The sequence below is a fragment of the Paenibacillus sp. J31TS4 genome (assembly GCF_018403265.1).
Lineage (GTDB): Bacteria > Bacillota > Bacilli > Paenibacillales > NBRC-103111 > J31TS4.
Genome location: NZ_BOSI01000001.1, coordinates 2,054,814 through 2,112,484 on the forward strand (window position 1 = coordinate 2,054,814; position 57,671 = coordinate 2,112,484).

The window sequence follows — 57,671 nt, forward strand, 5'->3', positions numbered from 1 at the left end:
CGTCCTGAGACACGCCGTTCCATTCGGTGAACGAATAGTAAATGCTCAGGAGGAACGGGACGACGACCACGACAGCGAAGAAGAGCAGCGCCGGTCCGGTGAACACCCACTGCAGCGCCCAATTGCCGAGTCTCGTTTTTCCGTTCATCGGATCCCTCCTTGTCCAATAGTTCTAGTGCGGGGCGCGGGGTGGTTACCCTGCTTCTTACCCCAAAAGGACAGGGAGCTAAACGCCCATTCGGCATTGATCGCAATGTTTGCAACTATGGATTTCTAATTGCGGCGTCTTGGGGTATAATAGAAGTTGGAGTACCAAACATCGACATTGTTCGGAGATGACTGTTACGGGGGGTGCCTCTCTTGTCTATGACTTTTTGGATCAGTATGCTTGTCTTCATCCTGTTCATCGTGGCGATCCTGACTGCGGCGTACAACGACGATAAGACGGGCGGCCTGTAAGCGCGCACGACAAAAAAGCATCCGTCCCGCGAGGGACGGATGCTTTTTTAATAAGCGCCGGACGCGGCGCGAGTATGTTGACGAGGGTGGCCGAATAAGCGCCGCCCGCGGAGATGGCAAGGGCGGTCGGCGTCGCTCGCCGCCTCCCGCGGGAAGCGGCCGGACGCATGTGCGGGCGGCCCGTGTTACCTGGTGACGGCCCTCATGCATGCCGCACAGATGTGTTTTTCCTTGAATTCCATGACGTCCTCGAGTGTGGAGCAAAAGACGCAGCGCGGGCGGTACCTCTCCAGGATGATTTGATCCCCCTGCACGAGAATCTCGACAGAGTCTCCCTCGTTCATTTTGAACCGGCTGCGGAGCGATTTGGGCAGGACGATCCGGCCCAGTTGGTCCACCTTCCGTACAATTCCTGCTGGCTTCACCTTGATAATTCCCCTTTCGATATCGAGATAGTAGTCCATATAGGGGCCCCAGGCTGCATTCCGAATGCGAATGGAAGCCTTATTCTCTGCTGTTGCTATAGCAGCTAACAAAAGATGTGGCTGCTATCCAATAGCCATTCGAAAACGACCCCTCTTTTTGGTCCGTATGCGCTCTCAATACGAATAAAATAAGCCCTCCGGGCGTGGACACCCGAAGAGCTGGGGAGGCTGGCCGTCCGGGGCCAAAAGCGGGCCGAGCCGCCTGTCAGGTCAAGCCGGAGAAGCCGGTTTGGCGCAGCGCCTCGTACAGGACGATCGCCGCGGAATTGCTGAGGTTCAGGGAACGGACGTCGCCGCTGATCGGAATCCGGATGCAGGTATCCGGGTGGGCGGCGAGGATATCCGGAGAGAGCCCTTTGGTCTCCTTGCCGAAGACGAGGAAGTCCCCGTCGCGGAACTCGATGTCGGCATAAGACCGCGAAGCCTTGGTCGTCGCGCAGAAGAAACGGCCGTCCGGATACTTGTCCTTGACCTCCTGGAACGAGTCATGGTACTCCAGCTTGACGGCATGCCAATAATCGAGACCCGCCCGCTTCAGCGTCTTGTCGTCCGTCCGGAAGCCGAGCGGCCGCACCAGATGCAGATGCGTGCCCGTGGCGGCGCAGGTACGCGAGATATTCCCGGTGTTGGCCGGAATTTCCGGCTCCACCAGCACAATGTGAAAAGCCATGTTGTCGGTTCACCTCACAATCCCTCCTATTATACCGCAAAACCGCTTGGCGCAAATGTTTACACTCGGTTAACGAAGCGTTAATCCGCGGATGATCTCCGCTTGGGATAATGGGGACAACTAAAGCGGTAAAGGAGTGGATCGCGCGATGAAACACAAAATTCTGGTGGTGGATGACGAGCCGTCCATCTCTCTCCTCCTCGACTTCAACCTGAAGCAGGCCGGCTATGAGGTCCGCTGCGTATCCGACGGCGAGGCGGTGTTCGGGGAGCTGCGTACCTTCCGCCCCGATCTGATCGTGCTCGATTTGATGCTCCCCAAGATGGACGGCCTGCAGGTGTGCCGCAAGCTCCGCGGTGAGGGCAACCAGGTGCCGATCATCATGCTGACCGCCATGCAGGACCTGTCGGACAAGATAGCGGGTCTCGATAATGGCGCCGACGATTACATGGTGAAGCCGTTCAGCCCGCAGGAGCTCGTGGCGCGCATCCAGGTGATCTTCCGCCGGCTGCGGAGCCTGCCGCCCGAAGGGGAGCAGCAGCCTCTGCAGTTCGGCGAGATCCGCCTCTGTCCGGTGCGCCGGGAAGTGACAGTCCGGGAGCGGCCGATCGAGCTGACGCCCAAGGAATACGAGCTGCTCTTGTTCCTGTGCCGGCACAGCGGCAAGGCGCTGAGCCGCCAGCAGCTGCTCCAGGGCGTCTGGGACTACCATTTTCTCGGGGATACGCGCATCGTCGACGTGCACATCAGTCACCTGCGGGACAAGATTGAGCGCAACGCCCGCTCCCCCGAATACATCAAGACGATCCGCAACGTCGGCTACAAGCTGAGCGAGCCCGCTGCCCATCCTGCCCAGGCGGCCCGGTAAGTGGGGGCGAGTCTCCTCCCCTCCCTTCTTCCTCTTGACCGGGCAGGAAAAATCTAGTAAGGTAGGGACCAATCGAATGAGCGGCATCAGCTGCGACCAAGGTCCCCCCGCCCCACCGGGCGCCCAGAGAGAGAATCCGAGGCTGCGAGATTCTTCGATCCGGCGGCGGGGGTCCCGCCTTGCGAGCTGCTGCGGGCATTCCGGTGCGCCCGCGCCGGAGCAACCGCAGCCGGGCCACCGGCCCGTTATCTCAAGCAAGGACCGGACCGGGCTGCGCCTGCGAGCCGGTCGAATTAGGGTGGTACCACGAACGCATTCGTCCCTGACGAATGCGTTTTTTTGCGTTCCATCCGGCATTCGGCAGCCGCCGCCATTCACAAGAAGATCATCAAGGAGGGTATCGACATGCGCCAGCAGCATATGCTCATCCCCACGCTGCGGGACGACCCGGCGGAGGCGGAAGCGATCAGCCACCGGCTGCTCCTGCGGGCAGGCTACATCCGGCAGCTCGCCGCCGGCATTTATACGTACCTGCCCCTCGGGCTGCGCGTTATGAAGAAGATTGAGGCCATCATCCGGGAGGAAATGGAGGCCATCGGAGCCCAGGAGCTGCTGATGCCGGCCATGCAGCCGGCCGAGCTCTGGGAGACGTCGGGGCGTTACGGCATCTATGGCCCCGAGCTGATCCGGCTCAAGGACCGGCACGGCCGCGCGTTCGCGCTCGGGCCGACCCACGAGGAGGTGGTGACGACGCTCGTCGCGGCCGAGATTCATTCGCACCGCAAGCTGCCGCTCACCGTCTACCAGATCCAGACCAAATTCCGCGACGAACGGCGGCCCCGGTTCGGGCTTATGCGCGGCCGTGAATTCGTCATGAAGGACGCGTATTCGTTCGATCCGGATTGGGAGGGGCTGGACCGCACCTACCGGGCTATGGAGGAAGCGTATCACAGGATCTTCTCCCGATGCGGACTCGACTACCGGGCGGTGGAAGCCGATTCGGGCGCGATCGGGGGCGAGGGCGGCAGTCATGAGTTCATGGCGCTTGCAGAGTCCGGCGAAGATACGATTGTCAGCTGCGCCGCCTGCTCGTACGCCGCCAATCTGGAGAAGGCCGAGGCTGCCTCGCCGGAGGCAGCAGACGCGAACGGCTTCCAGCAGACGGACGCCCCCTCGCATGCTGCGACACCTCCAGAGCGGCTGCATACGCCTGGCATGCGCACGATCGCGGAGCTGACGGAGCAGCTGGGCCTCTCGCCCCGCCAGCTGGTCAAGACGCTGATCTACGTGGCGGACGGCCGGCCCGTCGCTCTGCTCGTGCGCGGCGACCGGGAAGCGAACGAGGTCAAGCTCGCCCGGCAGCTCGGCTGCGAGTCGCTTGAGCTCGCGGACGCCGAAACGACCCGGCAGGTGACCGGGGCTCCCGTCGGCTTTGCCGGGCCCGTCGGGCTGACGATCCCGATTCTCGCCGACCTCGAAGCCGCCGCGATGGCCGAGGCGGTCACGGGCGCGAACGAGGCCGACTATCACCTGAGCGGCGTACGGCCCGGCGTTCACTTCGCGCTGGAAGCGGTCGGCGACTTCCGGAATGCGGGCGAGAGCGATCCGTGCCCCCGCTGCGGGGGCCGGCTGGTCTTCCGCCGGGGCATCGAGATGGGCCACGTCTTCAAGCTCGGGACCAAGTACAGCCGGGCGCTCGGGGCTCTCTACACCGACGAGGACGGCCGGCGCCGCGAGATGATCATGGGCTGCTACGGCATCGGCGTCTCCCGGCTGCTCGCTGCGATCGCCGAGCAGCATGCCGGCGAATCCGGCCTCCGCTGGCCGGCCGCGGTCGCGCCGTTCCGCGTCCACCTGCTCGTCGTCGCCCCGCGTGACGAGACGCAGCGCGCCGCGGCCGATCAGCTGTATGGCCGGCTGCTCGCGCTCGGCCTGGATGTGCTGCTGGACGACCGCGAGGAGCGGCCCGGCGTCAAGTTCAAGGACGCCGACCTGATCGGGCTGCCCGTGCGCATCGTCATAGGGCGCGGTGCGGCGGACGGCCTCGTCGAATGGCGGACGAGCGGCGAGCCGGAGGCGGAGACGATTCCGCTTCCGGAAGCGCTGGAGCGGGCGGCGAGGCTGTGAGCCTCCCGGCCGAGGCGGAGCGGGGGCTACCTTTTTGCGGCCGGTTTCGGTAGGATAATACGAGAACGCTTTGCCTCCGCCCCTTCCGGACCGTCTCAAGCCTGGAGACACCTCTTGAAGCGGCAGGCGGCAGGACGACGACTATGCAAGGAAGCAAGGGAGAATCGCCGCCTATGGCCAAGACTGACCGCAAAACTTTCCAAAGCCGATCCAACGAGCTGCTCACGACCGTACGCGGCCAAATCGCGCGGGGCGATTACAAGCCGGGCGAGTTTCTCCCCGCGGAGACGGCTCTCGCGGCGGAATTCCAGCTGAGCAAGAACTCCGTCCGGCTCGTTCTGGAGAAGCTCGTGAACGAAGGACTCCTGCTCAAAATTCCGCGCGTCGGCAACCAGGTGACGGCCCCCTCGGCGCAGACCGTCATCCGCATCGGCCTCTATCCCTCGATGCAGGACGAGCTGCCGCTGGACCGGCTGCTGGAGAAGTTCCGTGAGAAGCATCCCCTCATCCGCGTAGAGACGATGACCCTCCCGTATGCGCATGCCGATCACATCCGGCAGCTGCTTGAGATGGGCGTCGTCGATGCCGCGACGATGAACTATACCGATTACCTCCATTTCAAGGAGGAGGGGATGCTCGGACTGCTCGAGCCGTTCACGCCCGAGTCCGACACCTATCCTTTCCTGACCTCCCTCTTCTCCGACGAAGAAGCGAGACTGCGCGTCAGGCCGCTTATTTTTTCGCCTGTCATCCTCTGCTACAACAAGGAGCATTTTGCGAGCCGCCGCGTTCTCGAGCCGGACGGGGGCTGGACCTGGCAGGATCTGCGCGGGGCGCTGAGCCGGCTAACCGGGCTGAACCGGTTCGGTCTCTATTTCCATCTGTCCTCGACGAACCGGTGGCCGCTGTTTCTCTTGCAGTGCGGCGCCCGGTTCGTTCGGGACCGGACGGGGGCCGTCGTTCCCGCCGGCGAGGGAATGATGAGGGGCATCCGCTTCCTGAGGGAGCTGATGCACAAGGACGGATTGTTCCCACTCGCGATGTCGTTCACGTACCAGGACGCCGAGAAGCTGTTTCTCGAGCAAAAGGTTTCGGTCATCCTGACCACCTACTACCGGCTGAATCAGCTGGTCGGTGCCGGGTTTCCCTACGACATCGCGCAGGTCCCCCGGACGGACAACCAGCGGACGCTGCTGCTTTCGACCGGCATCGCCGTAAGCGCCGCTTCCCGGAGCAAGGAAGCAGCCGTCCTCTTCTCCGATTTTCTCGTCTCCGAGGAGGCGCAGGCGTCCATCCGGCACCAGTCATTCAGCCTCCCCGCGAGCAAGTGGGTGACCGAGACGGTGGCGTGCGAGCTGCCCGACAAGCCGGCCCGGCTCGAGCTGCACCGCGAATTGATCCCGAACTATGCGACGCATCGCGATCTCCAGCTGACGATGCGGGAGGTGGAAGTGCTGGGCACCTGCCTGGAGCAATACTTCTCCCGGTTTGTCGAGGACGACGGGCTCATCGCCCTATTCAATCACCAGCTGCTGCAGGAGGGTTAGCCCTCCTGCTTTTTTGTTCGGCACACTGGGATGGGTGCCACCCTTAGCGCTTGAGGACACCTGAGCACAAGGGCAGGAATAAGAGAGAACGCTTCCAAATTCCGGTTGACGGACTTTTGGAGGCTGTGTTAGGATGACCTTGAAATATGAACTACATTTAGACCAGAAAGCGAAGAGGCTCTCTTTTCTTCGTGGTCCTTTTTGCATTGCTGAACCAGATAAGGACCTTAGCGGAGAAGAAGACCCCCACTCCACAAGAAATGAGGTCGAAAGTCGTCATGTTTGAAAGCGTTATCAGAAAAAGCAGGAAGCCGCTGGCTATACTCGCGGCCGCCGCGATCGCGGTGACGGTCGCCCTGCCCCTCCTGCCCGCCCGCGCCGAGGCGGCAGCATCCGTCCCTCGCTCCTTCGACGCGCCGGAGGAGCTGGGCACGATGGTCACAACTCCTAACACGCTGCACAGCGAATACGGAGTAGAGGACGGCAGGGACGTTCTCTATACGACGGTCACCGGCACCTCCTCCGACCCCGCCATCTTCAGTGTGATTGACCTGAAGAGCTATAAGCTGCTGAGGGAGTTTTCCCTGGCAGGCGGCGGCCAGTCCTGGGGGCACATCCTCGATTCCAAGGGCAATGTCTATATTGCCTCCGGACCGCGGCTATTCGTCTATTCGCCTGCCGCCAAGCAGGTAACGTCGCTGGGCGCCGTTCCCGGTGCCGGCACTCTCTACAACCTGACGGTCGACGAGAACGACGTCGTCTACGGCGGAGCATACCCGACCGGCAAGGTTTTCAAGTACGACCCTTCCACCCGCTCCATCACGAACTATGAACCGTACACGCCGGGCGCGGGGTACGCCAAGACGATCGAGTACTATAAGGGCGAGCTCTACGTCGGCGAAGGCTCGATCGGGGCGCTTTACAAGATGAACCCGGCCACCGGCCAAAAAACCGGGATTCCTCTGCCGAAGAACGACGTCTTCGACAACGAGCATCCGCCTATGGTTTATACGATGAACATCGTCCGGGACTATCTGTTCATTCAGCTCAGCTCTGCTCCGCTGTCGCTCCTCATCTACGATTTGGAGAAGCAGCAGTTTCTGACGGATAAGATGGTGCTCGATTACCGCGGCATGTTCGTTTCTCCCGAGCATGACGGCAAGGTCTACTTCTCCGCCGCGGGCGAGTTCAAATCGTTCGATCTGGAGACCGAGGAGATCACCTCCACCGGCATTCCCTATACGACGTATCTCCGGAACAGCGCCTGGATCGATATGAACGATCCCGAGATGCCAGGGGAGTCGCTTGTGACCGTCATGTTCGGCGGCCAAGTCATCTACACCAACTTTGAGACGAAGAAGGTCAAGACGCTCCAGCCTATCGTCTCCGGCACCGCCGTTTCGATCCAGTCGCTCATCTTCGGTCCCGATCGGCTGCTCTACACGACGGGCTACCAGGGCGTCTACGGAGCCCGGTACAATATCGAGACAGCCGAGAAGGAATTGTTCAACATGGGGCAGGCCGAGGGGATGATCGCCTGGGGCGACAAGGTCATCTTCGGCGAGTATCCGGCGGCCGTTATTCATGAGCTCGATACGACGAAGCCGATCGTGCAGGGCGCCAACCCCCGCAAGATCCATCAGATCGAGGACAGCCAGGACCGCCCCTTCGCGCTCGCAACGGGGGACGGCAAGCTCTTCGTCGGCACGATTCCGAAGATCGGCAAGCTGGGCGGCTCCCTGTCCATCTATGACGGCACTTCGTGGGAGTCCTACTACAACCTCATCCCGGATCAGAGCATCATGGGCCTCGCTTACCGCGACGGCAAGCTGTACGGCTCGACGACCGTCTGGGGAGGTCTCGACATTACGCCCACCGCCTCCGAAGCCAAGATGTTCGTCTGGGATGTCGCCAAGAAGCAGCTGATCTCCTCCTTCACCCCGGAGCTCGAGCTGGCGAACGGCATCAAAGCCAAGGCGATCGGGGGGCTCAGCTTCGGTCCCGACGGCCTCTTGTGGGGTGCCGCGTACGGGACGATCTTCGCCATCGATCCGGTCACCTACAAAGTCGTCAAGCAAAAGGAAATCGTGCAGACCGATTGGGTGTTTGACCACATCTGGACCCCAGTTAAGCTCCAGTGGGACCAGGAAGGCATCCTCTACACGACGCTCGGCGGCAAGCTCGTCGTCATCGACCCGCGGACGATGGCGCACACGGTCATTCCGGGAACCAAGACGAACCAGATGGCGCTCGGACCCGACGGCAATATTTACTACAACGAAGCGTCCATGCTGAAGCGGATCAAGGTCAAGAAGGAGCAGCCTCCCGTCTATACGAACGTAGAGATCCCGCTCCTGAACGGCAGCTTCGAGCAGGTGAACGGTGACGGCACAATCCCTGGCTGGGAGACGTTCGGCGCGCGGACCGAAGCGGCCGATTATGCCATCACCCGCGAGAAGGCTAAGGACGGCACCGCCAGCTTGAAAATTACCGACACGTCGGCCTCGGCTGAGGTCGGAGTCCGCTCGATCCCGTTCTCCGTAGAGCCCGGCCTCGAGTACACCGTTCAGTCGGATATCTTCCTGGCTTCCGGCCGGACGATTGCGGCGCTCAAGTATTACGACGCGGAAGGGAATGAAATCCGCCTCTCGCCGGCACCTGCCAACTATCATACGGGACCTGTGAACGAATGGAAGACGGCTTCTTTCAGCTCGGTCGCTCCCGCGGGGGCCGTATCCGCCCGCGTAGTCCTGTTCTGCTCCCAAACCTGGCTGACTGAGGCGTATTACGATCAAGTGCGCGTATTCCGCCTGACGCCCGGCGATCCGGAGCCGACCGGCAACGTCGTGCAGCAGTTGGAAGTACCGAATGCCGGCTTCGAAACGATAGGCGCCGACGGCTCCATTCCGCACTGGACGATCCGGGACCCGCATACGTTCAACAGCAACATGATCATTCGTCCGTCCGATAAAGTGGTCAAGGAAGGAGCAGGCAGCCTCTATCTGTACGACAACGACACCAGTCTGCCGGTCGCTCTCGACGGCGAGCTCATTCCGATCGCGGCCGGAGCGACTTACACGATCGCAGCCGACATCTACCGGGACGCAGTCCCGCCGGGACGCAGCTCCAACCGGCCGTATCTGCAGATCCGCTACTACGACAGCGCGAGGAAGGAGATGACCCCTGTCTCCGGCACGACGATGAGCATGGAGGCGACGGCCCCGCTTAAGCAGTGGGACACGGTATCCTTCAGCAACAAAGCACCGGCAGGAGCCAAGTATATCGGCATCAAGCTGATCAGCAGCGCTCCTTACGTCGCCAATGCTTATTATGATAATGTAACCTTGTCCACGGTCGTCGCGCCTCAGGACATGATTACCGCAAAAGTGCTGGCTGCTCCGCTGTCCAACGTGAAGGAAGGCAGCGATGTCACGTTCGTCGCCACCGCTTCCCGCGATGCGTCTATCGTCGTCAAAGAAAATGACCGCATCGTCGCGACGGCCGCCGGCGCCGGCGAGACGCCGGTACTTGTGACCATCCCGGCTCCCGCTGCGGGCGCCAATCAATACACCGTCTACGCGAGCAGAGAAGGCTACGGCCGCAGCTCGGCCATGACGCTGCCCCTGGTGACCGTGCATCCGTTAACCGCCCTCGAGGTATCCTCCGCCCCCGAGTCGCTGGCCGTCGGCCAAAGCGCACCGGTCGTGCTCAAAGCGGTGAACGGCCCAATCGCGCAGGACCTCGCGGAAGGGGTGGTGCTGACCGCCGATCAGGAGGGGATTGTCCGGATCGAAGGTACGATGGTAACTGGACTCGCTCCCGGTCAGGTGACTTTGACCGCACAGTATGGAGGACAAAGTGTACAAATTCCGGTGACGGTTCCAGGCATGGTTCTGAACGCCATCGGGCTCGAGCTCCCGCAGGAGATAATGAAGGGAACGAGCATCACCGCCGCCGTCTACGGCGTCTACAAGTCTATTGGCTCGGATGCGGAGGAGCGGAGACCGTTGACGGAAGGCGTCACGCTGACGGCAGAGCCGGCAGGCGTGGTCACCATCAGCGATCTGACGATAACTGGCGCCGCAGAAGGAACGGCCGTCGTGAAAGCCGCCTATAATGGCTTCGAAGCAACGGCTTCGGTAAAGGTTACGTCGGCCGGCGGCCCAGATCCGGGCAATCCTCATCCGGGGAATCCCAATCCAGGGAATCCACATCCAGGGTTCCCAGGGAATCCGGGAGAGCCTAATCTAGGAAATCCCAATCCAGGGAATCCACATCCCGGAACTCCTGGGAACCCTCATCCGGGGTTTCCAGGGAATCCGGGAGAGCCTAATCCAGGGAACCCCAACCCAGGGAATCCGCCCGGGAAACCAGGCAATCCCAATCCGGGGAACCCCCCTGGAAAACCGGGGAATCCAAACGGCAAGTAAGCAAGTTCCTCGTTCCACAGCCACCCGCGCCGAAGGCGTGGGGTTGGCGGACCCTATGCCCTATCTGCCCAATAGGAGCAAGTAAGCTCTCTAACGCAAAACAAGCTGATTCCGGATTCAGCCGGTCTCAGCTTGTTTTTTGGTTTTTTTGCGCGGCACCTCAGCTCCACACCCAAAAAAGCCCCCTTCCATCCGGGTTCCCGTGAAAGGAACCAAATGAACGAAAGGGTGCTTTCGTGCAACGCTATGAGAGAAGAGAGAGCAGCGGACGCCGAACCAGCGGCAGCTTACACCCGCAACCCCGGCTAAGCAAGGTCGCTCTGCGTCTGCTCTCTTCCGGGGTCGGCCGGGCTAACCGTTTGCCGTTTCCGGCGCGGCTATTACCCGTTCGTGCGCTGGAACTCGGCCATGAACTCGGCGAGCGCCTTGCAGCTCTCGTATGGCACGGCGTTGTATGTCGAAGCCCGCAGATGGCCCACGCTCCGGTGGCCCTTCAGGCCGACAAAGCCGTTCTTCTCCGCTTCGCGGATAAAGGCTTTCTCCAGCTCTTCATCCTGCAGCTTGAACGTGATGTTCATGCGCGAGCGGCTGTCCGTCTCGGCCAGCCCCTGATAGAAGCCGCCGCTCGTGTCGATCGTTTGGTAGATCAGATCGGTCTTGACGCGGTTGAGCTTCTCCATCTCGGCGAGACCGCCATGGTCGCGGACCCACTGGAGGACGAGATTCATCATATAGACGGAGTAGACCGGCGGGGTGTTGTACAGCGAGTTGTTCTCGGTATAAGTCGAATACCGGAACATCGTCGGGATCGTCTTTGGCGCATCCTTCAGGAGATCCTCCTTGACGATGACGAGTGTAACCCCGGACGGACCGAGATTCTTCTGCGCACCGGCATAAATAAGCGAGAATCGGGAAGCATCAAACTGTCTGGACATGATGTCGCTCGACATGTCCCCAATAAGCGGGACGCTGCCCGTATCCGGGAATTCGGTGAACTCGGTTCCCGCAATCGTTTCGTTCGAGGTCAGGTGCAGATAGGCGGCGTTCTCCGGCAGAGACAGTCCGGCCAGCGACGGCATGTTGAGCAGCCCTTCTTCCCGGGAGGAAGCGGCGATCGTGGCGGAGCCGAGCATCTTGGCTTCCTTATAGGCCTTCTCGGCCCAGGTTCCGGTCATGACATAGCAGCCCGTCTTGCCCTCTCCGAGCAGGTTCATCGGCACCATCGTAAACTGCGTGCTGGCGCCCCCTTGTAGGAATAGGACCTTGTAGCCTTCCGGCAGACCGAGCAGTTCCTTGACCAGCTCCTGAGTCTCGTCATTGACCTGCTCGTACTCCTTGCTGCGATGGGAGATTTCCATAATGGACATGCCGATTCCGTTGAAATCGACGAACTGCTCCTGCGCCCGCTGCAGCACTTCGAGCGGCAGCGCGGCCGGGCCGGCATTGAAGTTGTACGCACGTTTGGTCACTGGATCCACACCTTCTCTTTCTATGATATCGTAATGATAACAAGATTCCCCCAGCCCTTCAAGAAAAAAAGACAATAGCGACAGCCGGCGCAGCCCGCCGGCAGACAAGGAGGAACCCACGTGCACCGCCTGAATTCTACCCTTGCCCGCCCTCTCGCAGCCTGTCCGGACGGTAGGTCCGCCGCCGGCCCGCATGCCGCCGAAGGCCCGTCCGCCCGCCTGTTCATCGCCGTCCCGCTGCCCGATACGCTCAAGGAGATACTCGCCCGGCGCTGCGAACGGCTGCGGGAGACCGTCCCATTCGCCAAATGGGTCTACCGGGACGACTACCACATCACGGTCCAGTATCTCGGCGCTACCCCGCTCCAGCGGGTGGATGCCATTCGCGCCAAGCTTGCGGAGGCCGCCGCCGCGCAGGGACCGTTCGGCCTGAAGCTCAGCTCTCTCGGCGCGTTCGGCAAATCCTCGTCCCCCCAGATTCTGTGGACCGGCGTGCAGGGCGAGCTGGCCCCTCTCGAGGCGCTGTACCGGCGCGTTGTGGAAGCGATGATCCCCTTCGGGTATGTGCCCGAGGAGCGGCCGTACAAGCCCCACATCACGTTAGCCCGCAAGTACCGCGGCACCGAACCGTTCGACGCCCGCCGGGCCGAAGCGTCCCTGCCTCCTCTCGAGGAGAGCGAGTGGCAGGCTGCGGAGCTGATTTTGTACGAAAGCCGCGGCGGCCGCGAGCCGATGTACCAGCCGCTCGCCCGGATGCCGATCGGGGGCTGAGCATGCCGACCCCGGCCGGCTCGTTCGGATTCCAGCCGGCACCATGTACCGCACCGGCATTTGGGGGAGCTCCCTTGCCTTGTTTCCATCTTCCTTTTTCTATAGGTGAATCCCCCTCTTCTCGGGCTGCCTGCTTGCCTGCTGGCGTGACACGGCGGCCGGCCGTCTGATACAATCCCAGTTGAGCCCGCAGGCTCCTGAGGTTTGAAACAATCTCAGTCGAGACCTCAGGCTCCAGGGAGGAAGGAGGAGAAAACACCATGCTACCGGAATCGGAAGCGAAGCTGACGCGAAGACAATTTCTGCAGAAGGGGCGCAGCCTTCTTGCCGCTCTGCTGACGGCTCCTCCGGCTGCCTATCTATATGCCCGGTTCACGGAGCCCTACTTCCTTCAGATTAAGCGGGTGCCGCTTACACTGCCACGGCTCCCGGACGCCTTCTCCGGCTTCCGGGTTCTGCAGTTCAGCGACGTCCATCTCGGCTTTCATTTTCCGCTCAAGCGGCTGCAGCGGCTAGTCGCTCATATGAACGAGCTGGGCCCGGACCTCGTCGTCTTTACCGGCGACCTGTTCGACTCTAAGCTCTTCGACGAGGTCGCTCACAGCCAGGCGCTCGAACAGCTGAAGGCGCCCTTTGGCAAGCTTGCCGTGCTGGGCAACCACGATTATTACGATGCGGCAGACCGGACGGCGGACGTCCTCACGGAAGGCGGCTTTACCGTCCTCCGCAACGCCGCCGTTCCTCTGACGCGGGGCACGTCCCGCCTATGGATCGCTGGAGTCGAGGACGCCTGGGAGGGCAAGCCCCAGCTGGCCAAGGCGCTCGCCCCGACTCCCGCGGACGCATGCAGGCTGCTGCTGTCGCACGCGCCCGATCTCGCCGATCAGGCCGCCGGGCACGGCATTGACCTGCAGCTGTCCGGCCACAGCCACGGCGGCCAGGTTCGGCTCCCGTTCTACGGCCCGGTCGTGACGCCGCCTCCCTTCGGCCGCAAATACGTGATGGGCCATTACCAGCTACCCGGCGGCCTCCAGCTGTATACGAACCGCGGCCTCGGGACGAGCATGCAGCCGTACCGGTTCTTCTGCCGGCCCGAGCTGACTCTGTTCACGCTCCATGCCCCATCCGGCGGCTGACCTGTCACAGAAAGCGGCCGCTCCGGCAGGCCCCCTCACGCTCGCCAGCGCTGACGTGGGAAGCGCCGCCCCGGCAGCCGTGCCGTTCCAGCAGCCACGCCACCGCTATGTCGAGCCGCGTCCCGCAACTGCCACGATGCACCGGCATCTCGACAAACACGAACCGCCTTATCCGTCGACACGGATAAGGCGGTTTTTGGGTTTAATGATGGGCGGACGGAGTCGATTCTCCCCGGCTTCCCGCCTGGATCCGCTCGCGGCCCATCAGGAAGACAGTCACCACCGCTATGGCGATCGGCAGGAGCGCCAGCGCGAAGTTGAACGTAATCGACGACGACATGGCGTCGACAATCTTATCCAGCACCTGCGGCGGCACCTTGGCCCGGGCCGACGCCTCGAACAGGCCGCGCGGATCGCTGGTGACCGAGGCGACGCCTTCCGCCCCTCCCGGCACGCCCGCGAACGATTCGGCCAGCTGGCTCTGGAACCGTTTGGTCTGGATCGTGCCGAAGATCGTGATGCCGAGCGTCATGCCGAGCGAACGGAAGAACGCGTTGGTCGAGTTGGCCGACCCCCGGAACCGGGGATCCATATTGTGCACGCTCGCCGTCGGCAGCAGGGAGAACGAGAAGCCGACGCCGAAGCCGACCAGAATCATGAACAAGGTCAGCAGCCAGCGCGCCGTCTCCGGCCCCATCGTGGCCAGCAGCGCCATTCCCGCCGCATAGGCGATAATGGAGACGATCATCAGGCTGCGGAACGACGTCTTGGTCTGGAAAATCCCGCCGATGGCACTTCCCGCCACCGATCCGAGCATCATTGGCGTCAGGATGAGTCCCGCATTGATCGCGGACCCGCCGTAGACCGCCTGTACGAAGATCGGAATGTAGACCGTCAGGATGATGAAGGTCGCCCCGTAGAGAAGAGCCAGCACCTGAGAAGTCGCGAACAGCCGGCGCTTGAACATCCAGAACGAGATAATAGGCTCCTCGGCTCGCGTCTCGGCGAACAGGAACGCGACGATCGCGACGGCGAAGACGGCGAACAGCGACAGGATGGGTGTCGAGGCCCAGTCGTATTTTTTACCTCCGAGCTCCAGAGCGAACATCAGGCAGACGACGGCGGTCACGAGTGTCACCGCCCCGCTCCAGTCGATCTTCTGCTTCTTGTGCTCCGCCGATTCCCGGTAATACCGCAGAATAAAGTAAAGAGACACGATACCGATCGGCACATTCACGTAGAAAATCCAGTGCCAGCTCATGTACTCGGTTATGTACGCGCCGAGCAGCGGCCCCAATACACTGGAGGTCCCGAATACGGCGCCGAGCAGGCCGGTCATCTTGCCGCGCTTCTCCGGCGGGAAGATGTCAAAGACGATCGTGAAGGCAATTGGCATCAGGGCACCGCCGCCGATCCCCTGGATCGCCCGGTAGATGCTGAGCTGCACGATACTCTGGGCAATGCCGCACAGGGCGGAGCCTAGCAGGAAGATGAGCAGGCCGAACACGAAAAACCGTTTGCGTCCATACATGTCCGACAGCTTTCCGAAGATCGGCATGCCCGCCATAACCGCCACCATGTAGGCAGAGGTCACCCACACGAATTGATCGAGCCCTTTCAAATCCGCGACAATGCTGCCGAGCGCGGTTGCCACGATTGTATTGTCCATCGCCGACATCAGGATGCCGAGCAGCAGGCCGGCGACGACAAAAGAGATATTCTTATCGTTAGTTCCCATAGGAGGCTCCTTTCCTGTCAATGGGTTACTGCCTCATTATAATCCTGGCTCTCCAAATTACAAGATCGTTCCAGTTCTTTTCCAAGCATGCCCAATCTCGCCGCCCGCTAACGGCCGCCCGCCGAGAACAGGGAAAAAAAGCCCGGGGCCAGAAGGCACCGGGTCAGGAGGAACGATCGGATACGGCCAGTGAATCAGCAGTCGAAGTAGAGCGAGTACTCGTGCGGATGAATGCGGATGTTGACCGCTTTGGCTTCGGACCGCTTCAGCTCCACATAATTGGCGATGAAGTCCTGCGTGAACACGCCGCCAGCCGTCAGGAACTCGCTGTCGCTCTCCATGGCGTCCAGCGCCTCGTCCAGGCTGCCCGGGACGCTGCGGATTTCGCGCTTTTCGGCATCGGAGAGCTCATAGATATTCTTGTCGAGCGGACCGTAGCCCAGCTCAGTCGGATTGATCTTGTTCTTAATCCCGTCGAGGCCCGCGAGCAGCATGGCGGCAAAGGCCAGGTACGGGTTCGCGGTCGAATCCGGTGTCCGGAATTCGATCCGGCAGCCCTTAGGCGTCACGGCGGCAACCGGAATCCGGACCGCGGCCGAGCGGTTCCCTTTGGAGAACACGAGGTTCACCGGAGCCTCATAGCCCGGCACGAGACGCTTGAAGGAGTTGGTGCTCGGGTTCGAAAGCGCGATCAGGGCCGGCGCGTGGTGGAGAATGCCTCCGATGTAATAGAGCGCCGTCTCGCTCAGATTGGCGTAGCCGCCTTTCTCATAGAAGAGAGGGATATCGCCGTTGAAAATGCTTTGGTGAACGTGCATCCCGCTGCCGTTGTCGCCGAACAGGGGCTTCGGCATGAATGTGGCGACTTTGCCGTACTGACGGGCCGTATTGTGAATGATATATTTGTAAGTCATCAGATTGTCGGCGGATTTGGTCAGCGTATCGAAGCGGAAGTTGATCTCGCCCTGTCCGGCCGTCGCTACTTCGTGGTGATGGCGCTCGATGCGCAGACCCGCCTCTGTCATGAGCCGGCACATCTCCGAGCGGATGTCCTGCTGCGTGTCGACGGGAGCGACCGGCACGTAGCCGCCCTTCTGGCGGACCTTGAAGCCGAGATTGCCTCCCTCTTCCTTGCGGCCGGAATTCCAGAACGCTTCCTCGGAGTCGACCTCATAGTAGGACTTGTTCACGCCGCTCTCGTAACGGACGTCGTCGAAGATGAAGAATTCGGATTCCGGGGCGAAAAAGGCAGTGGTCCCGATACCGGCCGTTTGGAGATACTCTTCCGCTTTCTGGGCGATGCCGCGGGGATCGCGCTCATACCGTTCGCCGTCCGGCGTATAGATATCGCACATGATCACGAGCGTCGGGTGAGCGGTGAACGGGTCGACGAAGCAGGATTCGGAATCCGGCATCATGACCATATCCGATTCTTCGATGCCGCGGAATCCGGCGATGGACGATCCGTCAAAAGCGACGCCGTTCTGGAACGTCTCTTCCTCCACTTCGCTTGCGGGCAGGGAAATGTGATGGGCGCGCCCAACGAGATCGACGAAACGGAAATCCACCCACTCGATGTTCTTTTCCTTGATAGTGCTCAATACGCTTTCCACTGACATGCTGTTATCCCCCAATTTCCGAACAATATATTAGAATTGATATTTGAATGTTCAAGTTTTACGAACTCCTTGTCAGTATTATAAGCCTGTAGATTTGGAGCGTCAATACTCGTGTCAGGTATTTTCGTTGCTCATGTTAGATATTGTTACACCCGGATGGTTCGTGCCCACGGAAACATAAAAGAAGCCCCTCCTACGAGGGGCTTCTTTTGTCACCCTGCCGGCTCCAGCCGCAGTCTTACAGCTTCCAAGAACCGGCCAGCACCGGCTCCTTGCTCGTTTCGAACCGCTTGCCGCACAGTGGGGCCAGCTTCTCAAGGTCGCTCAGCAGACGGGCGAACTGATCGGGGAACAGAGACTGGACCCCGTCACCGGTCATCGAGTTGTCCGGATCGGTATGCATCTCGATAATGAGTCCGTCCGCTCCGGCCGCCACCGACGCCTTGGTCATCGGCTCAACCAGCTCGCGCCGACCGGTGCCGTGGCTCGGGTCCGAGATGACCGGCAGGTGGCTCAACTGCTTGAGCACCGGAATCGCCGCCAGGTCGAGCGTGTTGCGGGTATACGACTCGAAGGTCCGGATGCCGCGCTCGCACAGCATAACGTTCGGGTTGCCGCCAGCCAGGATGTACTCGGCCGCGTTCAGGAACTCGTCGTAGGTGGCGCTGAAGCCGCGCTTCAAGAGTACCGGCGTCTGGATCGAGCCCAGCTTGCGCAGCAGGTCGAAGTTTTGCATGTTGCGCGTGCCCACCTGCAGGATGTCCGCATGGGCGGCGCAGACGTCGACGTATTCGGGCGTCATGACCTCGGTGATCGTCAGCAGGCCGTGCTTGCGTCCCGCTTCGGCCATCATCTCGAGGCCTTCTACGCCGACTCCCTGGAAGCTGTAAGGGCCAGTGCGCGGCTTGAACGCTCCGCCCCGCAGCACCTGACCGCCGGCGGCCTTGACGAGACGCGCGATCTCGTCGATCTGCTCGGGCGATTCGACGGCGCACGGCCCGCCCATGATGACGAGCTCGTCGCCGCCGATTGCCACGTCCTTGATCCGGATGACGGTATCGGCCGGATGGAAGTCCCGGCTCGCGAGCTTATACGACTTGGAGATCTTGATTACCTGCTCGATGCCGGCCATTTGCCGCAGATGCTCGGCGAGCTGCGGGTCGGCTTTGCCGATAATGCCGATGACCGTACGGTCCTCTCCTTTGGAGACGTGGGCGGCGACTCCCTGCTTCTCGATATATAGGACGATCTCCGCGATGCGTTCGTCGGTTACCGTAACGGAAGTAATGGCGATCATAATTAGACACTCTCCTTGTGTGGGATCGGCCGAAGCCTTCTCTTGCCTAGCCATAGAACAAGCTGTTTCGCACTTCAACGCTTATACGCTTTTAATCACTAAAGTAACTATACCCAAAAATGTACGGTTCGTCAATGCGGAGACCGATATTTCTTTTGTCCGACCCCCGCCCTCTAGCACTAGCCGAGCTGCTCGGGCGTAAAGGCGGCTTCCCCTAACAAAAAAAGGAGCCGGCTGGCTCCCCTGTTTATCGGGATTCTGTTGGTATCGGTTAGGGCCGGTCTTCAGTCAGCAGGCCAGCCGTCTAGCTCTCCTGACGGGGAAGCGCATGGTGGCCCGCATGCCGCAAACGCCGTCTTTCCTTTCGTTTGGCGGTGTACAGAGCCAGAAGCTGCCTCAGCGGAAAGTAAGCGATCAGTCCGAGTACGGCGCCGACGATCATCCCCCCGACAATGAGATCGAGAGCCGCCGCCAGCAGCTTGATCACTTTATCCGGCAGAAAGTAGAGGTAGTCCTCGATATGCCGGGGCAGGACGAACCGGCCGACCTTCTGATTCAGGAATGCCATCGGAATGTAGATGATCTTGCCGAAGAGGAACCCGATCAGCGCACCGGGCAGGCTCGCCCGCAGCAGATACACGAACGGGAAAATCAACACGAACGCCACGCCGAACGTAGGCAGGGTAAACATCTCGATGGCCAGTCCGATTGAGAAGCCTTTGGCCACCATCGACGGGCCGCCCTTGGCGCGAAGAAGCAGCAAATATTTAAGCGTGAACCAGCGGCGAATGCCGGCGAGCCGGGCCTGCCACGGTTTCGGGTTTGCAAGGACGCGATTTGCCTGTGCCATTCGCTCTCATCCCAATCTCCATAATGTCCAAAGCTTCGACGAATGACCGCCAGTTTGCAGCTTCTTCTCGCCATTATACCGCAAATCGTCAAAATACTCTATCAACCACTTCTTGTTCGCCGCCCCTTTGTTATGTTAGGGACACCGGCTGATGTGCCTCCGGCTAGGCTGACTGCTAGCATGCCCTTGTCCGCAGCCAGAAAAACCCGCAGGATTCTCCTGCGGGCTTCCCGATTGATGCGCGGCACTGCCGGCCGGTTTACGCAGCGTTCCAGCGAATGCGCGGCGCTGCCGGCCGGTTTACACGGGCGTTCCAGCGAATGCACGGCGCTGCCGGCCGGTTTATGCGGGCATTCCAGCTAGTCCTTCGCCGAACGCCGCGTCCTCTAACACGCACTCTATGCTCTTCCTCTTCCCGCCCCGGGTGGCTAGTTAAGCCTCGGAAACGGCCTTGGTCCGAACGGGCGGCAGCACCTTGCTCTTGTTGATCGTTCTCTTGATCTCCCACGTCTCGGGCTTCTCCGAGTCGAACTGCTCCAGATATTGAATGACTTCCTTAGTGATCAGCGTAGGCGTAGACGCTCCGGAAGTGACGCCTACCCGCTTCACGCCCTGCAGCCACTCGGTCTGGATCTCTGTCACGTCGGCGATCCGGTGGGCCGGCGTTCCGGCGATCTCCCGGGATACCTGCGCGAGACGGTTCGAGTTGTTGCTCTTCGGATCCCCGACCACGATGAGTAGGTCGCAATCCTTGGCCTGCTCGGCCACCGCCTCCTGGCGCACCTGGGTCGCGAGGCAGATTTCGTTGTGAATCTCCGACTGCGGGAATTTCTGCAGCAGCCGGTTCATGATGTGCTTGATGTCCCACTGGCTCATCGTCGTCTGGTTGGTGATGATGATCTTCTCGTCGTCGATGTCGAGCTTCTCGATCTCTTCTTCCTTCTCAATCAGGTGCACCCGGTCGGGTGCGATGCCGATCGCTCCCTCCGGCTCGGGATGGCCCTTCTTGCCGATATAGATGATCCGGTAGCCCTCCGCAGCCTTCTCGCGGATGAGATCATGCGTCTTGGTTACGTCGGGACAGGTCGCGTCGACGACGGTGAGCCCCTTCTCCCGCGCGCGTCTGCGCACCTCGGGCGAGACGCCGTGAGCCGTGAAAATGACCGTTCCCTTGTCCACCTTCTCGAGAATCTCGAGACGGTTTTCGCCCTCAAGCGTGATGATGCCTTCGTCCTCAAACGCTTCGGTCACGTGGCTGTTGTGTACAATCATGCCCAGTATATAGATCGGCCGGGGCAGATCGAGGTTGCGCGCCGTCTGCCGCGCCAGCACCATCGCATCCACCACGCCGTAACAGTATCCTCTGGGAGAAATTCTGATAACATCCATTGTCTTCACCCATTCGTGTTCAGTCTTCTTCCCAGTATATCATTCTTCGCGGGAAGGCGATACGTCGGGGCCTCTGCCCTCTTCTTCCTTCCGGTCCGCATTGCCGCCGGCCTCGCCATTGCTCGGCGCCCGGAGGCCAGCGCGCGCCGGAGGTGCCAGCTTTGCCGGGGCTTCGCGTTCCGGCTCGCCGGCCGTCATCGGGAGTGCATCGGGCTGGAACACCGGGAGCCAGACGAGGAACGTCGTTCCTTCCTGCTCCCGCGTCGTCACCTCGACGGAGCCGCCGTGCTCGTCGAGAATCCACTTGGCGATGGACAGGCCGAGCCCTGTGCCTGGCGTGACGCCGCGCGACTCGTCCGCGCGGTAGAACCGCTCGAAGATATGCGGCACCTCCTCCTTGTTCATCCCGATGCCGGTATCCGCAATTCGGATGCCGACGAGGCCGTTTGCCCGAAGCGCGTCGATTGTCACCGAGCCGTCCGGCGTATACTTGAACGCGTTCTCGATGAAGATGAAGAACAGCTGCTGGAGATAATCGCGGTTCGCCAGAATCCGGACGCTGTCCAGGAACGACAGATCGCCGGTTCTCCATTCCGCGCTCCGGGGGAGCAGATTGGCCTTGCGGATGACCTCCTCTACGACCGGCTTCAGCTCGAGCGGCGTCTTCTCCATCACGGTGCCGGCGTCCGCCCGGGCAAGCGAGAGGAGGGAATTGACGAGGCGGCTCATGCGGGCGGCCTCTCCGGCAATGTCGCGCATCGCCTCGAGCGACAGCTCCATATGTCCTTCGTCCCCCGGCTCACGGTCGTCCCGCAGCCGGGACCACATTTTTTCCAGCAGGTCGACATTGCCCCGGATCGTCGTCAGCGGCGTCCTCAGCTCGTGCGAGGCGTCGGAGACGAACCGCCTCTGCGCCCGGTAGGCTTCGTCCAGCTCCTGATAGACGATCTGCAGCCGCGCCAGCATGCTGTTGATCGTATCCGTCAGCCGGCCAATCTCGTCTTGCGGCCCGTCGTAGGCGATCCGCATGCTCAGATCCTCGCCGTTCTGGATGCTGGCCGCCGCATCCGTCACATTCTCGATCGGGCGCAGCGCCTTGCGCGACAGGAACCAGCCGAGCGTGGCGGCGAGCAGGACGGCCGCAAGAGCCGTGAGCAGCAGTGTCAGCCGCAGCTTGTCGAACAGGCTGAGGATGTTGCCGATGTACGTCCCCACCTGGAGAATCGCAACCAGCTGCCCGTCCTCCGTCATGATCGGCAGATGGTAGACGAGCATGTCCACGCCCCCCAGCTTGATCTGGTGGAACAGCACCTTGCCCTGCTGGGCCGTCTTGAGGTCCGCGTCGGATAGCGCGAACCGCAGCTTGGTCCGCAGCAGCAGGTCGCTTCTCGTCACATAGCCGGTGCTGAGCTCGGTCAGCTGAAGGAACGTATTGTTGTTGCGCAGGTCGGAATCGTCCGGCTGCAGCTTGGTGACCGGGCCGCCGGACTGCCGGGAGAGGTAGACTTCCTGCCGGATGCGGGAGACCGTGCTTTCGGCCTGCTCCTGCAGCTTGCCTTTTTCTCCGTCCATATAGAGGAAGTACAAGAAAAAGTACAGCGCCACTCCGAACAGGAGCAGCGTCAGCGCCAGCACCCCGGAATACCACAAGGTCAGACGCGAGCGGATCGACATGCTAGCTGTCCCCTCTCAGCACGTAGCCCGCTCCGCGCACGGTCTGGATAATCCGGGGACCGCCGTGCTCCTCTAGCTTCTGGCGGAGCAGGGCGATGTAGACCTCCAGGACGTTGGATTCCCCGCTGTAATCATAGCCCCAGATCTTGTCCATGATGACGTCTCGGGACAGCACCCGCTTCGGATTCTGCAGGAACAGGTACAGCAGGTCGAATTCCTTGGTTGTGAGTTCGATCCGCTTGCCGCCGCGCAGCACTTCCCGCGTATCGAGATCCATCATCAGATCTTCGAAGCCGAGCCGCGAATGCCCGGCCGGATTCCTCTCGCTCTGGCGGCGCAGCAGCACCCGGACGCGCGCCAGCAGCTCCTCGAGCGCGAACGGCTTGACGAGATAATCGTCCGCTCCGAGATCCAGCCCCTTCACCCGGTCGGCGATCTCGTCCTTGGCCGTCAGCATCAGGATCGGCGTATCGAGCCCGCTCTCGCGCACCCGGCGGCAGACCTCCCAGCCGTCCACCTTGGGCATCATGACGTCGAGGATGATGAGTTCCGGATCCTGGTTCAGAATCTGCTTCAGTCCCTCCTGTCCGTCGTTCGCCGTCGTGATCGAATATCCTTCAAACACCAGGCTGCGGCGCAGCATGGAGGTAATTTTTTCGTCGTCGTCGATAACAATAATCTTTTCTCTCAAATCCGCTTCCCCCTCTATCGGTCGGTTGGCTTCTCCCCTATTGTAACAAAGCATTCCGGCTCTTTGCACGCAAGAAGCGGCCGGCTCGCCTGCCGACCGCTTCGTTCCCATCCGCTACTTGCGGTATTATTGGTTACTGTTCTGCTGATTCTGGCTCGTGGCGTTCTTGTTGCCGATGGTTACCTCGATATCCATCTTTTTGCCGTCGCGCACGATACCCAGCTTCACCTTATCGCCGACCTTCATCGCCTGCACCTTGCTGACGATGGCGCTGGAGTTCTTGATCTTCTCTCCGTTCAGCGTCTGGATGACGTCGTTCTGCTTGACGCCGGCCTTGAAGGCAGGGCTGCCCATCTGCACGTCGGCGACGATCGCTCCCTCCGCGCTGTCAATGCCGAGATCCTTCAGATAGTTCGGGTTGATGTCCGCGAGGGATACGCCCATGAACGGAGTCGGCGCCTTCGGAATTTCCACACCGTTCTTCAGGTTATCGATGACGTTCTGCACCGTATCCGTCGAGATCGCAAAGCCGATGCCCTGCGCCTCGGAGCTGACTGCCGTATTAATCCCGACGACCTCACCGTTCAGGTTCAGGAGCGGACCGCCCGAGTTGCCGGGGTTGATGGACGCGTCGGTCTGCAGCAGGCTCTTGTAGTTACGCGTTCCTTTGCTGTCGTCGATGGAGATCTCCCGGTCCTTGGCGCTCAGCACGCCGACCGTTACCGTATGGTCAAAGCCGTACGGGTTGCCAATCGCGACGACCCAGTCGCCGACGCTGATGTCCTTGGAGCTGGCCATCGGCAGGTACGGCAGGTCCTTGCTGTTCTCGATCTTCAACACCGCAAGGTCAAGGTCGTAGCTGCTGCCGAGCAGCTTGGCTTTGAACGGCTCGTCGTAGCCCTGCACGGTCACCTGAATTTCGTCCGCGCCGTCGACCACGTGCTCGTTCGTCAGAATGTAGCCGGATTTTTCAAAGATAAAGCCGGTGCCGAGGCCCGCTTCCTGCTTGGGCGCTTGGCTGCTGCCGCCACCTCCATTGCCACCTCCGCCGCCTCCATTGCCGCCTCCGTCGCCAAAGAACTGGCGGAAAAACGGATCGTTCAGGAGAGGGTTCGAGCTGCGTCCCGCCTGCTTCGTCACGTAGGTCTCCACCTTGACGACCGCCGGACCGGATGTCTGCGCCAGCTCCGCGATGTTGTCCGGGCGCTTCATGTCCCAGGCCGCGCTCTGGGCAGCCGCGTTGCTGCTGGCCGCTGCCGACGGCTTGGAGCTGCTCCCCTCCAACGCGCCCTGGTTCGGGGTGAACAGGTTTGCCTTGTCGGAGGCGAACATGAGCCCACCGACCACGACCGCGCCGGCGAGGAAGGCAGCGAAGCCGCTCTTCAGCCGGCCGCCGCGCTTCGGCTTGTGGGACACTTGCCAGCTGCCCGAAGGGACCGTCTGCCGCGTCTCGGGCCCGCTGTACGGCTTCACCGGGCGGGGCGTCGTCATCTCCACCTCGGTCGGCTCCGCCGCATTCTCCCGCTCGCCGCCGCTGTAGGGCTCCGGCTGCTGGGATTTGTACGGGCCGTAAGAATAGTAGTAAGAAGGTTTGTCCTGCCGGTTCTCTATCGCTTGATCCTGCGCTTCGTTTTCCCGTTCAGACTGTTCCCGGGACTCCTCATCCGGACGGCCGAAGAGGCCGCCTTCGCTGCGCTTGTTGTTATTGTTGTTGTCTTCCATTACGTTTCTCCTCCTCCATGCCCGGCCGTCCGTTCGATCCCCCGATCGCACGCCCGTCATCATGTACTGGTTGGTACTTACATAATGGACCTGCAACCTTAATGGAACATTAAAACTAGCTAAATCGCAGGTAAAAACGCTATCCGAGTCCGGTTTCCACCTGACGGAGCACGTCTTCCGCCTGCTCGACCCAATGCGGCTCGATCTCCGCATCCTTGTCCTCCGGCTCCTGGAACTGGTTGACGAGCGCCCCGACGACGTTGGCGTTCGCTTCCTGGTCCAGATCCTGCTTATAGAGATGCTTCAGCACGTACGGCGTGCCCAGCTGGATGACGGCGTCCGATTCCGGCGTATCCCCGTCAAACGTGCCGTGCGTCACGATGAACGGAATACGCAGCCATACCTTTTGCTCCTCGTCCAAGTGGCGGTCGAAGCTGCCCCGGTCGTAGTCCCAGTTGCCCCCCAATCCGAAGGAATAGCCGGCCAGGCTCTTGCTCAGGTTGATGTACGCTTCTTCCCGGTTCTCCAATCGCGATTGCAAAGGAATCATTCGTCCTCACTCCTATCAGTTATGGGATGGAACAAAGGCTTGCCCGATAAGGCAAGCCCTCAATATATGACATTTTACCCAAAGGCCCCTCCGCTCAAACCGTGACTAACTCGGGAAAGCGGGCAGCAAAAAAGGACCGGAAGCCCGGTCCTTTTTTGCGATGAAGCTTTACATTCGCGACGGCTTCGCGTCAGTCGAGACCCGTTCGGACGAGTTGAGCAGGTCCATCATCGCCTCCGTCACCTTGCCGCTGCCTCTCAGCAGCACGCGGACGGTTACGCTGCGCTTGCCCCACTCGGAGTAAACCTTGTCCTTTGTCTCGAAGTACAGGTCAATCTTGCGGCCTTTGATCGCGCTGCCCGTGTCCGCGACGACTCCGTAGCCGTAGCCCGGAATGTCGAGGATGGTCCCAATCGGAAAAACGCTTGGATCGGCGGCGATGGTCGAGAAGTTCGCTCGTCTCACCTTGACGCCCGACTTCGTGATGCCGTATGCCGGATGGCCCGGCGTCTTGCCGGTCGATTCCTTGCCGGCATAATAGCCGGTCGCGACCACCTCGACCGCGTCCAGGACGGCCGATTCGCCGGGCTTCCAGCCCTGTAGCGCTTCTACGGCCTGCAGTTCCTCACGGCTGGACTGACGGCCCCCCGGCTCGGACTTCGTCCGGACCTTCGTCGCCGCCCCCGCTCCGGCATCAGGCCGGCCCTGCGAGACGGCCTCCGTCCCTTCTCTCTCGCTCATGGCCGGAGCGGCCGTGAACGCGAGGACGAGAAGCAAGGCGAACCCATACGCGCATGTTCTGCGGAACGCTGTAGAAAACATTTGGACACCCTCCCTATGCAAAGGAGGATGTCCAAGTTGCCGTGCTTTATTCATAGCGCCGGGAGAAGCGGGGCATCCGCCTCGTGACCGGCCTATTGCCGGGTTCTCCCGAGCTCACGCTATTACAGCTGCTTCGTGCGGATTTCCTCGGCGATCCGGTCAGCGATCTCCTTCACGCCCATCGTGCCAAGGTCGCCTTCTCCGCGCTTGCGGACGGCGACGGAGCCGCTCGAGCGCTCGTTCTCGCCGAGCACGAGCATGTACGGCACCTTCTCCAGCTGTGCCTCGCGGATCTTGTAGCCGAGCTTCTCGCTGCGTGCGTCGATCTCGACGCGGATGCCGGCTTCCTCAAGCGACTGCTTCACCTGCAGCGCATAGTCGAGGAATGCGTCCGATACCGGAAGCAGCTTCGCCTGCACCGGCGCGAGCCAGGTCGGGAACGCACCGCTGAAGTGCTCCGTCAGAATGCCGATGAACCGGTCGATAGAACCGTAGACGGCGCGGTGAATGACGACCGGACGATGCTTCTGATTGTCTTCGCCGATATACGACAAGTCGAACTTCTCCGGCATCTGGAAGTCGAGCTGGATCGTGGCGCACTGCCAGCTCCGCTTGAGCGCGTCGAGGATGTGGAAGTCGATCTTCGGTCCGTAGAAAGCCCCGTCGCCCTCGTTGACGCGGTATTCGATGCCGCGGGCGTCGAGGACGCTCTGCAGCGCCTGCTCGGCCTGGTTCCACAGTTCCTCGGAGCCCATCGAATCCTCCGGACGCGTCGACAGCTCGATTTTATATTCAAAGCCGAATACGGAGTAGATCTCGTCGATCAGGGCGATGACCTTGCTGATCTCGTCCTCGATCTGGTCGGGACGCACGAAGATGTGAGCGTCGTCCTGGCAGAACGTCCGCACACGCATCATGCCGTTCAGGGCGCCGGACAGCTCGTGCCGGTGCACCTGGCCGAATTCCGAGATGCGGATCGGCAGTTCGCGGTACGAGTGCAGGCTGTTTTTGAAGATAAGCATGTGTCCCGGGCAGTTCATCGGCTTGAGCGCGAATCTCGTATCGTCGACCTCGGAGAAGTACATGTTCTCGTGGTAGTGATCCCAGTGACCGGACTGCTCCCACAGCCGCTGGTTCATCATGAACGGCGTGCGCACCTCGTCGTAATCGCGCTTCGTCTGCAGGTCGCGGGAGAAGTTCTCCAGCTGCGTGCGGATCGTCATACCCTTCGGCAGGTAGAACGGCATGCCCGGCGCTTCCTCGGAGAACATGAACAGGCCGAGTTCCTTGCCCAGCTTGCGGTGGTCGCGCTTCTTGGCTTCCTCGAGCAGATGCAGGTGCTCGTCCAGCTGCGCCTTCTTCGGGAACGACGTTCCGTAGATCCGCTGCAGCATTTTGTTGTCCGAATTGCCGCGCCAGTAAGCGCCGGCCACGTTTTGCAGCTTGAACGCCTTGATCTTGCCCGTGGACGGCAAGTGCGGACCGCGGCACAGGTCGAAGAATTCGCCCTGGTCGTAGATCGTAATGACCGAGCCTTCGGGCAGATCGCGGATCAGCTCGAGCTTGAGCGGATCCTCGAGCTCGCCGAAGATGCGCAGCGCTTCCTCGCGGCTGACAACCCGACGGGTAATCGGCAGGTTCTCCTGCGTGATCTTCTCCATTTCCTTCTCGATTGCGGCCAGATCGTCCGGCGTCAGCGGCTTGTCGATGTCGATGTCGTAGTAGAAGCCGTCCTCGATGACTGGGCCGATGCCGAGCTTGACGGCCTTCTCGCCGTAAATCCGTTTGATCGCCTGCGCCATCAGGTGGGCCGTGCTGTGCCGGTACACCTCCAGGCCGTCCTTGCTGTCGAGCGTAATGATCTCGACCGCACTGTCCTCTTCGATCGGACGGTTCAGGTCGACCGGCTTGCCGTCGATCTTGCCGGCGACTGCGTTTTTCTTAAGCCCGGAGCTGATGGAGCCGGCCACTTCCTCGATCGTGGTGCCGCGCTCGTACTCCCTTACCGCACCGTCCGGGAACGTTACTTTTACGTTTGGCATTGTCGTCTCCTCCTGTTTCAAATCTGGATTCTATGAACGCAAAAAAACGCAGCTACGTCCAAGGGACGAGTGCGTTCAGCTCGTGGTTCCACCCTAGTTCGACCCGCGGCAGCAAAGTGCGGCGCATCCGGCTCTCGCCGGTCCGCGCTTTTGTCTGAAGCGAGGTCCTCTTCGGCATCCGGTAACGCGGATGAGACGGCGGCGCCTACTGCCGCGCTGGGGCGGGTTCGGGGTCGCGGCTCCAAAGGGGTAATTCCGATGCGGTCGCTGGAGGAGCTTTCAGCAGTCGTCCTCTCTCTGGACAGCCCGTTCATGGGAATCGTGTCTTTGGTCATCGCCTGATCTTGCTGGTTATGGCCTTCATTATAAAACTCGCTGACCGGAAGGTCAAGTGCAGAGCTCCACCCGGTTCTCGAAGATTTGCTGGATCGTCTTGATGACCTGCAGCTCCGGCTCTCTCGTATGGATGAAGATTTTGCGCGGAGACACGGTCAGGAGCGCGCTCACGATCATATCCTCGACCGTGCCTCCCGTATCCGGCATATCGCCGCCCGCTCCGGCGAGCAGCTTGGGGTCGATGGGCTTCATCTGGTCGTTCAGCAGCTGAAAATCGTGTCCGCCCTTGTGCAGCAGATGAGCCGCCGGCATGATCGTATCCTGGATGAACACATAGTACTTGAGCAGCGAGATGAAATCCTGGTACTGCTGGTCCATCACCATTTCCTCAATGGCGTAATCGAGCGTCTCCTCCAGTTCCTTCCGGTAGAACGGCAGGCGGAACGTCACGAAGCCTTCCAGATGAAGCGCGTTCTGCTCCTGGAGATAGTCGGCGATCAAGGCCGCGATTTTGGCACGGCGGCGAAGCCCCGTCTGTCCGGCGCCTTCCTCGCCCCCTCCTTCCAGCAGCTCCTCGCTGTAGCGGATCAGCTTGGCCGTCTCCTCCCTGCCGGAGAACGGCGACACGCCTGCCGCAATCCGGCTCAGCAGCTGACTCTCGAGCACCCGGACCACGACCTCGGCCAATGCCTCGGCCAGTACGGCTCCCGCCGCCCGCCGGACCTCCGCCATCGGCAGGCGTTCGGCGACCGGCTCGCAGTGCAGCTCCAGCATGCCGGCTGCAGCGTCGGCCTTCACCCGGCAGCTGGCCTCTTCGTGCGGCAGCGCTCGCAGCTCCCGGGTCAGCTCCTCCGTCAGCCGGGTCCACGTCTCCTCGTCCATCTTGGGCAGCGTGATTTGATACAGCTTCATCGCCTTCCCTCCTTCCGGCAGTATGCACGTGATAATGTATATGGTTTGCGAAAACGAGATATACAATCAAAAACCTCAGACGCGGACCGCCGCCAAAAAGTGGAGACGGGAAGTCAGCAAGCCGGGGAAGGGGATATTCCAAAACGACAAAAAACGCCGCCCGGTTCGCCCGGACGGCGTCTTGCTCTGGTCTTGCCTGGGACCAGACTATGGGATTAGTTCTGCATGACAAAATCCTGGTCGGCTACGTCCTGCTCGTTGTACATGCGCAGAATGTTGTAGCTGGTGTTGCGCTGAGCCGGGATTTTGCCGGCTTCGCGGATGAGCTGCAGAATAAGCGAGATGTTGACCTTGTGCGTCGTGCCGGCCGCCGAGACTACGTTCTCCTCGATCATCGTCGAGCCAAAGTCGTTGCAGCCGTAGGACAGCGACAGCTTGCCGACCTCCGGTCCCATCGTAACCCACGAGGATTGGAAGTTCGGAATGTTGTCCAGCATAATCCGGCTGATCGCGAGCGTCTTCAGGTAGACGTCGGGGCCTGCCTTCTCCACCTTCAGGTTGGTGTTGTCCGGCTGGAAAATCCACGGGATGAACGCGAGGAAGCCCGGCGACGGCAGCTTCTGCTCCAGGCACTTGTCCTGCGAATCGCGGACGCGCAGCAGGTGCAGCGCGCGCTCCTCGTTCGATTCGCCGAAGCCGACGACCATGGTCGCCGTCGTGGACATGCCGCGGCGATGCGCCGCCTCCATAACGTCCATCCACTGGCGCCAGGAGCCCTTCTTCCGGCTGATCTTCATGCGCGTCCGGTCGTCGAGAATCTCGGCGCCTCCGCCCGGCAGCGAATCGAGTCCGGCTTCGTTCAGCTCACGGATGACCTCGTCGAGCGTCAGTCCCGAGAGCTCGACCATCTTGATGATCTCTGCGGGGGAGAACGAATGCATCTGGATCTGGAACCGCTTCTTGATCTCCCGCAGCAGATCGGTGTAGTACGAGAACGGCAGGCTCGGGTGGGTGCCCCCCTGCATCAGAATCTCGGTGCCGCCTACGTCGATCGTCTCCTGAATCTTTTGGAAGATCGTCTCGTTCGGGAGCACATAGCCGCCCTCGGCGCCTGGTGCGCGGTAGAACGCGCAGAACCGGCAGTAGGTGTCGCATACGTTGGTATAGTTGACGTTGCGTCCGACGACGAACGTCGTGATCGGTTCAGGATGCCACTTCAGCATGATCTTGTTGGCGGCGTCGCCCAACTTTTCGATTTCGTCGGATTCGAACAGCTGGATACAGTCCTCCAGGCTGATGCGTCCGCCGGCGACCGCTTTGTCCAGAATCGGGTCAATGGCGCTCACGATATCTTCATCTCCTCTGGCTCGGTTTCAAACAAACAGCTTCTCCCATCGTAACATACCGGGCAGGAGCCGTCACCCGTCTCCTATCCGGCACGCGTTACGATCCGGTGAAACCGAGGCGTGCAACACGGGCCGGATCAGCGGAGCGCCTGCTCGAGGTCGGCGATCAGATCGTCCACCGCTTCGAGGCCGACGGAATACCGCAGCAGGCCGTCGGTAATGCCCCGCTCCGCGCGGACCTCCGGCGGCATCGCCGCGTGCGACATCATCGCCGGGTAAGAGAGGATGCTCTCGACCGCGCCCAGGCTGACCGCGACGAGAGGGAGCTTCACCCGGCCGAGCAGCCGCCGCGCCCGCTCTCCGCTGCCGACGTCGAACGAGACGACGGCGCCGTAGCCGCGGGACTGCGCCTCCTGGATCTCGCGCCCCGGGTGATCCGAGAGCCCGGGATAATAGACGCGGGCGATCTCCGGATGGGCAGCCAGCCAAGAGGCCAGCGTACGGGCGCTGCGCTCGTGCGCTTCCATCCGTGCCTGCAGCGTCTTCATCCCGCGAATGAGCAGCCACGAATCCTGCACGCCCAGCACGTTGCCGAGCCCGTTCTGAATCTGCTTGAGGCGAACCCCCAGCTCGTCCGTCGCGGCCACGGCCAGGCCGGCCAGCACGTCGCTGTGCCCGCCGAGGAACTTGGTCGCGCTGTGGAGGACGATGTCGATGCCGAGCTCGATCGGACGCTGGTGATAAGGCGTCATGAATGTGTTGTCCAGCATCGTCAGCAGGCCGTTCTCTTTGGCCCAGCCGGCGACGGCCCGGATGTCGGTAATCTTGAGCGTCGGGTTGGACGGCGTCTCGAGGAACACGGCCTTGGTGTTCGGGCGCAGGGCAGCTTTGACCTGCTCCAGATCCGTCATGTCCACGAAGGTCGTCTCGATGTTCATCCGGCTCAGAATCGTCGTCAGAAGCCGGTACGTCCCTCCGTATACGTCCTCCGTGCAGATGAGGTGATCCCCCGCCGAGAGCAGGAAGCAGGCGGCGGAGATCGCCGCCATGCCCGAGGCGAAGGCGAAGCCGCGCGCGCCGCCCTCGAGAGTGGCTATATAGTCCTCCAGCGCCTGCCGCGTCGGGTTGCCCGAACGTGTATAGTCGTGGACCGGGGGATGCTCCAGATCGAAATGATGAAAGGTCGACGTCTGATAGATCGGAAAGCTCGCCGCCCCGGTCGTCCGGTCAATCTCCGAGCCGAAGTGAATGAGCCTCGTGGCGAAATCCGGCGTCCGTTCGTTATCGCTGCGCTGTCTGTCCTCAGCCACGGCTCCCCGCTCCCTTCGTCTCTTCCTCCGCCGCCACGAGCGCCTGCTCGAGATCGGCGATCAGGTCGTCGGCATGCTCGATGCCGACCGAGAAGCGCAGCAGCCGGTCGTCGACGCCGACCTGCCGGCGGATCGCCTCCGGAATGTCTGCGTGCGTCTGGACCGCCGGGTACGTCATGAGCGACTCGACGCCGCCCAGGCTCTCGGCGAACGCGATCAGCCGGATGTGCCGCAGAATCGGCTCGACCAGGCGGGCGTCGGTCACCTTGAAGGAGAAGATGCCGGTGTTGCCCGAAGCCTGCTTCCTCTGAATGGAATAAGCGGGGTGACTCTCAAGCCCCGGATAGAACACCTCGGCAACGAGCGGATGCCCTTCGAGATACTGGGCGATCCGCGTCGCATTCTCCTGATGGCGCTCCATCCGAAGCGCCAGCGTCTTCATTCCCCGCATGAGCAGCCAGGAGTCGTTCGGGCCGAGCACCGAGCCGATGGAATTGTGCAGGAACGCCATCTCCTCGGACAGCTCCTTGCCTTTGGTGACGACCAGGCCGGCCAGCACGTCGTTATGGCCGCCCAGGTACTTGGTCGCGCTGTGGACGACGATGTCCGCGCCCAGCTCGAGCGGACGCTGAAAGAACGGTGTCAGGAGCGTGTTATCGACGATGGTCAACAGGCCGCGGGACCGGGCCCAGGCGCTGACCGCGGCCAGGTCCGTCACCATCATGAGCGGGTTCGTCGGCGTCTCGATCAGCACGGCACGGGTGCTCTCCGTCCGACATCGCTCCAGCGCCTCAAGGTCGTTCGTATCCACATAGGAGGCGGTCACGCCGAACTTGCCCATGATGCGCTCCAGGAGCCGATAGGTGCCTCCGTACAGATCAAGCGAGACGATGAGATGGTCGCCCGAACGGAATAGCGAGAAGATTGTCTGCAGTGCCGCCATGCCCGTGCTGAACGCGAAGCCCGCGTCTCCGGCCTCCAGCTCCGCGATCGCTTCCTCGAGAACGGCGCGGGTCGGATTCTTGGTGCGGGAATAGTCGAACCCGGTGCTTTGACCGAGCCGCGGATGACGGAAGGCGGTAGCATTGTAGATCGGATAACTGACGGCCCCGGTAACCGGCTCCGATACCGATCCGATCTGGGCCAAACGGCTTTCAATTCTCATGGCAAACAATTCCTCCCAAACGATGATGGTTGGTGCAGCTAAGGGTGCAGGATGACAGAGTTCGTCTCAGGCGCGAGCGGCTGTTTCCTTGGCTTCGCGCTTGGCGTTCAGGTCGTAAGGCGTTTCCTGGTAGACGTAGTAGTTGAGCCAGTTCGAGAAGAGCAGGTTCGCGTGCCCTCTCCATAGCGAAAGCGGCGTTTTGGACGGATCGTTGTTCGGGTAATAGTTCTGAGGCACATCGATCGCAAGCCCCTTGTTCACGTCGCGGTCGTATTCCCACTTGAGCGTCAGCGGATCATACTCCGAATGTCCGGTGACGAAGATTTCGCGCCCGTCGCGGCTTGCCACGAGATAAATGCCGGATTCCTCCGACTCGGACAAAATCTCCAGTTCCCCGATCGGCTCGATATCCTCCCGGCGCACCTCGGTATGGCGCGACTGCGGAACGTAGAAGACGTCGTCGAAGCCGCGCAGCAGCTTAATGTTCTGCTTGGCCACCGTGTGCGGGAAGACGCCGAACACCTTTTTGTCCACGGGATACTTCGGAACCCCGTAATGATGGTAAAGCCCGGCCTGGGAAGCCCAACAGATGTACATGGTCGAAGTCACGTTCTCGCGGCTCCAGTCCATAATCTGCTGCAATTCTTCCCAATAGTTAACTTCCTCGAACGGCATCTGCTCCACGGGAGCGCCTGTAATGATCATGCCGTCGAACTGCTGGTCCTTCACCTCGTCGAATGTCTGGTAAAACTGCTCCAGATGCTCCGGGGACGTATTCTTGGACGTATGGGTACGTGGGTGCAGCAGGACGAACTCGACCTGCAGCGGCGTATTGCCGATCAAGCGCAGAATCTGCGTCTCCGTCGTTTCCTTGGTGGGCATGAGGTTCATAATGGCGATTTTGAGCGGGCGGATGTCCTGGCGGACGGCGTCCTCCTCGCCCATGACGAAGATGTTCTCCTGACTGAGAATCTCCTTGGCCGGCAGATGATCCGGGATTTTAATCGGCATGGCGATCGCTCCTTCGTCTGGTTAGTAGTTGAGAAAGGCAATCAAAAAAGCCTTTCTCCGGATAGAGAAAGGCACATAGTTAAAAAATTGTCCTCTCTCATCTCTCAGAAACATGCATGTTCCTGCAAGATTTAGCACCGTGCCTGCTCGCTTATGAGCCTGTCGGTTGCCGGGTATCATCGGGCTAGTCCCTCCACCTACTCTTGATAAGAGTCTTGCGTATTCGGTTGTTTGTGTAGATGCCTCTACTTTACTGGATCCAGGCGGTTTCGTCAAGGAACAATGGGCCCTGCCGGGGCATAATTTGAACAGATCCCGTCTTGCTGGAAAAGAGGGCAAGCGGTTATACTTAGTTCGTGCTTTCGGGGCTGCCGCTCCCGGCATGGAAAAAGGGGTGAATGTGCATGGACATAGACCGATCGTGGCAAACCAACAACCATAAGATGACGTCCGCTGACCAAAGGAGAGACGGTCGGGCACTGCTCCCATGCGCTTTTTTGAACCGCCGCTAGCCGGCGATTCCATAGGAAAGCCGTTTTGCATTGTCCTGTCGTCTTCTCCTTGGCCTTAAGACAAGGAAGAAGAGGAGGGAACCGCTATGAAAGTACGCCTTGTGCAAAACGGGGTTTTTACATTAATTGATGAAGTTACGCAGGCTGCCCAGAAGCCGGACAACGGCTTTTACTGGATCGACGCCTCGATAGAAGATCTCGAGCTGCTGCAGCCGCTGTTCCATCTGCACGAGCTCGCGGTGGAGGACTGTCTGAGCGAGGAGGAGCAGCGCCCCAAGATCGAGCTGTACGATTCGCACTATTTTATCGTCATCAACAGCATCCGGTTCGACGACGAGGAGATCTTCCTCCGCGCGCTCAACATGTTCCTCGGCCCGCACTACATTATTACGATTACCCGGCAGAGAATTAACGAGATCCGCACGCTCAAGCCGATTCTGTGGGAGGAAGAGGTCCACACTCCCGACCGGCTTATGTACCACCTGATCGACCTCGTGGTGGACAATTACTTCAATGTAGCCGACCGGATCGAGGCGCGGATCGAGAAACTCGAAGAAGACATTCTGATGAACACGAAGAAGTCCCATCTGAACGAGCTGATCGGTCTGCGCAGCGAGATTCTGTGGCTGAAAAAAACACTCGGGCCGCAGAAGGAGCTCATCGCCACACTCAACAAGAAGGAGCTTAGGCTCATCGACGACGAGCTGCAAAAGTATTTCCGCGACATCTACGAAAACGCCGTGAAGATAGCGGAGGAATTCGATACGTTCCGCGATCTGATGGCGAACCTGCGGGAAGCATACCAGTCGAGCCTTTCGAACCGGGCGAACGAAATCATGCGGGTGTTCACCGCGCTTACGACCATCTTCATGCCGCTGACGTTCATCACCGGGATATACGGGATGAACTTCGAGGATCTGCCCGGCTTGCATACTCCGGGTTTCGACTATTTGGTCATCAGCCTGATGGGCTTATTGGGCCTTGGCATGTACTTTCTGTTTAAGAAGAAGGATTGGCTGTGACGGGCCTGCCGCCCGATCCTGCCGGCAGTCCGCGACCTCCCTTTCGATGACGCGCTACGGCGTGACATGACAAGGGAGGTCTTTTTGTCGTCCAAAATTCGGATTGGATTCCCGATTTTGGAAGGATATGTTACTATTCAGAGGAAAGGCCCGGGCGCATTGAAAAGCGCCTGTCGTTCAGTATGTTTCATATTGTCTTGTAAGCGCTTTACTATCGAAAGAGGAGAGGGTCAGTATGGCACATTGGAAACGCATCTCTGTCTGTCTGCTAGGTACTTCGCTTTTGCTCAGCGCATGCAGTAAGGGGGACTCGGGAAGTCCCGCTCCATCCAACTCGCCGGGAGGAACCGGCCAGGCCCAAGCTACTCAGAAGCCCAAGCTGACGCTCAATTGGTTCATAGCAGCGAACCAGAACGCCTCTCTGCCGGCAGGTGACAAGGACTTCGTCAAGAAGACCATCGAGGAGAAGTTCAACGTCGACCTCAAAATTCAGCATCTTGCACTCGGCACAGACTACACCAACAAGCTCAACCTCCTGCTGTCTGGAGGCACGCCGCCCGATCTGATGGTTACGGATGGACGGGCCTCGAACAACTACATCGTCGACCAGGTCGTCGCGGACTTGACGAAATACGTGACGCCGCAGACCATGCCGAACTATTTCAAGTACTGGACGAACGAGGCCGAGGTGAAGCAGTACCAGGTGCAAGGCGTCTACAAGCGCGCGCCGCTCGGCTTCGCCCGCCAGCTGTACACGTCGTATTACATCCGCAAGGACTGGCTGGATAAGCTGAACCTGAAGATTCCCGAAACCTACGACGAAATGATCGAAGTCATGAAGCAATTCACCTTCAACGATCCTGACGGCAACGGCAAAAACGATACGTTCGGCATGTCCGCGGCAGGCGGAGGCTCGGCGATTCCCGGTGACTTCCCCGAGTTCTACAAGCATCAGGCGTATGTCGGCTCTCTTGTCGACGGCGACCAGTACATCGACACCCGGACCGACCTCCGGATGGAGAAGGTGCTGAACGACCTGAAGAAGACGCTCGACATGAAGATCATCGACCCCGACTGGTTCCTGAACAAGGCCGGCCAGCAGATCGACAAGGCCGCTCAGGGCAAGATCGGCATCGTCATCTCCGGCGCGCGGGATGCGGCGCTGGACAATTACCCGAACAGCCTGCAGAAGAAGACCAAGGACGTCACGGGCGTCAAGACGGCCGACTGGCAGCCGTTCCACCCGTGGGCCAAGGAAGGCGTCAACATGCTGCCGGCTCCCGGCAACCCGTTCATGTTCAGCGTCAAGGCGTCCGAAGACAAGATCAAGCGCTCCGTCGAGATTCTCGACTGGCTGGCGAGCGAGGAAGGCTTCCTGCTGACGCACTACGGCGTCGAGGGCCGGGACTACAAAAAGAACGGCAACAAGATCGAAGTCGTGCCGGATGCCTACAAGGCGAACATCACGGACAACGGCAGCTTCCTCGACATCTACGGCTTCTTTACGCCGATCGAGCCGGAGGTATTCAAGTTCGAGATTATGGATCCGCGCGAAACCGACCGCGACCGCGCCATCCTGGCGAAGCTGAAGTCGTATAAGTACTACGACGCTCTCGGCACCAGCCTGACCGTTGGCCCGGGCATTGACCTCGCGGCGATGCGCGCCCAGATGAACAAGCTGCAAACGAAGATCCTGTTCGAGGAGAAGGATGCTTCCAACTGGCCGAAGTACCGGCAGGAGCTGATGACCAAATACGCCGCTAAGGAGATCTTCGAGGGTTACGCCCAGCAGGTCGGCACCGCCCGCGGCAAGACGCTCAAGTTCAAGTCGGAGAACTAGGAAGCCCGCTTAGCGGCTTCCCCCTCCCAGGCGGACGCTCCTCTCAACGATGGGAGAGGCCTCCGCTAGGAGCCCTCCGCCCAGCAAGCACCCAATAGCAAGCAGAAAACCGGCCGCTCTGAGAGCGGCCGGTTTTCTATTCTGGCGACACGTGCCGAGAGCCTTACCGCTCAGCCGCTGTCGGACAAGTACTTGCCGTCAGCGCTTCATGAACCAAGCGGCTAGACAGTAAGTAGCGATTGATTCTCATGCGGCCAGACCGGTGACGCTAGCTCGCGGCTTTGCGCCGGAACTTAAGCCGGTACAGCCGCAGCCACTCATAGATGCGAGCCGCCTCCCGGCCCTTCATCTCCTCCTCGCTATACAGCTGCTGTGCCACCGGCTTCAAGTACCGGTCGCCGAGATCCGCGAACAGCCGGTCGGCCTGCTCCAGCTCCTCCGCGGCGATGGAACTCAGCTCTCGTTCGACGAAGCCGCTGACGTCGCAGCCATCGCGGTCGAGCTCCTCCACCAGCGGAACGATCTCCCGCCGTTCCACCGACAGCCGGCGGCCGATCGCCTCGAGTCCGAGGCCTTCGCCGATCGCTTCGAGCAAGAGCCGCTTCGTCTCTCTCTTCTTCTGCTCGGCCGTCTCCCGCTTGGCCGCCTCGCGCTCCAGCCACGAGGCGAAGTCATCCGCATCCACCGCATCGTCTACCCAGTCGAGCGGATAGGTGAGCTCCCGCGGAAAGGGCTGGAGCAGCTCGAGAACGGCTGCGCCGTAGGCGCCGATCTTGTGCTCCCCGAAGCCCGGAATGCTCCGAAGCTCCTCTTCCGTCTTCGGGAGAAACGTGCCGAGCGTCTGCAGCAGGCGGTTGCCGGCCACGAGAAAGGCCGAGCGTCCCTCCTTGGCCGCCTGGTCCTTCCGCCATTGGCGAAGCACCTGATAAGCCTCCGGATTCGCGTTCTTTTCACTGTAATACTGCAGCTTCAGCGTAGGAAGATTGCGGGGCAGGCGAACGGGGCGGGGCGCTCCCTCCCGGACCAGCGGTTCGAAGCCAGACGCCGCCTTGTCCTGCATGCCGCCGCGGAAGGCTGCCAGCGCCTCCTCCCAGCGCGGCCCTTCGTACCACAGCTCCTGCACCCGGCCTCCGTCGGGCGTTGTTTCTTCCCAGCCGACTTGCCAGTCTCCCTTGCGTTCGCCGATCCGAACCTGGGCGGTCTGCACGCGATTTTCCTCCGTTTGGCGTTCCATGGTGTTACAGAATACTACCTTCATTGTCACAGCCTCCTTGCGGGCGGAATTTGGGCACGAAAAAAAGCACCTCTCGTCCCGATCAACGGGCCAAGAGGTGCTTCCTCCGTGGACTTGCTCTACCCTCAACATACCATCCCCGAAGCAAAAAGGCAAACGTTTTTTCGCCTTTTTCGCACGGTTTCGCCCGCTCCCCCGGCATGGTATCATAAGCAAAGACAAAAGTATCCGAGCCTGCCGCCCGATGCAGGCAGACGGGGAGGTTCTTAGCATGAGCTATGAAACATTCGATTATTTATACGACACTACCGAGGACACGACGACTCGCTTCGTCAGCTTTGTCGGTGAAGCCGTGAAGCGGTTCGATCTGGCCATCACATCCACGGGCCGCTTCTATGGCAAGAAGCTGGTTACCGATCTGCAGCTCGGCCGCACGGCTATACTCGGCCCCGACGATCTGGAGGAGCCCGGTTATCTCGCCCGGCTGTTCGAGCTGACCGAGGAGGAGGAGCAGGAGCTTCTCGCCTTCCTCACCCCTATCATCGGCACCGTCAACTTCACCGACCTGTAAGCGGCGGCGAACGCGTATAGCCGCGGACTGCGGGGGCACACTAGGGACGATATCCCGATTATGGAGGTGGCTCCCATGGAAGAATTCCTCGAAGAAAACAGGCTGGAGCATACCGACCTGTCCACCGTGGAATCGCAGCGTAACGATCTCGTGGCCGAGGAGTTCCCGGAAGGCCCTTACGGGATGACGCTGCCGACCGAGTCTCTCGGAAAAAGCACCCCGTGGCGCCAGGACCAGCGGCCGCCGAACCGGTTCACCTATGAAAACCGGACGCTGCATGAAGGAATGGAACGAGAGTTCCCAGAGGATCACGAGACGCATGAGGAAACGAACGAATAGCTCTAAGTCCACGCGGCTGAGCCATGGGCAGAGCGGCGCCCCTCTACGGAGTATCGCTGCCCTCCCCGGCTCTACTCCCGCCAACCGACAAGCAGCCGGATGGGGTCTCCCATCCGGCTGCCTGCGTCTGCACCGAGTCGGTCACAGCGCTTTTTCCCTGCCTTTTGCTTCCTTCCGATCTCCTTCGCGCTTCCGCAGTAGCCAGCCGATTGCGAACAAGAGGACCCCCGACGCGAGGAAAGCCATATCGTAGGCGAACTCGTTCGGATCGCCCTGCTTTACATGATGAATGCCAAGAATCTGGTGATTGACGAGTCCTTCCGCCAAGTTGAAAAACCCCGCCCCCATCAGCACTCCGCTCCCGATTTCGCGCCAGCCGCCGTGAAGCCCGCTCGTCTGCCCGATCCGCCACAAATAGAGAATGCCGGCGACGAGCACGACAATCGTGAACGCGTGGAACAGCCCATCGCTCAAGATCCGGCCATGAGAATCGGTCGGCATGTAGACGCTGTGCCACTGCAGCAGTTGATGAAAAATAATCCCGTCCAGCGCCCCCATCAGACCGATACCGAGAATGACGCCGGCCCAGATCAACCGTTTTTGTGCAGCTCCCAACTCTATCATCCTCCCTTTTCTCCCGCTGCCCGCAGTTGACAATTCTACATATGGCGGGACAGCTTCTTCTCTACCATGCTTACCCGGCGCTTCGCCTGCTATACCGGTCCAGAGCTGAACCCGCAAAAAAAGGCCTTTCGGCCCTTTTATCGCTCGTCCTTTCGGTACAAATTCAATATATCCTTAAGCGCGGCCGCAGCCGCCCCTCTCGGGCTCGAGGCTCCCCCCGTCACGGTGACCGCTCCCATCGAATCGGTCGTGAAGGTGACGCCTTTCTCCGTCCCGTGCACGCCAGCGAGCGGATGCCCCGCCGGCAGAACGCGCGGGCCGACCTCCAGCCAGACGCGGCCGTCCCGGTCCTGGTACGCGCTCGCCACGAGCTTGAGCTGACCGCCGTCCGCCTGTGCCTGCCGGATATCGGCCGGCGTGACGCCCTCGATGCCCTGCAGGCGTACATCCGCCAGCGAGGCCGCGGCGCCGAGCAGCCGGTTGGCCAGCAGGAGCAGCTTGCAGGCGCTGTCCCGGCCGCTTACATCGAGCGCCGGATTCGTCTCGGCAATCCCTCTGCGTCTTGCTTCCGCCAGCGCCTCAGCGTACGTTCCTCCCTCTTCCCGCATCCGGGAAAGCAGAAAATTCGTCGTGCCGTTCAAAATTCCCTCGATCCGCTCGATCCGGCAGCCGGCCAGACTGTACAGGCCGAGGTCCAGCATCGGCAGCGCGGCCGCCGTCGCCCCGCTGAAGCGGACGCGCACGTTCGCCCGGCGCGCTTCTTCCATGATGGCTGCCCAGGCGGTGACGAGCGCACCTTTGGAGATAGCCACAATGTCCATGCCCGCCTTCATCGCCTCCCGAAAATAAGAGAGGCCGGGCTCCCCTGTCTCCAGATCGGTCGGCGTCGCCTCGATCAGCACGTCCCCGGCGAGCGGGGCTTCGCTCCGCCAGCCCGGCTTGAGGTCCGCTGCCCGCCGCAGCCCCTCGCTGCCCTCTCCGCAGGCGAGCAGCTTGTCCGGCTCCAGGCCGTCATCGGCATGCAGCCGGATGCCCCGCCCCGCGACGGCGATCAGCCGTAGATCAAGGCCATACGCCTGCCGCAGCTCCTCCTGTTTCTCGCCGATCAGCTGGACGAACGCCCGGCCGACGACCCCGTATCCGGCCAATGCTAGATCAATCCTCATTCTGTCCCCTCCAGTCCATTCCTTTGTTGTCCCTAAACGAAAGCTCCGACGCTCCCCGCCGTTTCGAGCCGTATCGGCCGTCTAGCGGGATTTCCGCGGTTCAAGCCGAAAAAAAGAGGAGCCGGTCAGCTCCTCTTTTCTATCGGGCGTATCACACGCCGAAGTTCCGGTTAGATCTTCATGACTCCGCCCGTGCTTGCCGAGGTAACGAGCTTGGAATAGCGGGCGAGGTAGCCGGTCTTGACCTTCGGCTCGAAGCCCTTCCAGTTCGCGCGACGGCGTTCCATCTCCTCGTCGCTGATCAGCAGCTCGATCTTGCGGTTGTTGAGATCGAGCTCGATGAGGTCTCCATCCTCGACGAACGCGATTGGGCCGCCTTCCGCCGCCTCCGGCGAGATGTGCCCGATGCTGATGCCGCGGGACGCGCCGGAGAACCGGCCGTCGGTGATGAGGCCGACCTTGGCGCCGAGACCCATACCGACGATCTGCGACGTCGGAGCGAGCATCTCGGGCATGCCCGGACCGCCCTTCGGTCCTTCGTAGCGGATGACGACGACATGGCCTTCCTTCACTTTGCCGTTGGCAATGCCGTAAAGCGCATCATCCTGCGAGTCGAAGCAGATGGCCGGGCCTTTGTGGTAGCCGCCGACGGACGAATCGACCGCGCCGACCTTGATGATGCTGCCGTTAGGTGCCAGGTTGCCGAACAGGACGGCCAGGCCGCCGCGCTCGGAGTGCGGGTTGTCGAGGGTGTGGATGACGTCCGTGTCTTGAATCTCGCAGCCTGCCACATTCTCGGCGAGCGTCTTTGCGCTGACGGTGATGCGGTCGCCATGGATGGCTCCCGGCTTCTTCAGCAGCTCGTTCAGGACAGCGCTCACGCCGCCTGCATTGTGCACGTCTTCAATGTGGTAGTCCGAAGCCGGCGCGATCTTGGCAAGGTGCGGCACGCGGTTCGCCACTTCGTTGATCCGTTCGATCGGATATTCGATACCGGCTTCGTGCGCCAGAGCCAGCGTATGCAGAACCGTGTTCGTCGAGCCGCCCATCGCCATATCGAGGGCGAACGCGTTGTCAATCGCCTCAATCGTCACGATGTCGCGCGGCTTGATGTCCAGCTTGATCAGCTCCATCAGCTGAGCCGCAGACTTCTTCACGAATTCGCGGCGCTCCGGGGAGACGGCGAGAATCGTTCCGTTGCCCGGCAGCGCGAGACCAAGCGCTTCACACAGGCAGTTCATCGAGTTGGCCGTGAACATACCCGAGCAGGAGCCGCAGGTTGGGCAGCCGTACTGCTCAAGCTCGAGCAGGCCCTTGTCGTCCAGCTTGCCGACCTGGTACGCGCCTACGCCTTCAAAGACGGAGGTAAGCGAGATGGAACGTCCATTGCTGTCCTTGCCCGCTTTCATCGGTCCGCCGCTGACGAACATCGTCGGGATGTTGACGCGCAGGGCGCCCATCATCATGCCGGGAGTGATCTTGTCGCAGTTCGGGATGCAGACCATGCCGTCGAACCAGTGGGCCGCGACGACCGTCTCGAGCGAATCGGCGATAATCTCGCGGCTCGGCAGCGAGTACCGCATGCCGATATGGCCCATGGCAATGCCGTCGTCGACGCCGATCGTATTGAATTCGAACGGGACGCCGCCCGCTTCGCGGATTGCTTCCTTGACGATTTTGCCGAATTCCTGCAGATGCACGTGACCCGGAACGATGTCGATATACGAGTTACAGACCGCGATGAACGGCTTGTCGAAATCCTCTTCCTTGACGCCCGCGGCGCGCAGCAAGCTGCGGTGAGGCGCACGGTCGAAGCCTTTTTTGATCATGTCGCTGCGCATTTTGACTGGTTTAGACATACGGCAAATCCTCCTACCTTATTGAATAAGAAATAAAATGAGAGCAAGAACGTGAACGGAGCTCTATCGCAACCGGGGCTTCCGGTCCTTAGCGCTTCATTGCTTTAAATTGTATCACGTTTTGTCCGAATTGAACATTTCCTATTCTGGCAATGTCCGACAACCGGGGCTGCTGCCGAACAGCTGGCTGCGGTCTTGAGAGAACCGTCAGTCCTAAACGCGCACAAAAAATGCGGCCCATCCGGCCGCTCTTCTTCCCGTTTGCATCCTCCCAAGCGCTCCCCGTCTTCTCCACCCAGCCGCCCAAAACCGCGCGCCGGCCAACACCCGATCCTCCCCCAGAGGCATAATCGAAACCCGTTTGCCGCCACACGGAAGCAATACCTCCGTTCACTCCTCAAGGCCAATCACTTTGGATTCGTTCTCCGTCTGTTCCTTGAGGCGGTTGATCTCGTCACGAAATTTGCGCTCTATCGTCTCCTTGTTCCCGTACAAATGAAGCATATCTCCGGACGCGAGCTCTTCCTCCAGCCGGCCCATGCGAATCTTGACGTCCCCTCTCTGGAGGTACAGAAGCTGAATGTCCTCACTGGCCGGGAAGATGCTGTCTGCCCGGCTACCGACGCAGGAGGAACCCTCGTACAAATGAATGATCGTATAGAGATCGTCCTCCGACAGATACATCGTCTCCTGCACCGGCAGCTCGCTCGGCTCAAAATCCTGCTGCAGATGGTCGTGGAGCTTGCCGATGAGCGGGATGCGAATCCGCCTCATTTTCAGAAGGGCCAGCAGGAGAGCGAGCACGACCGCGGCGATTCCTATCGTGCGGAGGCCCGACCGTTCCGCAAGGATATTGCTGAGCGCAGAGATAACGACCGCAAGCGAGAACGCGCCGAACAGAATGAGGAAGCCTCCAATTTTCCGCCGCAGCGGATGCCGGAGGATGAGTTCTGCTTCTTTGGTCGTATATCCCGTACCCGTGAGCAGGGACAGCGCCTGGAAGCGGGAAACCTCCTTCTCGAGCCCCGTATACACCAAAAGCACCGTGGAGATCTCGACGACTAGAAACACGATGACAAAGTAAATAAGAATAAACAATTGTCCCGCCTCCTCTCCGTCCGCCCATTTCGCAAAAAAGTGGAGTGCCGTCTTTTCCACGGATGGCAACAGCGTACCGACTCCAGCGCAGCTCCGCTCAGATAGGCGGAGTCTGCCCTTAAAGCGAAATCTTATCTGTTTTTTACCCGTTCTGCCGACGCCGGAATCTTACCAACGGATGGACCCATTGGTAGGATGTGTAAGGCCGGAAAGAGGTATGTGCTATACTGAAAGGAATTACTAGGCATTTGCGGCCGAGCCGGCAAGAAGCGCTTCCGGCATAGCTGTCCGCTAGAACGGAACGAATGGAGGAGAGGCCGATGGAATGTCGGACAGGCTGTGCGGCTTGCTGTATCGTGGTGTCCATCTCCTCGCCCATCCCCGGCATGCCCGGCGGCAAGCCGGCCGGCGTCCGCTGCGTCCAGCTGACCGACGACAACCGGTGCCGCCTCTTCGGGCGACCGGAACGGCCGCCGGTGTGCGGTTCGCTCGCTCCTTCCGAGGAGATGTGCGGCCAGTCGAACGAGGAGGCGTTTCAGTATCTGGCGAAGCTGGAACAGGCGACCCGGCCATGAACGGATGGGGCAACCGGGGGACAATCGAAGTCGAAAGTCAGTTGAATCAGGGGACGCGGTTTCTTCTTCGGCTTCCGTATTGAGTATGTCTCCCATATCCTCAATCCCAATCGGCATCATATAAGAACTCAAATCGTTTCATGCTCACCGATGGAGGAACTTGCTTTAAGACGGCATTTCTTAATAGAATGAGCCATTTGTTTTCAAGCTGAGCGATTTGGCCGATTTGATTAGACATTTTGATAATTTTCGCTGTACGGTCTAACCGTTTTCTTTCGTATTCCTTAAATGCTGTGGCCATATCCCTGGCAGTCTCCAAGCATCTCGCCAATATGTAGGCATCCTCCATCGCTTGCCCGGCTCCTTGCCCCAGATTGGGGGTGGTCGCATGGGCTGCATCTCCGAGCAGGACAATCCGGTCAAACGCATAGTGCGGGATCGGCTTAATATCCAAAATATCGTTGCGGATAAGCGACGCGTCATCGGTTGCTTGGATGATCTGTGGAATCGGCCTATGATAATCCTTAAAGATTGAGAGCAGCTCGTTTATCCTATACTTTGCTATCTGCGGATCACGTGCCTTCGCTTTCACGCAGGCAAACCAATAGATTTGTCCGCCGGCAAGCGGAACAATGCCAAATCGTCCCTTAGGTCCCCATGTTTCCGTGGCCACATGATCATCGATCCCGATTCCGGGGTCAGAGATGACGGCCCGCCAGCACGTATAGCCGGCATATCTTGGTGTAGAACCCGGCACTAACGTTCTGCGGAACAGGGAGCCTATCCCATCCGCAGCCACTACGGCATCCGCGCGGATGGTCTCTCCATCTTCGAACGAAACGTTCACACCGTCTTGTTCCTGCACGAAATCCACGCATCGTTTATTGAAGACGATCGTTCCAGGCTTTAACGCATTCCTGAGGACAAGCAGCAGGTCTGCTCTATGGATCGTGACATTATCCGTACCGAACCGTTCGCTGACTAGAAGCGAATCCGTTTCGGTTATGACCGCCCCTTTATCGGATAGAATGATCATTTTGCGCAAAATTTTGCTATGTTCCATCATTGGCTCTTTTAGACCCAGCCTATCTAAAGCTCTCAGCGCGTTTGCACCAACCCCGAGGCCCGCTCCCGGTAATGGAAACATGGCTGCGCCTTCATACAACGTAACGTCATGTCCTCCCTGCTGTAACGCAAAGGCCGTACATAACCCGCCGATTCCTCCGCCTATGATCGCGATGTTTGCCATCCCATCTATCCTCCCTTCTTGCTCACTCCAATTCCTTCCCAAACCATCTCAAATTGGTCCAGGAACATCGAAACCGGATTCTGAACCTGATCGGGGAATGAGAGCCAATTCATAACGGTTTGAAAATAGATGGAAATCAAAAGGGACGACAAGCTTTCCGGGTCCATGTGTCCTTTTAATTCCTTTAAAGCAATGCCTTCCTTCATAATGGGAAGCAGTGCAGCTTGAAAGGCTTTGACTTGTTTGCCTTCCTGCTCCATGAGCATTTGCGAACGGAAGAGTTCAAAGTATACGACTTTTGCCAGATCGCGATTGTCTTCCAGATAAACGAACAGCTCTTTGAATATGGCTAGTAAACGTTCCTTCATGCCGGGCAAATTCGACATGCGACTAATCACTTGATGAACAACTTCCATCTGGTAGTTTCCTAAATGAAGCAAGATCGTATCTTTACTCGGAAAATAATTGTAGAACGTTCCTTTGGCAATCCCGCAAGCTTGGGTAATCTCGTCGACGGTCACCCGTTCGAACCCTTTTTCTGAACAATTGCAGGGAAGTGGCGAAAATCCGTTTTTTCAATTCTTCTTTTCTTTGTTCTCTTAACATGTGGAGACCTCTTTTGACTAAAATTTATGTTAGAAATGCGAACTAGAATAGGCCCCGTCAGACCCGCACGAAATTTATGACCGTTAGTCATTTTATGACCCGTAGTCATAAAATACTCCCGTTCCCCCTGCGGTGTCAACCACCTCGGACATAACATTTCCACGAGATCCATGCCGCCGTTATGGGTAGCAGGAACTTGCCTGCGACAAACCTTGCAGCTTTCGGATTCCACAGAGTTCGGCAAGCTTGACGATAGCGAAACAGGAAAGTTCGGAGAACAAAAAAACGACCCTGCTTCCCATTCGGGCTTGCAGGGTCGTTTTGTTGCTTGCGCAGGCAGTCGGCGGGCGCAGAGCGGCGAGCCTAGCCGATTAATTTCATCAGTCCCTTGAACTCCAGCTCCTCGAACTTCGCGATAACCTGGTGCCGGTCCATCGCCCAGCAGCAGTCCTCGATGGCGCAGACCAGCGGGACGTCGCAGCGGATGCGGGCAAGATCCCGCGACAGGTGCAGCATGTCGAGCTGGGTTTCGATATTGGTGCGGACGCCCTTGGGGAGCGATTCGAGGTTATCCAGAATCCCCTCGATCGAGCCGTATTCGAGGAGCAGCTTGACGGCCGTCTTTTCGCCGATCCCCTTCACGCCGGGATAGTTGTCGCTCGTGTCTCCCATCAACCCTTTCAAGTCGACGATCTGCGCGGGCGTAAGGCCGCGTTCCTCGAGCAGCGCGGCCGGCGTATAGACGGCATAGTTGGAGTAGCCCTTCTTCATGATAATGACATGGATGCTTTCGCTGACGAGCTGAAGCATATCGTGATCGCCCGTCAGGACGCGCACGTCATGCTCCTGTCCATAAAGGGTCGCGAGCGTGCCGATGCAGTCGTCCGCCTCGAAGCCGGCGAAGCCGACATTGGTGACACCGAAGCTGGCAACGACGTCCTTGACGAGGTCGAATTGGGGAATCATCTCTTCCGGCGGCTGGCCTCGGTTCGCCTTGTAACCGTCGAACTGCTCCGTGCGGAACGTCTTGCTCCCCATATCCCAGCAGCAGATGACATGGGAAGGCGCAAAGGTATGAATAGCGTCCAAAAAATAGCGCACAAAGCCGTACACCGCGTTAACGGGCAGACCGGCGCTCGTCTTCATGATATACCCGCTCGACGAAGTGGCGTAATAAGCCCGGAATAGAAGCGCCATGCCGTCGACCAGAAGCACGGTATGGCGGGAAGTTGTCGTCTCGTTCACTGCATTCTCTCCTAAACTAGCGTTTCTTCCAGTATACCATACTTGCCTAGGAGAGATGGCGGCCCCGTAAGGAACCGCTAGCGCAGCTTACCGGCGTTCTCGAGGAGACGACTGGCCGTATCGCGAGCACGTCCCGCCGGGCACACTTGCCGTCGGCACGCGTCCAAGCACAAAAAAACCGCCTCCCCACGGCCGGGCGGCCGGGAAGGCGGTCCCCCTCGGAGGGGGCGGGCGGAGGGAGAAGGGCGGATCGCTTGACCATCCACGCGGAGCGGGAGGGCCGGATTGACCGGATCCGGCTTTTCGCTGCCGGTGATTCGTTGACGACTGACGGCCAAGCAGGCTTGCTGTCGGATCGGGCGACTGCCGAGGAGTCAAGCCGCGGGGATCGTGAATGTTGCGGATGCTGCGCTATCCGATTCCAGGATGGCGACGCGTTACGCGTGGGCTGGCGTTCCGGTTTTGCCGGCGGGCTTGCCGCCTTCGTCCTTGGCGTGGGTCAGCTTGCGCCATACGGTCTTCAGGTAAGGCATCAGGTAGAAGTCGACGCCGAATTTGCCTGCGTTCATGCCGGCCATGAAGACGATACCGCCGAGGAGGACGAGCCAAGGGTTCGTGCTTACGGTGCCCGCGAACAGGAACATGAAGTTCATCAGGAGCCCGAAGAAGGCGGCCGCGGCGGTCAGACAGCCGAGGAGAAGGCCGAGTCCGACGAGGAATTCACCGAGCGGGATCAGGAAGTTGAACAGCTTGGCGTTCGGCAGGGCGAATGTTTCCAGGAACGCGTGGAAGGTCGGGTAGACGAGTTCTTTCGTCGCCTTATCGGCGACCGGGTTGGCTACAGCGTTTTTCAGGAAGCCGGTGGCGTCGAAGCCTCCGGTCAATTTATGCCAGCCTCCGGTCATCCATTCGTAACCGAGGTACAGTCTTACGAACAGCAGCAACCCGGCCGCGTAGCGGTTTTCTCTCAGCCATTTCATCATGTTAACCATCTCCTTGTTTGATTCGGACAACGTCTTTCTGCCGGTGCCGCGCGCTCTTCCGGTTAGAGGCGGGATCTTGGCGAGTCCGGATGGTGCTCCGCTTGCTTCGGGTCCCTCACAGCCCGATCCAATCGTGGACTTGGTGAATGTTTTCACATGTTGTAGAGCGTCTAGGAAAGTCGTTGTCTTCCATGTCTTTACTATATAGGAAGTCTGCTCCCTGTGCTGTGATAAAAATCACAAAGTAGCGAACTTTCTCTTTTTTTATTCGGATATCGTTCTTCCCGATCTCCCAGTGGCTCTTCGCGAGCATCTCTCTCTCCCATGCGGCCCACCGCCTACAATGGCTCACTGCCTGTGGCGCCAGGCTTTGCTTCCGTACGCGCCAAAGAGCCGCCTGCATATGCAGGCGGCTCCACACCGACTCGGGGCGATTAGCGCTCCTTCTCTTCCTTGTACAGCAGCGCGCGAACCGCAAACTTCGGCAGCACGAGCTGCCGTCTCCAGCGGGAAGGCTGGTTCAGCAGCCGGTACAGCCATTCCAAGTTCGCCTTCTGCCAGAAGACGGGTGCCCGCTTCACCTTGCCGGCGAGCACGTCCAGACTGCCACCGATGCCCATCGCCAGCTTGGCAGGCAGCTCCGCTTTGTAGCGGTAGATCCACTCCTCCGCCTTCGGCGCGCCGAGCGCCACGAGCAGAACGTCGGGTCTGGCCGCCTGAATGTCCCGCACGATCGCTTCGTCATCCTCCGGCTTGAAGAAGCCGTTGCGTCTGCCTGCAATGCGGACGTTCGGGTAGCGCTCCCGGATCGTCTCCGCCGCTTTGACGCTCGTCTCTTCGTCGCAGCCGAGCAGATAGAACGACCAACCCTTGCGGTTGCCGGTCTCGAGCAGCCGCATCATCATATCGTAGCCGGTCACCCGCTCGGGGAGGCCATTGCCCTTGACCTGCGATATTTTGACGATGCCGATGCCGTCCGCCGTGATCAGCCCGGCCTCGTCGACAATCGCGCGCAGCCGCTTGTCGTGCTGGCTGGACATGACGATCTCGGGATTAACCGTAATGACATGAAACAGCTTTTCGTAAGGCCGGTCAATGACCTCCTCCAATATGTGAACGGCTTTCTCGAATGTCAGCTTGGGGAATGGAATTCCCATAACGCTAGCGTATTCTTTCACTGCTACACACCCACTTTTTCCATACTGGGAACGGACTTATTATAACAAGGCTCGGCCAAAAAGGCACGACCCTTCCGGCGAATCTCCGAGTATCCATCCAAAACGGTCGAGCCGGAGGTGCTCGACGGTCCCCCGTCCGGTCTTGGCCGGTGCGGCATGAGACGAGAAAGCGGGGCCGGGCCTTCCGCCTGCCGTTAGCAAACAAAAAGCCCGCCGTCCTGGGACGGCGGGCTTTGAACAGGTAGTAACGAGGGTGAGCACCGCTCGGCCGAGGAGCCGCATCGCCGCTCGAAGCGGCGGCGTTCGATGGTCCGATCAGCGCTCGACCTGCAGCGTCGGCGTTCGGCGGTCCGAGTCGCTTGACCGGGCATCGGCCTCGCATGCGCCTGCCTGCAGCTTAAGGCAGTGCCAGCTTGCCCATCACGGTTTCCCGCGACGCCCCGGTCGCCGCCGGCAGGTTGTTCGGAATGCCGTGGATCAAGTTGTTCGCGAAGAGAGCGAAGATCATCGCTTCCTTGGCGTCCCCCGAGATTCCCATCGCATCCGAGCGGCCGATCGTCTGATCGGGCAGCAGCTCCGCGAGCATGCGCAGCAGCGTCGCGTTATGCATGCCTCCGCCGCTTACGATGACGTCCTGGACGGCCATCGCGGGGAAGACGAAGTCCCGGTAGCCGTCTGCGATCGAGCGAGCGGTGAACGCTGTGAACGTGGCGACCGTATCCGCCGCCGACAAGCCGACGGCCGCGGCACGGCCGAGCCATTCGGCGGCGTACGCCTTGCCGAACGCCTCGCGGCCCGTCGTCTTGGCGGGCGGCCGGCGGAAGTACGGATGGCGCAGCATCTCTTCGAGGAGCGCCGCATCCGCCTTGCCCTCCGCCGCCCAGGCCCCGCCGTCGTCGTACGTCTTGCGGCCGCCGGACAGTTGGTAAACCGCCTGGTCGATCAGCATGTTGCCGGGGCCGGTATCGAAAGCGATGACCTCCTCCGGGCGGCCGGCGGCGGGAATTGCGGTGCAGTTGCCGATGCCGCCGATGTTTTGCGCGATACGCCCGCGGACCGGATCCCGGAACAGGATGAAGTCCGCGTACGGCACGAGCGGCGCCCCCTGTCCGCCAACCGCCATATCGGCGGTACGGAAATCGCCGACGACCGGCAGGCCGGTCTCCTTGGCGATGACCGACAGGTCGCCGATCTGAAGCGTCGAGCGAACGAGGTACGGATCGTTCGCATCGTCCTCGGGGATGTGCCAGATTGTCTGGCCGTGGCTCGCGACGAGGTCGATGTCCGCAAGCGCCAGTCCCGCTTCGGCCACGACTTTGCGCACCGCGTCCGCGAACCGGGCACCAAGCAGGAAGTTCATCGCGCAGACGCGGTCGGTGCCGGAGCGGTCGGGCGTGCACAGCTCCTTCAGCTTCTCGCGGAGAGCGTCGTCGTACGGCTCCGTAGCGAACTGGACGAGCTCGATACGCGATGCGTCTCCTGCGCCGTCGATCCGGACGACCGCCGCGTCGATGCCGTCGAGCGAGGTGCCCGACATGAGGCCCACTACGAGCTTGCTCGGCTTGGAGGAGAGGGAACCGATCATCTCCGGATCCCTCCCCCTGCGGCGTACTCGCCGATCGTCACCGGCAGCGTGCCCCGCGGCGGAATCCCGCCCGCCAGCACCCGTGCGGCGCTTGCCAGAGCGAGCGGCCGGCTCTCGTAGGCGAGCAGGTAGGTGCCGACCTCCGGGAATGTCAGGAGGTCGTAAGGGCAGCGCAGCGCGACGACGGCGAGCGGCTTGCCGAGCGCTTGCAGCGCGCGGACCAGCTCAGCCTGCTCCGGCTGGAAGTACGCGTTGTACGTCGCGACGACGAGCCGCTCCGCCTGCGCCGCGCGCTCCAGCAGCTCCTCACGGCGGGCAGCGATATCCGCCATCGCGACGGCGAGCTCCTCCGCCGGGACGCCGGCTTCCCGCAGCGCCCGGCCGAGCGACAGCGGCGCCGCCAGCTCGTCGTCGGCGACGGTGACCGCCTCCGGCGAGACGCCGATGACGAGCGTCCCGGCGCCCGCGGGCAGCGGCACCAGGCCGCCGGCATCCTTGACGAGCGTCACGCTCGCCTCGCTGATCGCGCGGGCCGCCGCCAGATGCTCGGCGCAGCCGACCTCGCCCAGCGGCAGCGGAGCTTCCGCAGCGGGCGCCTCCGCGCCTGCGGCCGTTTCACGCTCCGCCGGGCCGCAATCGTCCGCTTGCCCGGCTTCGGCTTCCGCGCCCGCCTCTTCGGCTCTCAGAATGCCACGCCGCTCCTTGAGCGCAAGCAGCCGCTCGACCGAGCGGTCGATGCTCGCCTCGGAGATGCGGCCGGACCGCACCGCCGCGAGCAGCGCGTCGATCGCGCCGGTCTGCAGCTCATGCGTATGGCTGACGAGCACCGCGTCGGCTCCGGCCTCGACGGCCATGACGGCAGCCTCTACCGTGCCGTACCGCTTGGAGATGGCGTGCATCTCCATGCAGTCGGTCATGATGACGCCCTCGTAGCCTAGCCGCTCGCGCAGCAGCCCTGTCAGGACGGCGCGGCTCAGCGTGACCGGCAGGCCGCCCGACTCGTAGGCCGGAAAGTGGATATGCGTCGACATGATCGCGTCCACGCCTTCCGCGATGGCCCGGATGAACGGCGGCAGCTCCACCCGTTCGATCCGCTCGCGGTCGTGCGGAATGACCGGCAAATCGAGGTGAGAGTCCACGTTGGTGTCGCCGTGTCCCGGAAAATGCTTCGCCGTCGCCGCCACATTCGCATCCTGCAGGCCGCGGATCGCATTCGCACCGTAGGCTGCCACGAGCTCGGGCGATTCGCCGTACGAGCGGACGCCGATGACCGGGTTCGCCGGGTTGTTGTTCACGTCGAGCACCGGCGCAAAGTTCAGGTTGATGCCGAGCGCCCGCAGCTCCCGCCCGGTGAGGAAGCCCGCCGTATAAGCATGCTCCGGGCGGCCCGCGGCGGCTATCGCCATCTGGCCCGGGAATAGCGCCACGCCCTCCGTTAGCCGGGCGACCATCCCGCCCTCCTGGTCGATCGTCACGAGCAGCGGCAGCGTGCCCGAGGCAGCCGCCTCGCCCTGCAGTTCTTCGCTCAGGGCGGCGACCTGCCCGGGCGACGCCACGTTGCGCGCAAAATAAATAACGCCGCCGATCCGGCGCTCGGCGATGAGCGCGCGGATCTCGGCGGAGACCTCGGTGCCGGAGAAGCCGCACAGCACGAGCTGGCCGACCTTCTCCTCCAGCGACATTGACCGGATGTCCATCGGGTTACTCCTCTCCATAGAGCAAATACGGCTGTCTGGTGCGGCTCCACTCCTCGGCGTCGCGCCTCCACAGCTCGATGATCCGCTCGAGGCCTCCCTCGGTGTGCAGCTGCGTCCGCACGAGGTCGCTGCCGGTCAGCAGATCGATGAAGCAGGGACGGCCTTCCTTAAACGGCGGCAGCCAGGCGAAGTCGTCCGGATGGAGCTGCTGAATCGCCTTCAGCATATGAAGCGCCGTCTCGGCGGGACGGTACGTCTGCCGGTCGGTCACGAACAGATGAACCCCGCCGCAGATCGCTCCCTGGTGCTTCGAGAAGGTGGGCGTGAAATACATCGGGCAGAACCCGACGCCCGGAAGCCCGAGCGCGTTCAGCCGGTCGCTGAGCGCCTGGCCGTCCAGCCAGGGAGCGCCGATGAGCTCGAACGGCTTGGTCGTGCCGCGACCCTCGGACAGATTCGTGCCCTCGAACAGGCAGTTGCCTGAATAGACGCGCACCGTATCCATGGTCGGCATATTGGGGGACGGAAAGATCCACGGCAAGCCTGTGTCCGTGTACTCCATTCCGCGCGTCCAGCCCTCCATGGCAAGCACAGTCAGCTGTACCGGTTTGGTCAGCTGGTCATTCAGGTAACGGGCGAATTCCCCGATGGTCAGTCCCGTGCGGAACGGAATCGGCCAGGCGCCGACCATCGACTGGTACCCGTCCTGCAGAAAGCCCCCTTCGCAAACGACGCCCCCGAGCGGATTGGGGCGGTCGAGTACGATCAGCTCCTTGCCGTGCTCGGCGCACGCTTCCATCGCATAGACGAGGGTGGACAGGTACGTATAGAACCGGACGCCCAGGTCCTGGATATCGAAGATAAGGGCGTCAATCCCCTCCAGCATGTCGCCGGTCGGCTTCCTGGTCTTGCCGTACAGGCTGTACACCGGAATGCCCAGCCGCTCGTCGGTCTCGTCCTCGAACGTGACGCCGGCCTGCCGTTCTCCGTTAATACCGTGCTCGCAGGCGTATAACGCCGTCAGGCGAGCCGTAGGCAGGCTCGCACATACATCGACGACCGATAGAAGATCGGCCGTTCTCCCGGTCGGGTTGGTGAGAAGCCCGATCCGCTTGCCGGCAAGCTCAGCCGGCTCCTGCTGCCGGAGCCGGTCGGCCCCTGTCCATACCTTGCTTGCTGCCATCGTCATTTCTCTCACGCCTCCTTGCCGGCGAACCCGAAGCTGCGGTCCGTCAGCGTCCATTCTGGCTCCCGTACGCCTTCCTCTTCCTTCTCATCCTCGGGGAACAGGTTGCGGGTTGCCATATTGAGATAAATGCCTGCGATGCCAGCGTACTGGAAGGCGAAGCCGACCACCGTTACCGCCAGAATCACCGTCAGGCTGACCAGCTGAAAGAACACGCCGAACGTATAGCCCGGCTTGGATACGAACAGCTTCACGCTCTGTCCCATCGCGCGGAAGATGCCGACCTTCTGCTGCACGACCAGCGGCAGCGCATAAACCTGAGAGACGATCACCATGGCGACGAAATACGTCTGGAAGATGGCGACTCCGAAAGCGATCATGCCTTTGCCGGAGCCGTAATACCACCACGACGAGTAGAGGATGAGGGCGAACAGTGCGATGCCGAGGCCGAAGACGAGGCCCGCACCGAAATGCTTCGCTGCTCCCTTCAGGACGTGCTTCACCCGTCCCTTCTCTCCTTCCAGCATCCGGTGGCTCGCATCGAATACGCCGAGCAGAAGCGGCATGTAAACGAGCGGCAGAAGCGCGAGCGCCAGCCCTAACGGCAGGAAGAAGACGACCGGCACCAGGATGAGCGAGCTGACGATGCTGAACAGGGCAACCGGGATAATCTCCCGGTAGACCGCCTTCGCTGTGTTCGCCACGATTTCGTGCAATTTGCGCATGGGACCTTCACACCTTTCTGTTATGACAATGCGATCCGCTGGGTGGTCTCTGGATCGAAGAAGTGCAGCTTGCTGATGTCGATGACCAGTCTCTTGCGTTCGCCGAGACGGGCGATTGTTTCCGGATGCACGCGGGCGGTAACCATCCGCGAGCCGACCTTGAAGTACAGCAGATTGTCCGCTCCGAGGTTCTCAATTACCTGAACCGTTACATCCATTGTATGCTCCTTGGAGACTGTGTGGGCGAATTCTTCGCCGTACAGATGCTCCGGACGGATGCCGACAATGATCTTCTTGCCTTCGTAGCTCTTCAGCCCGTCTGCAACCGCCTGCGGCAGTGCGATCTGGGCGCCCTCCACGAACGCCTTGCCGTTCTCGATCGTCGCATCCATGAAATTCATGGCGGGCGAGCCGATGAAGCCGGCGACGAACATGTTGTTCGGCTTGTTGTACAGCTCGGTCGGCGGCGCGATCTGCTGGATGATGCCGTTGCTCATGACGACGATCCGTTCGCCGAGCGTCATCGCCTCGACTTGGTCGTGGGTGACGTAGACGATCGTCGCTCCCAGCCGTTTGTGCAGCTCGGCGAGCTCGACACGCATCTGGATCCGCAGCTTGGCGTCCAAGTTAGAGAGCGGCTCGTCGAACAGGAAGACTTGCGGGTTCCGGACGATCGCCCGGCCGACCGCGACGCGCTGCCGCTGTCCGCCGCTCAGTTCGCGCGGCTTGCGCTCGAGCAGCTCGTCGAGACCGAGAATGGACGAAGCCTGCTTCACCTGCTGCTCGATCTCGGCCTTGCTCTTCTTCAGGTTCTTCAGTCCGAAGGAGAGGTTCTCCCGAATGGTCATGTGCGGATAGAGCGCGTAATCCTGGAACACCATCGCGATGTCGCGATCCTTCGGATGAAGGTCGTTCACGATCCGGTCGCCGATGATGATGTCCCCGCTCGTTTGTCTCTCCAGTCCCGCGATCATACGCAGGGAGGTGGTTTTGCCGCAGCCGGACGGACCGACGAATACGACGAATTCTTTATCTTCAATGACGAATTCGGAGTTCTCCACGGCGGTGAAGGTTCCTTTTTTCTCGTCTACAAATTCCTTGCGTACATTGTTGAATACTACGCGTGCCATCTCGTCTTCCCCCTTCTAGCCTTTCACTGCCCCGACGGTAATGCCCTGCAGGAAGTACTTCTGTAATGCGAAAAATAGGATGATCATTGGCAAAGCTCCGACGGTCGCACCCGCCATAATGGCGCCATAATCCGTCGACTCGGCGAACTTGAAGCTGGCCAGACCGACCTGGATCGTTCTCATGCTGCTGCTTCTCGTGACGAGGAGAGGCCAGAAGAATTCATTCCACTGGGCGACGAACGTGAAGATGGCAAGCACCGCCAGCCCGGGCTTGGCGATCGGCAGAATGATCTTGTAGAAAATGCCGAACTCGCTGCATGCGTCGATCCGCGCCGCGTGAATGAGCGAGGTCGGAAGCGAGGACATGTACTGCTTCATCAGGAAGATGTTGCCGACCGTGACGAGGGACGGCAGGATGATCGCCGTATACGTGTCTCCCAAGCTGAAGATGTTGATGATGAGGACATACAGCGGAATAAGCGTTACCTGGGACGGAATCATCATCGTGCTGAGCAGAATCCAGAAGACCGATTTGTTCCCCGGAAACTTCAGCTTGGCGAACGCATAGCCGGCTAGAGAGGCCAGGAACACGTTCGTCACCGTCAGCACCCCGGAGACGAACAGGGAGTTGAACAGCCAGCGGAATGCGTTGGTTTTGTTGAAGAACCGCTCATACGGCGCGATGGACCACGAATCCGGAATGAATCTGGGATTGAACGAGGCCGATGCGGCCGAATCCTGGAACGATCCGATGATCATCCAGTAGAGCGGGATGATGGTAATGAGTGCCCAGATCAGCAGGACAAACGTC

General features: G+C 60.6%; 47 protein-coding genes, 1 pseudogene and 1 riboswitch (2 of these 49 cut by a window edge). Of the genes and pseudogenes, 11 read left to right on the top strand and 37 right to left on the bottom strand.

The features are described from left to right. The 3 genes from KJS47_RS09700 to trmL all read right to left on the bottom strand — a co-directional run. Positions 1–148, bottom strand: partial view of a carbohydrate ABC transporter permease gene (locus KJS47_RS09700; RefSeq protein ID WP_213524681.1) — the beginning only. Its footprint begins 737 nt before the window's first position; the window shows 148 of its 885 coding nt (coding positions 1–148); it begins with the start codon at positions 146–148; the stop codon falls past the left edge of the window. Positions 149–644: 496 nt separating this feature from the next. Further along, entirely contained in the window at positions 645–884 is a 240-nt protein-coding gene (locus KJS47_RS09705) for an AbrB/MazE/SpoVT family DNA-binding domain-containing protein (RefSeq protein ID WP_213524682.1), read from the bottom strand. Between the two features lie 265 nt (positions 885–1,149). Continuing rightward, positions 1,150–1,614 carry a tRNA (uridine(34)/cytosine(34)/5-carboxymethylaminomethyluridine(34)-2'-O)-methyltransferase TrmL gene (gene trmL, locus KJS47_RS09710; protein ID WP_213524683.1) on the bottom strand — a complete coding sequence of 155 codons (465 nt, stop codon included), beginning with the start codon at positions 1,612–1,614 and terminating at the stop codon, positions 1,150–1,152. A gap of 148 nt (positions 1,615–1,762) precedes the next feature. On the opposite strand from trmL, the gene KJS47_RS09715 reads away from it, so the two are divergent. From KJS47_RS09715 to KJS47_RS09730, 4 genes are all read left to right on the top strand, one after another. After that, a complete protein-coding gene (locus KJS47_RS09715) occupies positions 1,763–2,482 on the top strand; it encodes a response regulator transcription factor (protein ID WP_213524684.1) in 720 nt (239 codons plus the stop codon). 405 nt (positions 2,483–2,887) lie between these two features. Further along, a complete protein-coding gene (locus KJS47_RS09720) occupies positions 2,888–4,609 on the top strand; it encodes a proline--tRNA ligase (protein WP_213524685.1) in 1,722 nt (573 codons plus the stop codon). Between the two features lie 173 nt (positions 4,610–4,782). Next, on the top strand, positions 4,783–6,156 hold the full coding sequence (locus KJS47_RS09725) for an extracellular solute-binding protein (protein ID WP_213524686.1): 1,374 nt from the start codon (positions 4,783–4,785) through the stop codon (positions 6,154–6,156). 278 nt (positions 6,157–6,434) lie between these two features. After that, on the top strand, positions 6,435–10,586 hold the full coding sequence (locus KJS47_RS09730; protein ID WP_213524687.1) for a carbohydrate binding domain-containing protein: 4,152 nt from the start codon (positions 6,435–6,437) through the stop codon (positions 10,584–10,586). 380 nt (positions 10,587–10,966) lie between these two features. On the opposite strand, the gene serC is transcribed toward KJS47_RS09730, so the two are convergent. Next, positions 10,967–12,055, bottom strand: a complete 1,089-nt coding sequence (gene serC / locus KJS47_RS09735; protein WP_213524688.1) for a 3-phosphoserine/phosphohydroxythreonine transaminase — start codon at positions 12,053–12,055, stop codon at positions 10,967–10,969. Between the two features lie 120 nt (positions 12,056–12,175). Here serC and thpR point away from each other — a divergent pair, with 120 nt between their 5' ends. Then, positions 12,176–12,826, top strand: a complete 651-nt coding sequence (thpR, locus tag KJS47_RS09740; protein WP_213524689.1) for an RNA 2',3'-cyclic phosphodiesterase — start codon at positions 12,176–12,178, stop codon at positions 12,824–12,826. Between the two features lie 260 nt (positions 12,827–13,086). Further along, positions 13,087–13,962 (top strand): metallophosphoesterase, encoded by an 876-nt coding sequence (locus KJS47_RS09745; RefSeq protein ID WP_213524690.1) that lies wholly within the window; start codon positions 13,087–13,089, stop codon positions 13,960–13,962. Positions 13,963–14,164: 202 nt separating this feature from the next. Here the strand turns inward: KJS47_RS09745 and KJS47_RS09750 are convergent, their stop codons facing one another. The 16 genes from KJS47_RS09750 to metA form a co-directional block, all read right to left on the bottom strand. After that, positions 14,165–15,700, bottom strand: a complete 1,536-nt coding sequence (locus KJS47_RS09750; RefSeq protein ID WP_213524691.1) for an MDR family MFS transporter — start codon at positions 15,698–15,700, stop codon at positions 14,165–14,167. Between the two features lie 194 nt (positions 15,701–15,894). Then, positions 15,895–17,319 carry a type I glutamate--ammonia ligase gene (glnA, locus tag KJS47_RS09755; protein WP_213524692.1) on the bottom strand — a complete coding sequence of 475 codons (1,425 nt, stop codon included), beginning with the start codon at positions 17,317–17,319 and terminating at the stop codon, positions 15,895–15,897. Positions 17,320–17,557: 238 nt separating this feature from the next. Next, positions 17,558–18,616, bottom strand: a complete 1,059-nt coding sequence (gene aroF / locus KJS47_RS09760) for a 3-deoxy-7-phosphoheptulonate synthase (protein ID WP_213524693.1) — start codon at positions 18,614–18,616, stop codon at positions 17,558–17,560. Between the two features lie 304 nt (positions 18,617–18,920). Continuing rightward, a complete protein-coding gene (locus tag KJS47_RS09765) occupies positions 18,921–19,466 on the bottom strand; it encodes a DUF2062 domain-containing protein (protein ID WP_213524694.1) in 546 nt (181 codons plus the stop codon). 432 nt (positions 19,467–19,898) lie between these two features. Continuing rightward, entirely contained in the window at positions 19,899–20,855 is a 957-nt protein-coding gene (locus KJS47_RS09770) for a 4-hydroxy-3-methylbut-2-enyl diphosphate reductase (RefSeq protein WP_213524695.1), read from the bottom strand. A 39-nt stretch (positions 20,856–20,894) separates the two neighbouring features. Next, positions 20,895–22,529, bottom strand: a complete 1,635-nt coding sequence (locus tag KJS47_RS09775) for a sensor histidine kinase (RefSeq protein ID WP_213524696.1) — start codon at positions 22,527–22,529, stop codon at positions 20,895–20,897. 1 nt (position 22,530) lies between these two features. Further along, positions 22,531–23,220 carry a response regulator transcription factor gene (locus tag KJS47_RS09780; RefSeq protein WP_213524697.1) on the bottom strand — a complete coding sequence of 230 codons (690 nt, stop codon included), beginning with the start codon at positions 23,218–23,220 and terminating at the stop codon, positions 22,531–22,533. 126 nt (positions 23,221–23,346) lie between these two features. Next, positions 23,347–24,942 (bottom strand): S1C family serine protease, encoded by a 1,596-nt coding sequence (locus tag KJS47_RS09785; RefSeq protein ID WP_213524698.1) that lies wholly within the window; start codon positions 24,940–24,942, stop codon positions 23,347–23,349. A gap of 139 nt (positions 24,943–25,081) precedes the next feature. Further along, on the bottom strand, positions 25,082–25,492 hold the full coding sequence (locus KJS47_RS09790) for a YugN family protein (RefSeq protein WP_213524699.1): 411 nt from the start codon (positions 25,490–25,492) through the stop codon (positions 25,082–25,084). Positions 25,493–25,660: 168 nt separating this feature from the next. Beyond that, complete coding sequence (locus KJS47_RS09795) at positions 25,661–26,314, bottom strand: 3D domain-containing protein (protein ID WP_249716217.1); 654 nt, start codon at positions 26,312–26,314, stop codon at positions 25,661–25,663. Between the two features lie 122 nt (positions 26,315–26,436). Beyond that, entirely contained in the window at positions 26,437–28,356 is a 1,920-nt protein-coding gene (gene thrS, locus KJS47_RS09800) for a threonine--tRNA ligase (protein WP_213524700.1), read from the bottom strand. 387 nt (positions 28,357–28,743) lie between these two features. Continuing rightward, a complete protein-coding gene (gene ytxC, locus KJS47_RS09805) occupies positions 28,744–29,604 on the bottom strand; it encodes a putative sporulation protein YtxC (protein ID WP_213524701.1) in 861 nt (286 codons plus the stop codon). A gap of 215 nt (positions 29,605–29,819) precedes the next feature. After that, positions 29,820–30,950 (bottom strand): cyclic dehypoxanthinyl futalosine synthase, encoded by a 1,131-nt coding sequence (gene mqnC / locus KJS47_RS09810; RefSeq protein WP_213524702.1) that lies wholly within the window; start codon positions 30,948–30,950, stop codon positions 29,820–29,822. Positions 30,951–31,087: 137 nt separating this feature from the next. Continuing rightward, a complete protein-coding gene (locus KJS47_RS09815) occupies positions 31,088–32,260 on the bottom strand; it encodes a trans-sulfuration enzyme family protein (protein ID WP_213524703.1) in 1,173 nt (390 codons plus the stop codon). Further along, positions 32,253–33,425 carry a PLP-dependent transferase gene (locus KJS47_RS09820; RefSeq protein ID WP_213524704.1) on the bottom strand — a complete coding sequence of 391 codons (1,173 nt, stop codon included), beginning with the start codon at positions 33,423–33,425 and terminating at the stop codon, positions 32,253–32,255. The genes KJS47_RS09815 and KJS47_RS09820 overlap by 8 nt, the downstream gene beginning before the upstream one ends. 66 nt (positions 33,426–33,491) lie before the next feature. Then, positions 33,492–34,436: a homoserine O-acetyltransferase MetA gene (gene metA / locus KJS47_RS09825; RefSeq protein WP_213524705.1), complete on the bottom strand. Its 945-nt coding sequence runs from the start codon at positions 34,434–34,436 to the stop codon at positions 33,492–33,494. Positions 34,437–34,530: 94 nt separating this feature from the next. Further along, a riboswitch (SAM riboswitch) is annotated at positions 34,531–34,649 on the bottom strand. Between the two features lie 385 nt (positions 34,650–35,034). On the opposite strand from metA, the gene corA reads away from it, so the two are divergent. Further along, positions 35,035–35,970 (top strand): magnesium/cobalt transporter CorA, encoded by a 936-nt coding sequence (corA, locus tag KJS47_RS09830; RefSeq protein ID WP_213524706.1) that lies wholly within the window; start codon positions 35,035–35,037, stop codon positions 35,968–35,970. Positions 35,971–36,205: 235 nt separating this feature from the next. Continuing rightward, positions 36,206–37,810 (top strand): type 2 periplasmic-binding domain-containing protein, encoded by a 1,605-nt coding sequence (locus KJS47_RS09835; RefSeq protein ID WP_213524707.1) that lies wholly within the window; start codon positions 36,206–36,208, stop codon positions 37,808–37,810. Positions 37,811–38,078: 268 nt separating this feature from the next. Here the strand turns inward: KJS47_RS09835 and KJS47_RS09840 are convergent, their stop codons facing one another. Further along, complete coding sequence (locus tag KJS47_RS09840; protein WP_213524708.1) at positions 38,079–39,068, bottom strand: HRDC domain-containing protein; 990 nt, start codon at positions 39,066–39,068, stop codon at positions 38,079–38,081. Between the two features lie 247 nt (positions 39,069–39,315). Between KJS47_RS09840 and KJS47_RS09845 the strand changes: the two genes are divergently transcribed. Beyond that, positions 39,316–39,615: a DUF3055 domain-containing protein gene (locus KJS47_RS09845; RefSeq protein WP_213524709.1), complete on the top strand. Its 300-nt coding sequence runs from the start codon at positions 39,316–39,318 to the stop codon at positions 39,613–39,615. Positions 39,616–39,690: 75 nt separating this feature from the next. Then, positions 39,691–39,954, top strand: coding sequence for a hypothetical protein (locus tag KJS47_RS09850; RefSeq protein WP_213524710.1), 264 nt, complete (start codon positions 39,691–39,693; stop codon positions 39,952–39,954). A 141-nt stretch (positions 39,955–40,095) separates the two neighbouring features. On the opposite strand, the gene KJS47_RS09855 is transcribed toward KJS47_RS09850, so the two are convergent. The 4 genes from KJS47_RS09855 to KJS47_RS09870 form a co-directional block, all read right to left on the bottom strand. After that, entirely contained in the window at positions 40,096–40,569 is a 474-nt protein-coding gene (locus tag KJS47_RS09855; protein WP_249716218.1) for a DUF2243 domain-containing protein, read from the bottom strand. A 146-nt stretch (positions 40,570–40,715) separates the two neighbouring features. Next, positions 40,716–41,744 carry a homoserine dehydrogenase gene (locus KJS47_RS09860; RefSeq protein WP_213524712.1) on the bottom strand — a complete coding sequence of 343 codons (1,029 nt, stop codon included), beginning with the start codon at positions 41,742–41,744 and terminating at the stop codon, positions 40,716–40,718. A 170-nt stretch (positions 41,745–41,914) separates the two neighbouring features. Next, positions 41,915–43,603, bottom strand: coding sequence for a dihydroxy-acid dehydratase (gene ilvD / locus KJS47_RS09865; RefSeq protein ID WP_213524713.1), 1,689 nt, complete (start codon positions 43,601–43,603; stop codon positions 41,915–41,917). A 390-nt stretch (positions 43,604–43,993) separates the two neighbouring features. Next, on the bottom strand, positions 43,994–44,701 hold the full coding sequence (locus KJS47_RS09870; protein ID WP_213524714.1) for a hypothetical protein: 708 nt from the start codon (positions 44,699–44,701) through the stop codon (positions 43,994–43,996). Between the two features lie 320 nt (positions 44,702–45,021). Between KJS47_RS09870 and KJS47_RS09875 the strand changes: the two genes are divergently transcribed. Next, positions 45,022–45,276 carry a YkgJ family cysteine cluster protein gene (locus tag KJS47_RS09875; protein WP_213524715.1) on the top strand — a complete coding sequence of 85 codons (255 nt, stop codon included), beginning with the start codon at positions 45,022–45,024 and terminating at the stop codon, positions 45,274–45,276. 100 nt (positions 45,277–45,376) lie between these two features. Here KJS47_RS09875 and KJS47_RS09880 read toward each other — a convergent pair whose 3' ends face one another. The 12 genes and pseudogenes from KJS47_RS09880 to KJS47_RS09930 form a co-directional block, all read right to left on the bottom strand. Beyond that, a complete protein-coding gene (locus tag KJS47_RS09880) occupies positions 45,377–46,525 on the bottom strand; it encodes an FAD-dependent monooxygenase (protein ID WP_213524716.1) in 1,149 nt (382 codons plus the stop codon). Between the two features lie 5 nt (positions 46,526–46,530). Continuing rightward, a complete protein-coding gene (locus tag KJS47_RS09885) occupies positions 46,531–46,941 on the bottom strand; it encodes a TetR/AcrR family transcriptional regulator C-terminal domain-containing protein (RefSeq protein WP_283772072.1) in 411 nt (136 codons plus the stop codon). A gap of 27 nt (positions 46,942–46,968) precedes the next feature. Further along, positions 46,969–47,055: pseudogene (locus tag KJS47_RS24255) on the bottom strand (TetR/AcrR family transcriptional regulator); the annotation flags it as partial. A gap of 439 nt (positions 47,056–47,494) precedes the next feature. Then, positions 47,495–48,376 carry a 5'-3' exonuclease gene (locus tag KJS47_RS09890; protein ID WP_213524718.1) on the bottom strand — a complete coding sequence of 294 codons (882 nt, stop codon included), beginning with the start codon at positions 48,374–48,376 and terminating at the stop codon, positions 47,495–47,497. A gap of 437 nt (positions 48,377–48,813) precedes the next feature. Next, on the bottom strand, positions 48,814–49,359 hold the full coding sequence (locus KJS47_RS09895; RefSeq protein ID WP_213524719.1) for a DoxX family membrane protein: 546 nt from the start codon (positions 49,357–49,359) through the stop codon (positions 48,814–48,816). Between the two features lie 434 nt (positions 49,360–49,793). Beyond that, complete coding sequence (locus KJS47_RS09900; protein WP_306433020.1) at positions 49,794–50,516, bottom strand: WecB/TagA/CpsF family glycosyltransferase; 723 nt, start codon at positions 50,514–50,516, stop codon at positions 49,794–49,796. A 418-nt stretch (positions 50,517–50,934) separates the two neighbouring features. Next, positions 50,935–52,122, bottom strand: coding sequence for an anhydro-N-acetylmuramic acid kinase (locus tag KJS47_RS09905; protein WP_213524721.1), 1,188 nt, complete (start codon positions 52,120–52,122; stop codon positions 50,935–50,937). Next, entirely contained in the window at positions 52,119–53,819 is a 1,701-nt protein-coding gene (nagZ, locus tag KJS47_RS09910; RefSeq protein ID WP_213524722.1) for a beta-N-acetylhexosaminidase, read from the bottom strand. Before nagZ ends, KJS47_RS09905 begins: the two co-directional genes overlap by 4 nt. 4 nt (positions 53,820–53,823) lie before the next feature. After that, the gene (locus tag KJS47_RS09915; protein ID WP_306433021.1) at positions 53,824–55,008 is read right to left on the bottom strand and encodes an exo-beta-N-acetylmuramidase NamZ family protein; all 1,185 of its coding nucleotides are present in this window, start codon (positions 55,006–55,008) and stop codon (positions 53,824–53,826) included. A gap of 5 nt (positions 55,009–55,013) precedes the next feature. After that, a complete protein-coding gene (locus tag KJS47_RS09920) occupies positions 55,014–55,730 on the bottom strand; it encodes a DUF2189 domain-containing protein (RefSeq protein WP_213524723.1) in 717 nt (238 codons plus the stop codon). Between the two features lie 20 nt (positions 55,731–55,750). Then, positions 55,751–56,860: an ABC transporter ATP-binding protein gene (locus tag KJS47_RS09925; RefSeq protein WP_213524724.1), complete on the bottom strand. Its 1,110-nt coding sequence runs from the start codon at positions 56,858–56,860 to the stop codon at positions 55,751–55,753. 15 nt (positions 56,861–56,875) lie between these two features. Next, a protein-coding gene (locus KJS47_RS09930) for a carbohydrate ABC transporter permease (RefSeq protein ID WP_213524725.1) crosses the window boundary here: on the bottom strand, positions 56,876–57,671 show its 3' portion. It continues 38 nt past the right edge of the window; only the last 796 of its 834 coding nucleotides appear in the window; the start codon falls outside the window, past its right edge; it ends in the stop codon at positions 56,876–56,878.

Coding starts and splice junctions, on each gene's coding strand:
- trmL (WP_213524683.1), bottom strand. CDS start 1,614: ATGGCTTTTCACATTGTGCTGGTGGAGCCGGAAATTCCGGCCAACACC.
- KJS47_RS09715 (WP_213524684.1), top strand. CDS start 1,763: ATGAAACACAAAATTCTGGTGGTGGATGACGAGCCGTCCATCTCTCTC.
- KJS47_RS09720 (WP_213524685.1), top strand. CDS start 2,888: ATGCGCCAGCAGCATATGCTCATCCCCACGCTGCGGGACGACCCGGCG.
- KJS47_RS09725 (WP_213524686.1), top strand. CDS start 4,783: ATGGCCAAGACTGACCGCAAAACTTTCCAAAGCCGATCCAACGAGCTG.
- KJS47_RS09730 (WP_213524687.1), top strand. CDS start 6,435: ATGTTTGAAAGCGTTATCAGAAAAAGCAGGAAGCCGCTGGCTATACTC.
- KJS47_RS09745 (WP_213524690.1), top strand. CDS start 13,087: ATGCTACCGGAATCGGAAGCGAAGCTGACGCGAAGACAATTTCTGCAG.
- KJS47_RS09750 (WP_213524691.1), bottom strand. CDS start 15,700: ATGGGAACTAACGATAAGAATATCTCTTTTGTCGTCGCCGGCCTGCTG.
- glnA (WP_213524692.1), bottom strand. CDS start 17,319: ATGTCAGTGGAAAGCGTATTGAGCACTATCAAGGAAAAGAACATCGAG.
- aroF (WP_213524693.1), bottom strand. CDS start 18,616: ATGATCGCCATTACTTCCGTTACGGTAACCGACGAACGCATCGCGGAG.
- KJS47_RS09765 (WP_213524694.1), bottom strand. CDS start 19,466: ATGGCACAGGCAAATCGCGTCCTTGCAAACCCGAAACCGTGGCAGGCC.
- KJS47_RS09770 (WP_213524695.1), bottom strand. CDS start 20,855: ATGGATGTTATCAGAATTTCTCCCAGAGGATACTGTTACGGCGTGGTG.
- KJS47_RS09775 (WP_213524696.1), bottom strand. CDS start 22,529: ATGTCGATCCGCTCGCGTCTGACCTTGTGGTATTCCGGGGTGCTGGCG.
- KJS47_RS09785 (WP_213524698.1), bottom strand. CDS start 24,942: ATGGAAGACAACAACAATAACAACAAGCGCAGCGAAGGCGGCCTCTTC.
- KJS47_RS09790 (WP_213524699.1), bottom strand. CDS start 25,492: ATGATTCCTTTGCAATCGCGATTGGAGAACCGGGAAGAAGCGTACATC.
- KJS47_RS09795 (WP_249716217.1), bottom strand. CDS start 26,314: ATGTTTTCTACAGCGTTCCGCAGAACATGCGCGTATGGGTTCGCCTTG.
- thrS (WP_213524700.1), bottom strand. CDS start 28,356: ATGCCAAACGTAAAAGTAACGTTCCCGGACGGTGCGGTAAGGGAGTAC.
- ytxC (WP_213524701.1), bottom strand. CDS start 29,604: ATGAAGCTGTATCAAATCACGCTGCCCAAGATGGACGAGGAGACGTGG.
- KJS47_RS09820 (WP_213524704.1), bottom strand. CDS start 33,425: ATGAGAATTGAAAGCCGTTTGGCCCAGATCGGATCGGTATCGGAGCCG.
- metA (WP_213524705.1), bottom strand. CDS start 34,436: ATGCCGATTAAAATCCCGGATCATCTGCCGGCCAAGGAGATTCTCAGT.
- corA (WP_213524706.1), top strand. CDS start 35,035: ATGAAAGTACGCCTTGTGCAAAACGGGGTTTTTACATTAATTGATGAA.
- KJS47_RS09835 (WP_213524707.1), top strand. CDS start 36,206: ATGGCACATTGGAAACGCATCTCTGTCTGTCTGCTAGGTACTTCGCTT.
- KJS47_RS09840 (WP_213524708.1), bottom strand. CDS start 39,068: ATGAAGGTAGTATTCTGTAACACCATGGAACGCCAAACGGAGGAAAAT.
- KJS47_RS09845 (WP_213524709.1), top strand. CDS start 39,316: ATGAGCTATGAAACATTCGATTATTTATACGACACTACCGAGGACACG.
- KJS47_RS09850 (WP_213524710.1), top strand. CDS start 39,691: ATGGAAGAATTCCTCGAAGAAAACAGGCTGGAGCATACCGACCTGTCC.
- KJS47_RS09860 (WP_213524712.1), bottom strand. CDS start 41,744: ATGAGGATTGATCTAGCATTGGCCGGATACGGGGTCGTCGGCCGGGCG.
- ilvD (WP_213524713.1), bottom strand. CDS start 43,603: ATGTCTAAACCAGTCAAAATGCGCAGCGACATGATCAAAAAAGGCTTC.
- KJS47_RS09875 (WP_213524715.1), top strand. CDS start 45,022: ATGGAATGTCGGACAGGCTGTGCGGCTTGCTGTATCGTGGTGTCCATC.
- KJS47_RS09880 (WP_213524716.1), bottom strand. CDS start 46,525: ATGGCAAACATCGCGATCATAGGCGGAGGAATCGGCGGGTTATGTACG.
- KJS47_RS09885 (WP_283772072.1), bottom strand. CDS start 46,941: ATGGAAGTTGTTCATCAAGTGATTAGTCGCATGTCGAATTTGCCCGGC.
- KJS47_RS09895 (WP_213524719.1), bottom strand. CDS start 49,359: ATGATGAAATGGCTGAGAGAAAACCGCTACGCGGCCGGGTTGCTGCTG.
- KJS47_RS09900 (WP_306433020.1), bottom strand. CDS start 50,516: ATGGGAATTCCATTCCCCAAGCTGACATTCGAGAAAGCCGTTCACATA.
- KJS47_RS09905 (WP_213524721.1), bottom strand. CDS start 52,122: ATGATCGGTTCCCTCTCCTCCAAGCCGAGCAAGCTCGTAGTGGGCCTC.
- nagZ (WP_213524722.1), bottom strand. CDS start 53,819: ATGGACATCCGGTCAATGTCGCTGGAGGAGAAGGTCGGCCAGCTCGTG.
- KJS47_RS09915 (WP_306433021.1), bottom strand. CDS start 55,008: ATGACGATGGCAGCAAGCAAGGTATGGACAGGGGCCGACCGGCTCCGG.
- KJS47_RS09920 (WP_213524723.1), bottom strand. CDS start 55,730: ATGCGCAAATTGCACGAAATCGTGGCGAACACAGCGAAGGCGGTCTAC.
- KJS47_RS09925 (WP_213524724.1), bottom strand. CDS start 56,860: ATGGCACGCGTAGTATTCAACAATGTACGCAAGGAATTTGTAGACGAG.